Source organism: Streptomyces sp. NPDC047117, assembly GCF_040643545.1.
Lineage (GTDB): Bacteria > Actinomycetota > Actinomycetes > Streptomycetales > Streptomycetaceae > Streptomyces.
The window spans coordinates 169246-224508 of record NZ_JBEYUN010000011.1 but is presented as its reverse complement, the minus strand read 5'-3'; the positions used below and the strand labels follow the sequence as shown (position 1 = coordinate 224508).

Below are 55263 nucleotides of genomic sequence, written 5' to 3'. Positions count from 1 at the left end.
GCGCGCTGAGAAGCGGACCGCAACCATGCCCCACCGCACCGGTGACCGGGACTGGTTGATCGAATCAGGGCGGGAGATGGCCGGGAGTGTCGCGGTGGTGCGGCCATGTGGACGTCTTGCTGGCATAAGCGTGCAGCTCATGGCATCGGGAAGCCGGGGCAATACCGACGGAGCAGACTCGTGTGCAGGCGACGGGCAGTGGCCGGAACACCCCATGAGAGAGGGGTGCCATGGGAAGTTCCCGGCAGGGCTGGAAGGCGGGAAACCTGCCACCCGAGGCGACGAGTTTCGTCGGTCGAGGGGACGAGTTGAGCGCCATGGCAGACCTGGTGTGTACCGCTCGGCTGGTGACGCTGACCGGATCGGGCGGGGTGGGCAAGAGCCGTCTGGCCAAACGCGCCGGAGCCGAGGCGCGGCCCGCCTTCCCCGACGGGGTGTGGCTGGTCGAGCTGTCCCCCCTCCAGGGGGCGCAGTCGATCGCGCTCGCCATCTACGAGGCGCTCCGGCTGGCCGATCAGTCCTCCCGTACCGCGGCCGAGGTGGTGACCGACTGGCTGGCGGACAAGCGGCTGCTGCTGATCCTGGACTGTTGCGAACACCTCGCCACCGGTTGCGCCGACTTCGCTCAGACGCTGCTGGCCGCGGCCCCCGGGGTGCACATCCTGGCCACCAGCCGGGGCCCCTGCAGGCCCGGGGCGAGCGGGTGGTGCCCGTTGCCCCGCTGCCGGTCACGGCGACAGCAGGATGCGACGGGGCGGAACCTGCCGACCCGGTGGTGCTGTTCACCGAGCACGCCGCCGAAGCCACCCCCCCCCGGGTGGCCCTCGCGGGGCAGGACGGCGCGACGGTCGCCGAGATCTGCGCCCATCTGGAGGGCATCCCCTCGCCCAGGAGGTGGGCGTACGAAGCGACGCCGGTGGCCACGAGGCGCGGGTCCGGGCATCCGGGGCACACGACGGGCGCTGTGGACCTGCGGGTGCGTGGCCACCCTGCAAGGAGAGCGAGCTCCATGGCGACCTGTGGGTGCGTGGCTATGCTCTCTACTTCCTGGCCATGGCCGCGCCGGCCAATAGCGATCCGGCAGCGGCCACGCGGCACGCCCGGGACGCCCTGGCCGCCAAGTGGCAGCTGCACGACGCTTTCGGGGCCGCAGTCAGTCTCGACACCCTGGCCACGTCCGTCGCCGCCTCCGCTCCGGAGCGAGCCGCCCGGCTGCTCGGCATCGCCGACCAGGTCTGGCGCTCCATCGGCCGGGAGCGGGCCGCGGTGAAGGAATTCCTCGCGGCCCGCCACGCCTGCGAACTCCAGCTCCGCGAGGCGCTGGGCTACGCTCCGTACGAGACGGCCCACCGCAAAGGGCTGGAGACCGGCATCGACGAAGGCATCACCTACGCCCTGCACCTGGACTGAACCCACCGCACCGCTCGTCTCCCCACCGAGTGCCGGTCTGGGCAGGTCAGAAGCCTTTCCACGCTGTTTGACGACCCCGGTACGACGACGCCCCGCTGATCGGCGTGATCAGCGGGGCGGGCCGGTCGGGCGCCTCGGTGGCGTCCGGCCTCAGGATCAGAAGTCGTACGGCTTCTCCGTGTTCCAGTTCAGTACGTCGGCGTCGGACCAGGTGAACTTCGACGGCGCGCCCTTGCTGTTGTGGGCCTTCAGCTCCGAGGCCGGGCCGGTGTCACCGGTCTGGTCGCGCAGCGCAAGGGAGAGCTCCGACGAGGTGTGGGTCTTGGCGCTGTCGGCGAAGAGGGCCACGGCCGAGTAGACCTTGCCGCCGGGGCGCACCGTGATCCGGTCGCTGCCGCCCGGGGCGTCCTTCTTGGAGTGCGGCAGGACGTTCGAGGTGTCCCCGAGCATGACGGACGGGTAGGACGTGACCCAGCAGGCCTTGGAGCCGGTGTTCCGGGCCGTGATCAGCAGGTGCTCGCCCAGCTGCTTCGGGAAGCGGTGCAGTACGTCGTAGGACAGCTCGTTGCCACTGCACTGACGGGTGGCGGCGCTGGCCTTGGTGATCTGGTCGGCGGCCGGGACGGCGGTGTCGGTGGCGGAACGGGTGCCGACGTCGGCGGAGCTCTTCGCGGTGTACGCCGCCGCGGAGGTCTTCTCCTTGGCTCCGCTGTCCTTGGCGCTGTCCGAACCGCCACAGGCGGTCACGCTCAGGGCAAGGGCGGCGGTGACGGCGGCCAGGCCTGCGACGCGGATTCGGTTGGTACGCATGTGGGGTCCCCCCGTGCAATGGTGTGCTGGTGGTGGCGGTGGTCGAGGTGCGTGTGCGTGGGACGGGCTTCATGAAGCCTTCCCCGCTCTGAGAACCAGCTTGGCTCCGACAGCTGACGTTTCACTCACGCGAGGCTGTCGTTCCGCTAACGCGCCGGTCGGAAGCGGTAACACCGCTTTTGCGGAGGCGGTAACACCGCTTGGCGGGGGCTGTGGCGCGCGGGGATGCGGTCGTCGGCCGGGAGAGGCGAGCACGGGGTTCTGGGTAGTGTCTCTCGCGGGCACCGCGTCGTCGCCACGGGCCGTCGGGCGGTGTGTCAGCAGCCGGCGAATCGAGGGGGAAACCGATGACCGAGCCGATGAGTGACCGGCACCCGGCGGCGGCCGCACCGGTGCACGTCACCGCGTGGGGCGACGAGAACGCCGACCGCCCGCCCGTCGTCTTCGTGCACGGGATCCTGACCTGGGGCGACGACGACCGGTACGGCTTCGCGGCCCAGCGGCCCCTGGCCGGCCGGCATCGCCTGCTGCTGATGGACCGCAGAGGGTACGGGCTCAGCCCCGACATCGAGCGCAGCGACTGGGCGGTGGACGCCGAGGACGTCATCGGTCTGCTCGGAGCCGGCGGCACCGGCGCTCACCTGGTCGGGCATGCGTACGGCGGTGTCGGCGCACTGGCCGCCGCCGTACGCCGCCCGGACCTGGTCCGCTCGCTCACACTGATCCAGCCCGGCGCCCTGCGCCCCGCCGAGCGCCACCCGGTCGTCGCCGAGGCACTGGCGCGCGCCCGGGCGGCCACCGCGGCGCTGCCCGCCGGCCTCACGCCGGAGGAGTTCCTGCGCGGCGCCACCGAGTCGGTCGGGATGGCGACGCCCGAGGCGACACCGGCGCGGCTGCGCGCTGCCGCGGCCACGATGACCGAACTCCCCTGCTGGGACGCGGACATCGCGCTGGAGCCGCTGGCCGAGGCGTCGTTCCCGAAGCTGCTGGTCTCCGGCGACTGGGAAGGGGCACCCGAGCAGTACCGCAAGTACGCCGGCGAGCCGCTGATCGCCTGCGCCGCGTACCTCGCCGAAGCCCTCGCGGCCGACCACCTGGTCGTGCCCGGCTACTACCCGCACACCCAACAGCCGGAGCGTGTGAACAACGCGCTGCAGGAGCTGTGGCACCGCGCCGAGCGGACGTGAGCGGCGAATCGGGGCGGCACGCTTGAAGCTTGCATGAACGGCGGACCACTTTTCAGACGTACACCAGACATTTACTCCCCTTCCTTAGATTTCCGGCTGTCACGGATTCCGGACTGTCACGGATTCCGGACTGTCACGGATTTCGGTCGGCAACTGCGCGCCGACCGCCCGGTCTTGGGGGGGAACGTGGACAAGGTCTTCGACAGCACGGCTTTTGCGGCACGGGACGCGCTCGCCGCGTGGGCGGAGGTCACCCGGACCACGGTGATGCCGACGACCTTCCGGCTGGTCGACGTCGAGGTGTTCAGCGGCTGGTTCAAGGCGATGCCGCTGGGCCCGGTACAGCTCTCGGGAATGGCGTACTCCTCCTTCTGCTCCCACCGCACGCCGAAGCTGATCCGTGTCTCCGACCCGGAAACCCTCCAGATCGCCCTCGTACGCTCCGGCCCCCATGTGATCGAGCAGAACCGCCGCCGTGCCCCGGGCCGGCCGGGTGAGCTGCTGGTCTTTGACAGCTCGCGCCCGTTCGACTCCTACGCCGACGGTGAGGCGCTCCTCATACAGTTCCCACGCGAGCTGCTCCCCCTGCGCGCCGACCATCTCGCCCCGCTCATCGCGTCCCCGCTCCCGGGCGACAAGGGGCTCGGCCGGCTGCTGGCGGACTTCCTGGTCCGTCTGGCGGAGGACGGCGCCGACTACACACCGCAGGACACGGCCCGACTCGGCGCCGTGGGGCTCGACCTGGCGACCGCGTTCCTCGCGCACCACACGGACCGCGAACGCGACGTGCCGCCGTCCTGCCGGCAACGCGCCCTCTATCTCCGCATCACCTCCTTCGTCCAGCACCGGCTGGGCGACCCCACCCTCGCCGCGAGCGACATCGCGGCGGCGCACCACATCTCGGTCCGCTCCCTGCACCGGCTGTTCCAGCAACACGGGACGAGCATCCGTACCTGGATACGCGGCCAGCGCCTGGAGCGCTGCCGGCGCGATCTGGCGGACCCGCTGAAGCGGCACGTACCGATCCAGGCCGTGGCGGCCCGCTGGGGATTCCCCCGCCCCGCGGACTTCACCCGCGCCTTCCGCGCGCACTACGGCACCACGCCCAGCGACTACCGGAACCGCACGCACCCTTGCGGCGGCACCGAACCCGGGACACCGGGCCGAGACGAACCTGGCACCCCCGGCCAAGGCCCTGGCGCGCAGAGCCAAGGCGCCGGAGGCGGCGACGGGCGAAGCTGTTCCTCGCGTGCATGACATGCCACGGCATTCGGCACGCGGGAGAACACTCGATCACACGGAACTCACAGGGGGAATTCCCGTGCGAATGCGCACTCGTATCGCTCCGTTCGCGATGACCGCCGTACTGCTCGGAGGGGTGGCTGCCGCGGCAACGACCGGCCCGGCAAGCGCCTCGGAGCCGAAGGCCAACGTGGCGATCCAGTCCTGCTACGGCACCGCGAAGAACTACACCAGCACGCCGGGCAGCGGCAGCCGCAACGCGCACTGGCCCGCCACGGGCACGTACGCGTACACCACCAAGAACTGCGCCGACATCAACCTGAAGGTCAAGGCCACCCGCCAGGTCACGACCTGCTTCAAGGCGACCGGCAAGTGCAACGGCTGGAAGACGGCCACGGCGGGCAAGTGGATGCAGGTTGCCACGGACGTGAAGGACGGCTCCGGCTTCTACATCCAGTTCAAGGGGACGGCCCGCAGCGCCGGGCAGATCGCCTACTGACAACATACGGAGGGCCCGCACTCTGCGGGCCCTCCGGGGTATCCGTGGGGGACGGATAGTTGATCGTGTCGTACCCGCCCGCGGGGTGGTGATGCGCCGGCGGTGGTGTCAGGTGGCTGTGGTGGACGATGTCCACCCGGTTGGCGCAGCGTGCGGTCAGCCGTTGCGTCCCTGGCGCAGGACGCGGGCACACCAGCCGATGATCACTGCGTTCACCAGCGCACCGACGATGACGGGGAGGAAGAACATTGAGAAGTGGTCGGGCAGCACGAGCATCAGCAGGCTCACCGGCGCGGTGGCGATCGTCGGCACCACTCCGGCGAAGGAGGCGTCGGGGTTGTCGCCGTAGCTCACCACGATGGCCCAGACGAGGAGGGCCGCGCACACGGCGAGGTAGAGCCGGGCGACGAGGCTGCCCAGCGCCTCGCGTACGGTCCGCAGGACGGGGTGGGTGGCCGCGGGGTCGTTCATAGGGACGGTCTGCTCCTTGTGCGTGGTGGTCATGGTGTGGGTACTGACGGTGTTGGTGTTCATGGCGTCGGTGTTCCGCTGTAAGTGATGGTGGGCGTCAGGGATGCGTTCCCGGTGGGATCGCACGGACGAGGCCCAGGTCGTACGCGAAGATCGTCGCCTGCACCCGGTCGCGTACCTGGAGCTTGCGCAGCAGCGCGTTCACGTGGGACTTGACGGTGCCGACGGTGATGTCGAGTTCGGCGGCGATCTCGGCGTTGTTCAGGCCGGAGGCGACCAGGGTGAGGACGCGGCGTTCGCGCGCGGTCAGCTGCGCCAGGAGGGTCGTGTCGTGCCCGGCCCGCGGCCCGGTGGGCGGGCCGGACGCGTAGTGCCCGATGAGCCGGCGGGTGGCGGAAGGGGCGAGGACGCTCTCCCCGCCGGCCACGACGCGGATGCCCTGCAGCAGTTCGGCTGCCTGCACGTCCTTGAGGAGGAAGCCGGAGGCACCGGCGCGCAGTGCGTCGAAGACGTAGGCGTCGAGGTCGAAGGTGGTCAGTACGAGGACGCGCGGCGGGTTCTCGCGCCCGGTGAGGATCCGGGTGGCGGTGATGCCGTCGAGGCCGGGCATCCGTACGTCCATGACGACCACGTCCGGTGTGAGCTGTTCGGCGAGGCTCACCGCGGCGGCGCCGTCACCGGCTTCTCCGACAACCGTCATGTCCTCCTCGGCGTCGATGACGGCGGCGAAGCCCGCCCGGACCACTGCCTGGTCGTCGACGACCAGCACGTCGATGGTCATCGGGATTCCTCCTGGTCTCCGTTCAAGGGCAGCCGCAACACGACCGTGCCCGGCCGATCGGTGGTCAGGGTGCCGCCGAGGGCGGCGGCTCGCGTCGCCAGCCGGTGCCGCGCGGCGCCGCGGGCGGCGCCGGACACGCCGGTCGCCGTGAGGGTCAGGGCGTCGTCATCGGCGTCGAGGACGAGCGCGGTGGGTTCGCCCCCACCCGCCTCCAGAAGGCCTGCCTCGTGCCCGCCCGCCTCCAGGAGGGTCTCGGCGGCACGGTAGGCCGCGATGTCCACCGCTGCCGGCAGTCGCGCCGGGACCCGGTCACCGATCCGTACTTCCACCCGACGGCCGGTGGCCCGGCACTGGTCGACGAGGAGATCGAGGGCCTGGAGCGTGGGCTGCGGCCGGAGTTCGGCGTGCTGCTCCCCGTCCCGGACCGTTTCGAGCAGGGCCCGCATGGCGGCCAGGGCCTCGCGGGCCCGCTCCGCCGTCGCGGCCAGCCGCCCCGCTTCCGCCTCCGCGACGACCTCGGCGGTGCGTGCCAGCACGGTGGTCTCCAGCCCGGTGGTGATCCGGCGGCGTTCGGCCCATGCGTCGCGTACGGCCTCCTCGGTCCACGCGGCGAGACGCTGCTCGTGGGTGTCGCGGGCGGCTCGTCGGCGTGTGCCGTACCGGGTGCCGGCAACCCAGGCGGCGGCCGCCACCACGACGGTTGCGGCCCCGGCGGCCGCCCAGACGGGCGTGGTGCCGCCGCGCGCGAGTACGGCGGCGATCACCGTGGCCGTGTGTACGGCAGCGACCACGACCGGTACCGCGAAGCGCCGCATCCCCCCACTCGGGTCGGGGCCCTCGCCCGACGCACCGTCAGCTGCCGCCAGGACGAGTGCCACGCAGGTAGCGATCATGCTCAGTGCGGGCGGTACGACCGCCGGCCCCGCGTACCCGCTCACGGCCATCGCCGCCGGCCACAGCCCGGCGAGGACCAACAGCACGCCCCACGCGGCGCGCGGGGTCCGCCGCAGCCACAGCAACGTGACCGCCTGCGCCGCGGCGAGCAGTGCGAAGAGCGCGCCGGCGGAGACGCCGGACCCGGCAGACGTCGTGTTCTCCCGGATGACGAGGAACGGCAGCAGCGGCTGGAAACACAGCACGGCGGCCGCGACGAACTGCGCGAGGCGGTACGTCCGCGGAACCGACGGCACCGGTGACGTCCCACTCCCCGCCGGCAGGACCGCCCGTACTTCCCACCCTCCGTCCGGAGTCGGCCCGCTGGTGAGCGTGCCGCCCGCTTCCCGCGCCCGGCCGCGGAGGAAGTTCTGGCCGCGCCCGCCGCCGAGGCCCTTGCCCGGTGTGGTGGCGGGCCCGGTGGCCTCCGGCGGCGCGTTGCGCACCACGATCTCCGTCCGCGCATCGTCGTGCGTGCAGCGCACGGTGGTGGGGGCGCCCGAGGCGTGGCGCACCACGTTGGTCAGCGCCTCGCGGACGATGCCGTACACGGTGTCGCCGCGGGACCCGTCGGGCAGCGCCTCGATGTCGCAGGTCACCGGCTGGCCGAGGGCGCGGAAGCCGGCCACCAGTTCCCGCAGCCGCTCCTCCGGCGCCGGGCCGTCCTGCGGTGCCAGGGCCGGGGCGCGCACCGCGCTCAGCGCCCGGGTCACCTCACGGCCGGTCCCGGCGGCGAATTCCGCTGCCTGGTCGGCCAGTTCGGGCCGGCGGTCGCGCAGTCCGAGCGCCGCCTCCACCGTCACCACGACCGCCGTCAGGTGATGGGCGCTGACGTCGTGCAACTCCCGCTCCATACGGCCGCGTTCGGCCGCGGGGAGCCGGTGCCGCTCGGCCTCCGCCCGGTGCAGACGCCGCTCGGCGGCCTGCCGCGCGGATCGCAGCCGCCGTGCGTACAGGCCCGTGCCGGTGGCCGTCGCGTAGAGCAGTGTGGTGAGTACGAGGTCGAGACCCTCGCCGCCACCGCCGACCCCGTGCAGGGTGAGGCCGTGCACGAGTTGCCAGAGCGCGAGCGTCACGACGCACAGCAGTGCGGTGGTGGTGTCCCGCTCGGTGGCCACCGCGAACAGGGCCAGTGCGACACCGGCGGTGCCGTACACGGCCACCACGCCGGCGGGCAGTGGCTCAGCGATGAGCGCGCAGACGGCGACGACCAGGACGAGGACGGGCACCGGGCGCGTACGGCGGGCCGTGAGCGCGACGGTCACCAGCCCGCCCACCAGGACGGCCGCGAGGGACTCCGCAGCCGTCGGCGTGGCCCCGCGCACCAGCGCGGCACCGGGCCACACCACCGCCTGGGCACCGAGCAGCAGGACCGGAAGCAGCCGGTCATCGGTTCGTTTCATGATGTGCCCAGGCTATGGTCGCGTGCGGCCCGTCAGCATCAGGCCGCAGGGCGATCACGGTCTCCAACCAGAGATAGAGACCGGGCCTCGGCATCCACCCTCGGGCCGGGCTGAAGGCAGGTGGCGCTTTCCCGGGGAATCGCGTGGCACTTTCCCGGGGAAGGGTGTCACTCATGCCACTGGGAGACGGCATGGCTGCTGGATAGCTTCGGACGCGTCCCCGGAAAGTGCCGGGATTCACGTACCGAAGGACCCCCGCATGCACGCTCAGATCGTCCTCTTCGACGGCTTCGATCCGCTCGATGTCATCGCGCCCTACGAGGTGCTGTACGCCGGCGGCACCGCTTCCGGAGGCGGGGTGAGCGTGGAGCTGGTCTCCGCCGAAGGGCCGCGCGAGGTGCTCAGCGGCACCGGCGGGCTGACGTTGCGCGCCACCGCCGCCCTCGACCCCGTACGAGCGGGCCTGATCCTGGTACCCGGCGCCTCGGGCCGCGTCGGAGAGCCCGGCGAGGCCCCGGACCAGGACGCCAGGACCGGGGAATGGCGGCAGGACGAACTCATCCCCGTACTGCTGGGCCGCACCCTGACCACCGAGCTGCCCACACTGTTGCGGGCGGCGATGGAGAACCCGGCGGTGACGGTCGGCGCGGTGTGCGGCGGCTCGCTCGTACTGGCCATGGCCGGCCTGCTCGAAGGACGTCACGCCACGTCGCACCACATGGGCCTGGACCTGCTCGACGCCACCGGTGTCCACGCGGTGCGGGCCCGCGTCGTCGACGACGGCGACCTGGTCACCGGTGCGGGCGTCACCTCCGGACTCGACCTGGGTCTGTACCTCCTGGAACGGGAAGTGGGCCCGCGGATCGCGCACGCCGTCGAAGAACTCTTCGCACACGAACGCCGCGGCACCGTATGGCGCGCCCAGGGCCCGGTACCCGCCGGCTTCTGACCGCCGGGCCGCTCGCCGCGCACCCCACAACACTGCCGCACCCCCTCTGCACCGCGGTCTCACCGCTCCCCCATCGCACCGTGAGGAACCACTGCAGCATGTCCGTCGAAGGCATCTGGGACCTGTCCGTCTCCACCCCCATCGGCAAGATCGAGGCCGAGGTCGAACTCCGCCGGGAAAGCGGTGTGCTGACCGGCACCGCGCGTGGCGCGGGAGAGGAGATCCCGCTCAGCGACGTCGTCCTCGACGGCGACCGGCTCACCTGGAAGCAGGCCATCACCAAGCCCATGCGGCTCAACCTGACCTTCGCCGTCACCGTCGACGGCAACACCCTGTCGGGGACCTCCCGGGCCGGACGCCTCCCGGCCTCGAAGGTCACCGGTGAGCGCCGCGCCGCCCGGGCAGAGACGGGCCGCTGACCGGTGACCACACTTCTTCTCTCCCTGCACGTGCTGGCCGCCGTGGTGGCCATCGGCCCGGTCACCGTCGCCGCAAGCATGTTCCCCAAGGCTCTGCGCCGCGCCCACAGCGAGCCGGGCGACCATGAGGCGCTCACGGCCCTGCGGATGCTGCACCGCATCTGCCGCGTCTATGCGGCCGTCGGCATCGCGGTACCGGTCTTCGGGTTCGCGACGGCCCGGAGCATGGGTGTCCTGGGCAGCGGTTGGCTGATCGTCTCGATCCTCCTGACGGCGGCGGCCGCCGCCATTCTGGCGCTGCTGATCCTGCCCGCCCAGGGCAACGCCCTCGCCGCGGCGCAGGTTTCCGGCCCTGCCCTGGGGTCACCGGGGCGCCTCGCCATGGTGACCGGAATCTTCAACCTGCTCTGGGCGGTGGTCACCGTCCTGATGATCATCCGGCCCGGCTCCACCACAGGAGTATGACCGTGCATCTGCGGCCACTGCGCATCACCGCACACACCGAACTCGTCCCCCAACCCGGCCACGCCCACTCCGGCCGTCAGGCCGTCCTCAGGCCGCGCGCGTCGGCAGTTCACCTGCCGACGCGCGCGGGGGCGCAAGTGCCGGAGCCCGCGGCGCTCGCCACGAATCCGCTCACTCTGGCACATCGTCCGAATTCGCTGCGGTGCCCCCGGGGCGCGCTCCTCCCGGAGCTAGGCTGAGCCGGACAACCCCGCGTACACCGCGCGACCTCCTCATCCGTAGCGACCACGCAGAGCAAGCGATCGCGGGCAGGCAGGTGCAGCATGTCCTGGTCCGAGCCGGCGCATCACGCGCGCTTCAGCATCACCATGTCCACCGAGCGGACCCTCATCCGTATCGCGGGCGAACTGGACAGCCTGTCCGTGGCGGCACTGATCCACCGGCTGCCGGGCCCGGAGGAGTGCGCCGCACAAGTCGTACTGGATCTGAGCCGGGTGACGTTCTGCGGGCTGGCCGGAGTGGACCTGCTGCTGGAGCTCTACTACCGCGCGACGGACGCGTCCCGCCAACTGGTGCTGCAGGCGGCGAACAGCAGCGTACTGCGCACCGTCCGGCTCAGTCGCGACCCGATGGCCGCACAGATCGTACGGTCCTGTGCGGCCGGACACCGGCTGAGCCACCACCCCGACCACGCGGTCCTGGTCGCGGCGCTGGCGCTCGCCCTACGGATCACCGAGGCCCCACTGGGCAACGCCCAGGCGTGCGACCACGGGAACGGCACGCTGCGCATCGTCGGACAGCGCGGCTTCGCCCGCCCCTTCCTCAGCTTCTTCGAGACGGTGTCCGACCGCGAAAGCGCCTGCGGCGTGGCCGCCCAGGACCGCTCCCCTGTCTACGTCGAGGAGATCTCCAACTCACCCCTCTTCGCGGGCACGGCCGCCGCCGACGTGCTCCACGAGGTCCCCGTCGGCGCCGTGGCCTCATTACCCGTACTGGGACCGACCAGCACCGTGATCGGGGTCATTTCCCTCCACCACTCCGGGCCCAGCCACTGGCCGTACGAGCAACGCCGCATGCTCGCCTCCCTGGCCCGCTCGGCGGGCCGCCTCTGCTCGCGCTCCGGGGCCTGAGCCCCGGCGCGTGGCCGTGGAGAACTTGACCAACGCCCCGCGGGGGGTGGCCGTCCCGACTACCAAGACCGCACACCCCCGCGGGGCGAAAGTCACCCGACCTGTACCTGTGGGTCGGCTGCGGCAGCGGGCGCGGGCATGCGCCAGGCCACGACCGCACCGATCACGAGCCCCACGGCGGCCAGCAGCGTGGCGACCAGGAACGGATCGAGGGAGTGCAGGGTCGGAGCGAACCCGGCCCCGACGCAGACCGCTACCCCGGTCGCACCGCCCAACTGGTCAGCCGCGCGCTGGATGCCCGAGGCGGTCCCGGCGTCGTCCTCGGTGACGCCGCTGACCGCAAGGTACTGGAGCCCCACGAGGCCGAACGCCATCCCGGCCGCGATCAGGAGCATGGGCGCGATCATCGCCACACCGTCTGCCCGCAGGGCCGAGAGGAGCGCGATCGCGGCCATCGCGGCCGCGGTGAACCCGGTGCCGGCAAGCACGCAGGCACGTGCTCCCCACCGGCCCAGCAGCCGGGGTACGAGCATGGAGAACACGATCAGCGAGACCGCCAGCGGCAACATCGTCAGACCCGCACCGAGCGGGCCGACGCCCAGCCGGTCCTGCAGAGCGAAGGTGAACAGCAGAAACGAGGTCGACAACGCTCCGCTCAGCAGCATCGTGGCCAGATTGGCCGCCACACGCGTGCGGTCGGCGAAGAAGCGCAGTGGCAGCAGCGGGTTGCGTGAGCGTGCCTCGACACGGACGAACCCGACTCCGGCGGCCATCGCCCCGGCCAGCGCCCCCGGGACCACCCATGCGGGCGTTCCGCGTTCACCGGCCTCGACCACGCCGAAGATGAACAGCAGCGGGCAGGCGGTCAGCAGCAGCGCGCCGGGAAGGTCCAGCGGCGAGGCGTCCTTGACGGCTGGGCGGTCGCCGTTGACCAGGAAAACGGCCGCCAGCAGCACGATCAGAACGAACGGGACCGAGACCAGGAAGATCCACCGCCAGCCCAGGTGGGCGGTGATGATTCCGGACAGGACGAAGCCGACCACGAGACCACAACTGGCCACCGCCGCCCACACGCTCAAGGCCCGCGACCGACTCGGCCCTTCGGGGAACGACAGGACGATGGTGGCCATCGCAGCGGGCAGCGCGATGGCCTCACCTGCGCCCTGCAGCAGGCGCGCGACCACCAGCAGGGCAAACGTGGGGGTCAGACCCGCCAGCAGAGACGCGATGCCGAACAGGCCGCTGCCGAGCAGCAGCGCACGCCGCCGGCCGAGCAGGTCGCCGAGCCGGCCACCGAGCATCAGCAGCCCGCCACCGGTGACCGTGTAGCCGACCACGACCCAGGTCAGAGCACGTCCGTCGACGTCGAAGGCGGTGCCGATCGAGGGCAGGGCGATGTTGACCACGGTCACGTCGACCGCGATGAAGAACTGCAGCATGGACATCGCGCACAGCACCAGCCATGCACGCGCCGGGGACGGGCTGTGCCCGCGGGAAGAAGGGATGCCTGGGAACATCAGGTGCTCCGTCGCTCAGAAGAAGTTCTGAGCAGCACGAACGTGCCGCTCCGGACTGATCACGAAGCGGCTGGACGTTCAGGAGAAGTGTGAGTCGAACGTCCCGCCGCTAGCGGGACGTCCTGGTCACCGCGGCACAAGCGGCCGCGCACGAAGCAGCAGACATGCCATGAACGCTACCAGGGAGGCGGTCCCTGGGTCACGACTCCGCCTGACGTCTCATGTCGTCCCCCGTAGCGTGCCGAGTTGGGCGGCGAGGTCGGCCAAGTCATCGGCGTACAGGTCGAACCGGTCCGAGGGGGCGGGCGGGTCGCCGACGGGGCGGGAGACGTAGGCGGTGCGCAGGCCGTGGTGTTGCGCGGCGCGCAGGTCCCAGGCGTGGGTGGCAACCATCAGCAGCCGCTCCGGCGGCCGTCCGGAGACGGTGACGGCCAGTTGGTACACCGCCGGGTCCGGCTTGTACGTCCGGGTGTCTTCGGCGGACAGCGCCTGGTGCCAGCGCAGTCCGGCGTGCGCGTTGAGCGCCAGCAGTGCCGTCCGGCTCGCATTGGAGAGTCCGATCAGCGGGAACCGTTCGGCGAGCCGGGCGAGCCCTGCCACGGTGTCGGGCCACGGCGGGAGCCGGCGCCCCGCCGGCGCGAGGGTGGCCACGGCGGCGGGGAAGTCGGCTTCCTCGTCGTCGGTTTCCCCGGCGCCACCTCCCTGATCCCCGATGCCCGCGGCATCGGCGACGAGTCGTGCGGCTTCCCGGTCGAGTGTGTCGGTGGTGGCGTAGGGCCGCTCGCCGTCGACGATGCGGCGCTGCTCGCGCTCGATGTGCCGCTGCCACAGCGACAGCAGTCGCTCGGTCCCGGCGTCGTCGAGAGACCGGTCGAGCGCACGAATACCCGCGCGAAGACCCGCGGGTTCGTCGACGAGCGTGCCGAGCACGTCGAACACAACGGCATCGATCTCCAGCTCTGACATGGCGAGGTCTCCCGGAGCAGCAGCGGCGTGGGGGCGGTCCCCCACCTCACCTACGTGGCCGACGCAAATCGCGTCGATCGCGTCGACTGCGCGCGGGCAAGGGCAGGGTTGGCCGTCAACCAAACGTAACGGGATCGAGTAAGAGGCGCAATAGGCACTCAATACTTACATTGCTAGTCAGTCAGGTGGGCGGTGAGGGCCTTGGTGACGTCTTCGGTGGTGGCGGTGCCGCCGACGTCGCGGGTGAGGATGCCGGCAGCGGTGGTGGCCCGGATCGCCTTGGTGTCGGGTGCCGCAGGATGCGGTCTCCCTGACGCCCCCACGGCCGAACCGAGCCTGATGCACTTAGCGATTTGCCTAATATCTTTAGGCAACTGCATAATCGGTGACGACGGAGGAGAGGATCGCTATGGTGCGGGTCGGACTGACCACGGAGCGGCTTGCGCAGGCAGGTGCGGAGCTGGCCGATGAGGTCGGTTTTGAACAGGTGACCGTCTCGGCGCTCGCCAGGCGGTTCGACGTCAAGGTCGCGAGTCTGTACTCGCATGTGAAGAGCTCCCAGGACCTGAAGACCAGGATCGCGTTGCTCGCCCTGGAAGAACTCGCCGACCGGGCCGCCGACGCCCTGGCCGGGCGGGCGGGCAAGGACGCGCTGACCGCCCTGGCGAACGTCTACCGCGACTACGCCCGCGAGCACCCCGGCCGCTACGCCGCGGCCCAGCTCAGACTCGATCCGACGGACGCCGCCGCAAGCGCGGGCGTCCGGCACGCGCAAATGACGCGGGCGATCCTGCGCGGTTACGACCTGGCGGAGCCCGACCAGACGCACGCGGTGCGGCTGCTGGGCAGTGTCTTCCACGGCTACGTCAGCCTGGAGCTGGGCGGCGGTTTCGATCACAGCGCACCCGACACGCAGGAGACCTGGACCCGGATCCTGGACGCGCTCGACGCCACTCTGCGGCACTGGCCCAGGGCCTGACCAGCGCGTACGCCACCACACACGCACACAGAGGTCCACCGCTCACGCACGTCGAGAGTCACCGAACACGCACGTCGGGGGCCACCACTCATACCCGTCGAGGACCGCCACTCACGCACGTCGAGGGCCACCACACACGCACACCGAGGTTGAGGTCATGCACACCGAGGACAACTGGTTCAGTACGCCCGTCACCGGGGGCCTGCTGCGCGGCGCCGTGGAGGTGGAGCACACCGAGCACGGCGTGCTGCCGCACCGGCTGCCGGCCTGGGCCCGGGCCCAGAACTCCGACGGCCAGCTTGCCATGGCCGAGGCCCAGCCCTCCGGCGTACGGCTGGCCTTCCGTACCCGGGCCACCACCATCGAACTGGACGCACTGCCCACCAAGCGCGTCTACGTGGGCGTGCCGCCCCGCCCGGACGGCGTGTACGAGCTGCTCGTGGACGGCAGCCCGGCCGGTGCGGGCAGTGTGGCGGGCGGCTCCACGCTGACCATCGACATGACGGCCGGCACCTTCGAGCACAGCCCCGGACAGCCCGGCACCGTCCGCTTCACCGAGCTGCCCGACCGCGCCAAGGACATCGAGATCTGGCTGCCGCACAACGAGTCCGCCGAACTCATCACGCTGCGCACCGACGCACCCGTCGAGCCCGCACCGGACCGGGGCCGCAGGGTGTGGCTGCACCACGGCAGCTCGATCAGCCACGGCTCCGACGCCGCCGGCCCCACCACCACGTGGCCGGCGCTCGCCGCCCGCCTCGGCGGCGTGGAGCTGATCAACCTGGGGCTGGGCGGCAGCGCCCTGCTCGACCCGTTCACCGCGCGTACACTGCGGGACACCGCCGCCGACCTGATCAGCGTCAAGCTCGGCATCAACGTGGTCAACGCCGATCTGATGCGGCTGCGTGCCTTCGGGCCGGCGGTGCACGGCTTCCTCGACACCATCCGGGAAGGCCACCCCACCACGCCGCTGCTGGTCGTGTCGCCGATTCTGTGCCCGATCCACGAGGACACGCCCGGCCCCAGCGTCCCGGACTTCAGCAGGATCAGCACGGGCCGGCTCCTGTTCCGGGCCGGGGGCGATCCTGACGAGCGGTCGGCCGGCAGGCTGACGCTCAATGTGATCCGGGACGAACTGGCCCGCATCGTGAAGCAGCGGGCGGCCGACGACCCGAACCTGTACTACCTCGACGGCCGCGAGCTCTACGGCGAGGCGGACTTCGCCGAACTGCCGCTGCCCGACCAGCTTCACCCCGACGCCGCCACCCACCGGCGCATCGGCGAACGCTTCAGCGAGCTGGTCTTCGCCCCCGATGGCGCGTTCGCGCCCGGTGACGTCCGCACATCCGGTGACGTCCGCTCATCCGGTGACACCGACACGGGCCGCGGCGCCTGACCGTCATCGAGGCAAGTCGCCGTCCAGCGTACGGAAGTGGCCCGCACGGGCGAGTGTCTCCAGTTGATCCAGTGAGCGGCGGGCCGCGGCCGCGGCCTCCGGATCGCGTTCCTCGATGCCACTCGCCGCGAACTCGTCCTCGTCCAGCCGCAGTACGGTCGCACCGTCCGCCGACAGCCACAGGTCGAGGTCCAGGTCCTCGACCACGATGCCGCCCGGCCCGACGGCCGCGGGCCGGGTGACGTCGCAGTACCAGCCCTTCACCGTGCCGTCGGCGCTCCGCACCTCCTTGACGGCGTACCAGCGGTCGCGCCAGTAGTGCTCGGTGAACACATCACCCGGCTCGAAGCGTACGAACCCGAAGTCGCGGACCCCGTCCCCCGCCCAGGGCGCGCGCACGACGACATGGGTGCCGTCGTCGCTCAGGACGGCCGCCGGGTAGCGCACCTTGGTCCGCTCCCCCTTCACCAGTCCGACCAGCACCTCGCCACCCACCGGCAGCATTCCGTCGCCCCTCATGTCCCCGCCCATACATTCCCCGCCCCTGCGCTCCCCGCCCTGGACTTCCGTGCCCATAGTTCCTCGTGGCGGCAAAACTCGCCACCGCCACGCGCGGGATCGCCGAAAGACGCGCCCTCGCCCCGCCGCGGCGATAATCGGGCGGGGGATCCAGACGGCGGGCGGACGTGGAAGGGAGTCGGCCGTGCAGACGGGCGCACCGCAGGACACCGACGCATTGCACTGCCTGGTGACCGGGGCCACCGGGTACATCGGCGGGCGGCTGGTCCCCGAACTGCTGAAGGCCGGCCACCGAGTGCGGTGCCTGGCCCGTACTCCGGGCAAGCTGCGTGACCATCCTTGGGCGGACTCCACCGAGGTGGTCAAGGGCGATGTCACCGACGCCGACTCGGTCGCCGCGGCGATGGACGGTATCGACGTCGCCTACTACCTGGTGCATTCACTCGGTACCGGAACCGAGTTCGAGGAGAAGGACCGCCGCGCGGCGGAGATCTTCGCCGAGCAGGCCCGTGCCGCGGGCGTGCGGCGCATCGTCTACCTGGGCGGCCTGACCCCGCGCGGCGTCCCGGAGCAGGAGCTGTCCCGGCACCTGCGTTCCCGGGCCCAGGTGGGACACATCTTCCTCGACGCGTCGGTGCCCGCCACTGTGCTGCGCGCCGCGGTGATCATCGGGTCCGGCTCCGCGTCCTTCGAAATGCTGCGCTACTTGACCGAGCGGCTGCCGGTCATGGTCACACCGAGCTGGGTGCGTACCCGCATCCAGCCGATCGGCGTCCGGGACGTGCTGCGCTACCTGGTGGGTTCGGCCCGGATGCCGGCCGAGGTCAACCGTGCGTTCGACATCGGCGGCCCGGACGTCGTGACGTACCGCGAGATGATGAGCCGGTACGCCACCGTCGCCGGGCTCCGCCGCCGGCTGATCATGCCCGTACCGATGCTCACCCCGCGGCTGTCCAGCCTGTGGGTGGGCGTGGTGACCCCCGTGCCCACCTCCCTCGCGCGCCCGCTCACCGAGTCGCTGCGCCACGAGGTGGTGTGCCGCGAGCACGACATCGCCCAGTACGTCCCCGACCGCACCGAGCAGCCGCTGCCGTCGCCGCTGCCGTTCGACGAATCGCTGGCGCTCGCGCTGCGGCGGGTGCGGGAGGCGGATGTCGTCACCCGCTGGTCGTCGGCCTCGGTGCCCGGTGCGCCGAGCGATCCGCTGCCCACCGACCCCGACTGGGCCGGCGGCAGCCTGTACGAGGACGAACGGCAGCTGACCGTGGACGCTCCGCCCGAAGCGCTGTGGCGGGTGATCGAGGGCATCGGCGGTGACAACGGCTGGTACTCCTTCCCCCTCGCCTGGGCGGTACGCGGCTGGCTGGACCGTTCCGTCGGCGGTGTCGGGCTGCGCCGTGGGCGCCGGGATGCCGAACGGCTGCGGATCGGTGACTCGCTCGACTTCTGGCGGGTGGAGGAGATCGAGCCCGGCCACCTGCTGCGGCTCCGCGCCGAGATGCGCTTGCCGGGACTGGCCTGGCTGGAGATGTACGCCGAGCGCGCCGACGACGGCCGCACTCGTTATCGGCAGCGCGCCCTGTTCCATCCGCGCGGGCTGTTCGGGCACGCCTACTGGTGGAGCGTGGCGCCCTTCCACTCCGTTGTCTTCGGCGGGATGGCGCGCAACATCGCCCAGGCCGCAGCCAAGGGCATGAGCGCACACTAGGCGTTCATGCCGGTCAGTTTCTCAGCTGCTCAGGAGCTCAGTTGCGGTTGAGTACGCGTGACACGCCCGCCACGACGGCGGTGGTCAGCAGCCAGCCGACCGCGATCAGCGCGTAGGCGAGGAACTGCTGGAGGCCCGTCGTCCAGTACCAGGCGTTGCGCTGGCCCAGGGCTCCGATGGGAACGAGCAGGTCGAGGGTGTAGACGAGGGGCTGGAAGGGCGCGCCCTCGCCCTCTTTGACGGGCGTCGGCCCGGCGGCGCTGAAGACCGCTGTGCCCAGCAGGGTGAGGGCGGTGAGCCAGAGGCCGGCCAGCCAGGGCCGATACCCGTATCCGACCGTGGCATCGAGCAGGTGCCCCCACGCCCGCCCGGCGGGGCCGAGGGTACTGCGGCGGTGGCGTTGCTTGGCGAGCAGGACGGCGCGTGCGTCGTGGTCGTGCCCGAGCGACTGGTACACGGCGGCCAGTTGCTGGTACGGCTGCGGCCGGTATCCGTCGGGGTCGCGTGCGACGAGGGGAAGGCGCGCGCCGGCCGGCAGCTGCGGCCGCAGGGACCGGTACTCCAGTCCGTCGAAGTGGAGGGGGCATGCGAAGTCCTCGACGGGCAGGTGCAGGACACCGACCTGGGCGTACTGCAGGTCTACCGAGCCGTGCAGGCGTGCGGCGGACAGGTCGAGTTCGGCGGCCTGCAGGTGACGGTACGTCACCCCGCGGCAGCGGCAGTCTGTTCCCCTGGCGTCGGACCCCCGGTCATCGGCCCCTCGGGCACCGGTTCCCCGGACCGTCGCGGTGTGGAAGCTGACGCGGCCGCCGATGGTCGCGTCGGTCAGGTCGATCGCACCCTCCGCGTGGAATCCGTCACTGAAGGCCGCATGGGAGCCGATGTGGATGCCCGGGGCGTACAACGCGTCCCCGCCGGGGTGGTGCAGCCGCGCGCCCTGCAAGTGGAGTCCCTGGCCCACACGCGCCGCAGACAAACGCATCTCGCCCTCGGCCCGGAAGCCACTGTGGCAGACGATGCCGCCGCCGATCTCCAGCCACGAGCCGTCGAGCGCCACGGCCCCGGGGTGGTCCAGGAGCGCACCTTGCAGGAGCAGGCTGCCGTCGATACGGGCATTGGTCAGGCGGAGGGCGCCGCTGATGCGGGTGTGCATCAGGTCGAGGTGCCCGCCCACCGTGACGCTGTTGGCGCCGAGCCCGGGGAGGTACGAGCGAGCGAAGCCCGTGACGTGCAGCTTCGCCCCGTACAACTGCGGTGCCTCCTCGAACCGGCACTCCTCCAGACGCAGCACGCAGCGGGCCTCGCAGAACACGAGGTCCATCCGGCCCGCTATGCGTGCCCCGACCAGATGCACCACGGGGGTCTCGCCCGCGCGGGGGTCGACACTGCCGAGCAGCAGCGCACGGATCACCGACGCGCGTACGGTGCGCTCCGGCCCCCACCCGGATCCGGATCCGTCCCCTTCGGCGTCGGACCCATCAGCGCTGTTGGCCCCATCAGCCCCATCGGCCGCCCGGTCCCGCAGATCGACCTTGGTACCCGTCGCGAATGCCTGCCACAGACGGCGTTCCGGATCCGTCAGATCCTCTTCGCGCATGGGTGCCGGCTCCCTCTCCCGGGACGGGGGTCCGTTCATCTTGGACGCCGGGCAACACCGGATCAAGATGCCGGCCGGGCGGAACCGGCGAACGGGGCCGCCACACACTCCTTCCCCACCGCGGCGGCCCCGTCCCTCCGGCTCAGCTCAGCCGGGTGGTGGCGTACACCTCGATGACGTCCCGCTGGTAGGCGGCGAGGCCCGGTGCGATCGCCTCGTACGCCGCGCGCCACTGCTCGTTCTCCACACATGCGCGCCCCATGGCCTGGTACTCCTCGGCGGCGACCGTCCGCAGCTCGGCCAGCGCCCGGTACTGGGCGTCGGCCTCGGCCTGCACCGGTGCGGCATCGGCGGGCAGGCCGGCGGCCAGCAGTTCGGCGAACCGGATCATCTGTGCCGTGCGCGCACGGTGCAACGCCTCGATCTCGTCCTGGCTCATCGTCGCGGTGTGCCGCGCGACGGCCTCGGCCTGCTCGGGGAAGTCCCGCAGGTTCTCCGCGTACTGGCTGGGCCGGATGCCCTCGAAGAGGTTCTCCGGCCGGTTGATGCTCGTCATGGGGCTGCCGTCCTCTCTGGACTGCTCCAGTTCCGTGATCGTGCGGGAGACGGTGCCGGCCAGGGCGTCCAGCCGGTCCCGCTCGGCGAGCAGCCGACGGTGGTGGTCACGCAGCGCCTCCACCTCGTCCACCTGCGCCGCGAGGACCCGGCCGATCTCGGGCAGCCCCAGTCCCAGCGCCCGCAGTACGAGGATCTGCTGCAGGCGCAGCAACTCGTGCTCGCCGTAGTACCGGTGACCGTTGCTGCCGGTCCGGGCGGGCGGCAGCAGACCGATCTCGTCGTAGTGCCGAAGCGTCCGAGCCGTCACGCCCGACATCCGGGCAACCTCCGCGATCGGCCAGGCCATCGCCGACTCCCTCCCGAGTGCTCACAAGGCCGGTCGTTCCGACCCTGGTCAGGACGGTAGAAGCTGCCGCTGCGGCAACTTCAAGCCCCTGTGCCGAGGATCGTGTCGAGCATGGTGCGCGACTCCTGGAGGGCCCGGATCTCGCGGGTGATGCGGTCGCGTTCGCCGTTCAACCGGCCGATCAGGTCCGGGCAGGTAGGGACGAGGCGGTCGTCGTGACCGGTGACGCAGGGCAGCACCTGGGCGATGACCGACGTGGTCAATCCGGCGGCGAGCAGACAGCGGATGCGCCGCACCGTCTCCACGTCCGCCTCGGCGTACTCCCGGTATCCGCTGGGGAGTCTCTGCGGCGCCAGCAGCCCCTGCTGCTCGTAGTAGCGGAGCAGGCGTTCGTGTACGCCGGTACGCCGCACCATCTCCTTCATCCTCATCCCGGAGATCGTCCTCTCGTCACAACGGCCCGGCTTTGAGTGCGGCAGAGACTTGACTCTGACACCGGTGTCGGAGTTTAACGTCCTGCACATGACTTCTGACGCTGCGCGCATCACTTCCGACCTGGCCGTCCTCGGCCGTGAATCCGATCTCGACGTGTACGTGCAGGGCACCGGCCCCGCCCTGCTGCTCGCCCATGGCGCGGGTGGCGGCATCGTCGAGAACTTCGGCCCGGTGCTCGACGACCTCGCGCGCGATCACAGCATCGTGGGCCCGCACTACCCCGGGTCCGGTGGCTCCCCGGTCGCGACCGGGCCGCTGGACCTGGACGTGCTCGTCGACCAGTTGGTGGCGGCCGCGGTCTCACGCGGGCACGAGACGTTCGCCGTGCTCGGCGAGTCGCTGGGCACCACGGTGGCGGTGCGTGCGGCAACCCGTCATCCGCACCGTGTCACCGGCCTCGTCCTCACCGCCGGTTTTCCCGTCGCGGATCCGGTACTGGCCTTCGGGGCCCAGCTGGTGCGGATTCTGGAGGCTGCCGGCGACCGGGACGCCGTCGCCCGGTTCGCGTTCCTGGCCTGCGCGTCGGAGGACCAGCTCAATGCGCTTTCCGCCCAGGAGATCGACGCGGCTGTCGCCCAGGTGCGGGACGGCATGCCGCCCGGTATGCCGGACCACTTCGATCTGGTGAGCCGCGTGGACGTACGGGCCGACCTGGCCCGCATTCAGGTCCCCACCCTCGTGGTCGCACCGCTCGCGGACCGGCTGGTGCTGCCCGACAGCTCACGGCGCCTGGCCGCCGGCATTCCCGGCGCCACGCTCGTGGAACTCCCGGGCGCGGGCCACATCCTGGACGCCGACAGCCGAGCGACGTGGCTCCGCCACACGCGGGACCTGCTCGCCACGCTCCACTCCCCCACGACGTGACGGGCGGGGGCGCACTGCGCGGTGAGGCGTGCGGCTATGCGGCTACGCGGCGCAGAACTCGTTGCCTTCCGGGTCGCGCATGACCCACCAGTGTCCCGCGGGCCCCATGTCCACCTCGCGGACGCGGCTCGCGCCCAGGCCCTCCAGCCGTACCACCAGCTCTTCGAGGCCCTTGGGGACGCCCGGGACGCCGGTGTGGACGTCGACGTGCAGACGGTTCTTCACCGCCTTGTCCTCGGGCACGTCCTGGAAGAGCAGCCGGCGCCCGTGCCCGACACCGCTCTTCTCGTCGAACGGGTCGTCGGGGTGACGGATCCCGGCGTAGCCACGGAAAACCTTGTGGCCGCGGTGCTCGGCAACAGCCTCCTTGCCGAGCAGGCCACCGGCCAGCAGCTCATCGATCAGGGGGCTGGGGTCCTCCACCTCGTACTGCAGCGCCGCGGCCCAGAAATCCGCCAGGAAGGGCGCGTTCCCGCTGTCTATGACCAACGTCCAGTTCAGTGCCATACGCCCAGTTATATGCGGTACGTGGTCATGACCGCACGCCGACGAGGCTGACGTACCGTCAGGCAGACACGGCTCGACGGACGCATTCTCCGGCCGCTCGCTCGGCCCGCACTGGAGTCCGTGCGGCGGGGATGTGAAGGTACGGGGTATGAAAACTCGTACTGCTGTGCGGTCTTTGGCGCTCTGCGCCGCCTGTGTCGTGCTCGCGCCGCTCACCGGGTGCGGCAGTGGTTCCACGGACCGCTCCGCGTCCGACGGTGGCGGCGCGGCCACCGGGGTGCCCACCGCGCCCGCCGCGAGCCGGGCGCCGGCAGCGGGCAAGGGCTCGAAGGACCCCGACGACCTCAACGGTGACGGCCACCGCGACCTGGTCGTACCCGTGTCCCTCACCGCCGACCCCGGGCGCACCCGGTCCGAGGAACGGGTCGGTGTGGTCTACGGATCGGCCGACGGACTCGACCCCACGACCCGCACCGTGTACGGGCGCCACGACTTCGGGCTGCCCGAGCAGGAGGTGAGTACGGCCGGACCGGACAGCATTCCGGCCGAGGCGGTGGTCACCGCCGACCTGGACGGTGACGGCTTCTCCGACGTCGTCACCGACGTCGACGGCGCCCGCGTGACGGACGGACACGTGTCAGCGCCCCGCAGTGTTCCGTACGTGGCCTGGGGCGGCCCCGGCGGGCCCACGGGGAAGTCCCCGGCCACCCCACTGCGGCTCCCGGCCGGGGCATCGAAGCTCGGCGTGGACTCCCTCGTACGCGGCGACTTCGACGGGGACGGGCATCACGACCTCGCGGCACTCGCAGCCAATCAATCCTCCGTTGTTCTCCTCTACGGCCCGTTCACCCGCTCCGGCGTGCCCGCGCGCAGCGACACCCGGCTGCCATGGCGGGACGGCGACCTCATCGCGGACGACATCGACCCCACCGGCAAGCCGCGCGCGACCTCTCTGCTGCTCCACACCATCAGCGACGGCGAGCAGTCCGAGAACATCCTGTACCCGGCCCACCGAGGCGCCGGACCCTCGCCCGACGGGCGAAGGCTGCGCCGCGGCAACGCCCACGCGTTCGGGGACTTCGACGGCGACGGGCAGCGCGATGTGGCGATCGGGGACGACGGCAGCCGCAACGACGAACCCGGTTCCGAGACCGAGGCTCCGGAGGTCGACGGATCGCTCGCCGTGTACCCCGGCACGGGCGGCACTCCGGCCACCCACCGGCTGCCGACCGCACCCGAGGGCGCCGCCACCGATTACGGGCCCGGTGGATTCGTGGCCGCCGATCCGGACGGTGACGGCCGTGACGGGGTCCTCGTCGCCACCTACGAGGGCGCCACACTGATCGACGGCGACCGGCGCATCCCCGTACGGCGGGAGGGCCCCGCCCGCTCCGGCGGCAAGAAGACACCCGCAGAGCGGCGGCACGCCAGGCCCGCCGGCGCCGCCGACTTCGACGGCGACGGCAAGGAAGAGCTGATCCTGCACTGGGCCGCCGACACTCTCTTCGCCCTCTACGGAGAACACCCCACCCACTGGTGGATCACCCGCGGCACCACCGCCGACAACCGGACCACATTCGCCACCGTCCAATGCTTCGGCCTGGGCATTGACGCGAAGGGATCCGACCGGCGCGACTGCGCGAAGCGCTGATGCCAGTGGGATGTCAGTGGCTCGCCCTACGCTTCGCGCGTCATTGACCGGACGTAGGACAGGAGGCTCCGTGACCGCCGAGGACACGGCCATGAAGCGCATCGAAGGGGCCATCGCGCTGCAGCACGCCGGTGACACCGACGCCGCACGGCAGCGGTGCACCGCGATCTGGGCCGAGATCACCCCGGACGGCGACCCCTTCCACCGTTGTGTGCTCGCCCACTACCTGGCCGACCTGCAGGAGGATCCGCAGGAAGAGCTCGTGTGGGACGTGCGCGCCCTGGAGGCGGCGAGCTCGGTGACCGACGACCGGGCCAAGCAGCACCACACGTCGTTGGCAATACGCGGCTTCTACCCGTCGCTGCACCTCAACCTCGCCGCCGACCACCACAAGCTCGGCGACCATGACCGGGCCCGCGATCACCTGTCGCAGGCGCGGCAGTACCTCGATGCTCTGCGCGACGACGACTACGGCCGGGGCATCCGCTCGGCGATACAACGCCTGGCCGGTCGGCTCGATGGCGCGGACGGCGGGGCGTGAGCGGGATTTCACGCTGATCGTGGTGTGTGTGGGTGGTCGTGGAGCTGCCCGGAGGTTGGCGTGCGAGGATTCGGGGAGCGCTGGTGGTCGGGGTGGAGGGTGAGATGTTCGCGATTTCTCTGGGTGACGGGGCCGAGCTGGGGCCGTTGGAGCCGTGGCAGGCCGCGGAGTTCCTCGCGCACATGGACCGCGGGCGCGAGTACATCGGCCGGCACATCGGTCTCCCCGACGTCACGGCCGACCTCGACTCCGCCCGGCGCTGGCTCCAGTCCTACGCGGACAAGGCCGCGGCCGACGCGGGCCGGCTGTACGGCATCCGGCTCAACGGGCTGCTCGTCGGCGGTGTGCTCTTCCGGGTCTTCGACGCGGAGGCGGGCACCTGTGAGGCCGGTTGCTGGCTGGAGCCGGACGCCGCCGGGCGTGGCCTGGTCACTCGTGCGGTGCGCGTCATCATCGACTGGGCGGTTCACGAACGAGGGATGCACCGCGTCGAGTGGCACGCGTCCGCGGCGAACACACCGAGCATCAACGTGGCCAAGCGGCTCGGCATGAGCCGTGACGGAGTGCTGCGCGAGAACCACCCCTACCGGGGTGTCCGGCAGGACACCGAGGTGTGGTCGGTGCTGGCGCCCGAGTGGCGTGCCGCGACAAACAGCCACTGAAGGACGCTTTTCTGCCGTCCTTGTGCGCAGCCGAGGTGCCGTGCGAGCGGCCTCGATGCCCGTACTTCCGGGCCTTTTGAGTGGTGCTGCCGCCCCTGCTCACAATGGGCTTCCGGCGGGCCGTACAGGTGTTGTGCTGGGCCGCGTCCGTGGCGGAGCCAGTGGCATCGCACACTTTTCCGCGCGTTGCGGTAGCCCGGTCACACGTTCCCCAATTTGGGGCGGATGCGCACCGACTGTGCCCACGAAGGTGCATTGATGCGTACTCTCTCGGGAACCCGACAACGTCACAGCGGCACACAACACCACGACAGCCCCGTAGGCTGCTCGCAGCACCATCGCGAAATAGCCATGGTGGCCGGAAACAGAAAGGCAACATCATGACTTCAACCGTCAGCACGCCGGGCAGCATCCAAGACACAACGGCTCTGCTGGAGTCCGAACTCCCCCGCCTCGAGGCACAGCAGCAGACCCTGGAGCAGGAACTCGCCGCCGTCACCACGCGGTTGGACTCGGTGCGTACCGCGCTGCAGGCCCTTCAGTCCCTGTCGGCCAACGGTGGCGCGCCGGCCGCGGCCGCCGCCACGGTGCCCGCCCCGGCCGCGGCCCCGAAGGCGGAGACCGAAGCGCCCGCTGACCCGGCGAACACCACTCCGGCGAGCGCCGCATCGGAGAAGGCGGCCGCCGCGCCGGCGAAGGAGGAGAAGGCCGCGGCCCCGGCCCCCACCGTGCCCAAGGCCCGTAAGGCGCCCGCCGGCACCGGCCGGAAGAAGGCGGCGAAGGCCCCGGCCGCCGCGCAGGGCCGCAAGCGCGGCACGGCCGGCAAGGCCGCCGCGGCGCAGACCGTGAAGGCCGCCAAGTCCTCGACCACCGCCAAGGCCGGCACCACCGCCAAGGCGGCCAAGGCCACCAAGTCCGTGAAGGACACGAAGGACGCCAAGGCCCAGGACGCCACGGCGAAGGACGCCAAGGGCAAGGACGCCGCCGCCAAGCCCGCCGCCAAGCCCGCCGCGGCGAAGAAGGCGACGGTCACGGCCGGTTCCGCCAAGGACGGTCTGACCGAGCAGGTCGTCAGCGCCCTCACCGAGAGCGGTGCGACCCCCGTGCGTGCCCGGGACATCGCTCAGGCCGTGGGCCGTGCCGACTCCCCGGCCGGCGTCAACGCCGTACGCAGCACCCTGGACCGGCTGGTCGCCACCTCCCGCGCCCAGCGCGCCGGGCGCGGCCTCTACCGGGCGTCCGCGGCCGGCTGAGAGCGGTCGCTCCCCCGCCCCGCCGCCTCAGGGCGAGCCGAGCCGGCCACTCGCACGACGGGCCGCGCCGGTCACTCGGCCTCGGGGCGGGAGGCCGCCCGTTGGCGGACGCCCGAGCGGACCGCCCAGAAGAACACCGCCGTGGCCATCACGGCGACGGCGAGTGAGTCGTACGGGGCGGGGAGCAGAGCGGAGCCCTCGAAGGTGCCGAGCCCGGAGAGCAATGTGAGGGCGACGAGGTAGGTCACCAACCACGCACCGGCACGCAGTTCGGCGGTGAGCGGTCGGTGGCGCGGGCCGGCGTCGGCGCTCTCCCCCTCTCCCGGGCGGCGCATGGCCAGGAAGATCAGCAGGCCGCCCAGCACGAGGGGCAGCGCCAGGCGGAGGTCGTCCCAGCCCGACCAGTAGACGAACTCACTGGCCACCACGAAGCTGAGCGGTGCGATCCAGCGCAGCCCGGGGACCCACCCGGCGGTGCGGCCGCCCGGTTCGGCGCGGAAGACGGCGACGGCCACCGCGGACGCGGCGTAGATCAGCAGATACATGTCGCCCATCACACTGACGATGTCCTGCCAGCCGCCGAACGGCAGGAGGAACACCATGATGACGACCAGGTTGATCACCAGGGCGCGGCGCGGGACACCGAACCGCTCGTTGACCTTCATGAAGTACCGCGGAATCGTGCCGTTCTTCGCCAGTGCGTAGGTGTGCCGCGCGTTGAGCGCCACCCCCACGTACGCCGAGCCGCCGGGCGAGATCACCGCGTCCGCGTAGAGCAGGCTGGACAGCCAGTGCAGGTTGAGGACCAGCGCGAGCTGGCCGAACGGTGAGTCGAAGGAGACACCCTGCCAGCCGTTGCCGAGCAGGTGCTCGGGGACGGTGAAGAGGAAGGCCACCTGGAGGGCCAGGTACATCAGCACGGCGAGGCCGATGCTGGTGAGCACCGCTGCCGGGATGGTGCGGCGGGGGTTGCGGGTCTCGCCGGAGAAGTCCAGTGGGGCCTGGAAGCCGTTGACGGAGTAGACGATGCCGCCGCCGGCCAGTGCGGTCAGGCAGGCGACGTAGCCGTACGGTGCGAAGCCGCCGTGGTCGGTGAGGCGGCCGGAGTGCCAGCCCGAGGCGACCAGGGCGAGCACGGTGAGGATCGGTACGACGATCTTGAACACCGAGACGAGGTTGTTGAGGCGCGCGAACAGCCGGACGGCGAACCAGTTCCCCGCCGTCAGCAGGATGCTGAGCGCGGCGGCCAGGGCCACCCCGGAGAGGGTGAGGGTGTGGCCGTTGTAAATGCCCGGGAGGTAGTGGGCGGCGTACTGCATGATCGCGCTGATCTCGGCGGCGGTGGCGCCGACGGACAGCAGGACGGACCAGCCGACGAGGGTGCCGACGAGGCGTCCGCTGGCGAACAGCGGCCAGCGGACGGTTCCGCCGCCCTCCGGCCGGGTCGCGCCGAGTTCGATCATCACCATCGCGACCAGGCCGCACAGCAGTCCGGCCCCCACCCAGGACAGCAGCGCCGCGGGACCGGCCGTCTGCGCGGCGTACATCGCGGCGAACAGCCAGCCGGAGCCGACGATGTTGGAGAAGCCGATGCCGGTCAGCCCCCAGAACCCCAGGTCGCGGCGCAAAAGGCGCTCCTCGGCCTGGACCCCCTGCGGTCCGGCCGCCACGGCCCCACCGCCCCCGTCTGCCGGCACCTGATGCCCCGTCACGACACTCTCCTCCTTGATCCGTACTGCTCGCTCGCCGGACCCTACTCGACGGACACAGGAGCGGAAGACATCATTCCGCCGAGTCCGCGCCGCGGCCGGACGAGTCACGGCGTACGGAGGCATGGCGTACGGAGGAGGCGCGGCAGGTGCGTGGCGGGTCACGGTTGCGGAGGATCACGGCGCACGGGTCACGGTGTGGCGGCGGCGCATACGGGTTCGTAGGCTCGGCTCATGCTCAGACTTGGATTTCCGGTCATCGGTGTGGTGGATGTGCCCCGCGCCGTGGAGTTCTGGACAGCGGCGCTGGACCTGGTGGCGACCGAGGAGTGGCGGAGCGAGAACTGGCGGACGCTGGACCACGCCGACGGGTCCGGGCGCGCGCTGGCGCTGATGCGCAGTGACTCACCGGCCGAGCCGTATCCGCGCCTCCACCTCGATCTGTTCGTCGACACCACCGCCGAGCAGGAAGCCGAGGTCGAACGGCTCGTCGCGCTGGGAGCGAGCAGGGTGGACTGGGACCAGTACCCGCCTGCCCCCGACTTCGTCGTCCTCGCGGACCCGGACGGCAACGCCTTCTGCGTCGTCGACCTCAGCAAGGCACCGAGCGGCAGTCACCTCCCCGACGAGTAGCCCACCCGGGCCGCGAACTGCAGGGTGAGCGCTCCGGCCAGCGACGCGCCCGACAGTGTGGCGGAGGTGAAGAACGCCGCGGTGACCCACCCGGCGTTGGCCCCGGTGACCGTCCCGTTGCCGGTCACGCACGTCTTCTCCGGCGGGAAACTCTGCGTGTGCAGGTCGGCGCAGTAGTTCTGCAGGTCCTCGTTCACCACGTTCGCGTTGAACCAGCAGAGGGCCCAGGTGAGGAGGAAGAGCGCGGACGCGACGGCGAACGCACCCCACGGCCACTTGGGAGGAGCGGAACGCGCCGGCCGGACGGGAGGTCCCGCCGGCCACGAGTGTGTGTTCGACATGACCGGGGAGCGTAGCGCTACGACACGCTCCGCGTGCTCAGTACGGCAATGCGGCGCGCTCGGCCGCGTGTGCTTCCGCCGCCGTGGCCAGTGCGCGGATGAGGGGGTGCGGGCGGATGCCGTCACCGGCGAGTTCGGGCTGGAAGAGGGTGGCGAGGAAGAAGGGGTGGCCGGGAAGCTCCGCGATGCGCACCTCATTACGCCTGTCCGCCAGTGCCCTTCCGGTGCCGGCCGCCTCCACACCCTTGCCGGTGCCGCCCGCGTCCACACCGCTGAAGCGCATCCCGTGGGCGCGCAGCACATCGAGACGGTCGGGGCTGGGGCCGTACGAGCAGCGGTACCGCTCGACCGTCCGCTCGGCGCCCAGCACGCGCTCCGCCAGCGAACCGGCCGCCACCTCGACCGCGCCTTCGTGGCCGCGCAGGGAGCAGGCCAGTGGGACGATCAGCGGATCGCCGGTCTCCGGGTGGTTCTCGGCGTGGCCGACGTCGGTGAGTCCACAGACGTTGCGCGCGAATTCCAGCAGGGCGTGCTGGAAGCCGCCACAGGTTCCGAGGAACGGGATGCCCTGCTCACGTGCGGTGCGTACCGCCGCGACCGCGCCCGCTTCGCTGCGGTACGGGCTGCCCGGCACCAGCCACACGGCGTCGAATCCGGTGAGGGAACCGGCGGGTTCCGCGTCCGGAGTGGGGATCCAGTACGCGTCGAGGACGGGCCCGTCGCGCCGGGCCGGCGCATCGAGGAGGGCGGGGATACGGGTGTGGGCCAGGACGCCGGGCGAACGATCGCCCACCAGGGCGATACGGGCCGCCGGTGGTGGCGTGGAAGGGTGAGGCATGGCCCCATCCTGATCCGGGCGCTCCGTTCAACGCCAACGATGATTCCTGAGCGGCCCATTAGCGATACTGATGCCCATGGATCCCCATCTCCTCCGCACCTTCGTGACCGTGGCCCGTTGTGGTTCCTTCTCCGAGGCGGCCCGCGAGCTGGGGTACACGCAGTCGGCGGTGTCCCAGCACATCGCCGCGCTGGAGAGCGACCTCGGGGCGGCGCTTTTACTGCGGCGCCCGGTCGTCCCCACCGGTGTCGGTGAGCGGTTGCTGGAGCACGCCGGACCGCTGTTGTTGCGGCTGGACGCCGCCCGCGCGGACATCGCGCGGCTGACCACCGCACCCGCCGCCCGCGTCGTCCTCGGTGTCGCACCGCTGGCCGTGACGCACCGGCTCGGCGAGGCGCTGGCCTCCCTGCGCCATCAGCAGCCGCTGTCGGAGGTGACGGTGCGCGTCCTCGGGCGCGAGGCCGTCGCGCGTGACGTCGCGGCCGGGGACCTGGACGTCGGTCTGGTCGACGGTGCGGCCGCTCCGCACGACCCGCTGCACCTCGCCGACACCGGCGCCCTCACGGCGCGGGCGGTCGACGAGCAGCCGCCGGCCGTCGCACTGCCCGCCGGGCACCCGCTGGCCGGCCGGGCCGGTCTGCGCCTGTCGGACCTGGCCGATGCCCGGTGGCTCGACGCACCCGACGCCGCCGTCCCGCTCGCGCACCTGCGCACCGCGAGCGGGACCGACGGCTTCCGTTCCTCGTTGCGTTACGACGGTACGGACGTGCGCGGGCTGCTCTCCCTCGTCGCCGCCGGGCACGGGCTCGCGCTGCTCCCCCGGCCGGCGATCGCCGAGGGCCCCGGTGCCGGTGTCAGTGCGGTGTCCCTGTCGGCACCGCGACTCGTGCACCGGGTCGAGGTGCTGCACAGCACCGCCCTGACGGGTCCCGCCGCGCTCCTCGCGACAGCGCTCACGGGCGCGGCCCCGCGGCAGAGCCGGGCCGAGGAGCGTGGCGTACGGGCCGGCTGACGGTTCAGGCGGCCCCGACGGGGGCTGCCGGGCGCGCGGTGCGGGTGACGACCTGCAGCCGTATCAGGGCGACGCCCAGCGCCAGCAGGAGGAGAACCAACAGGCAGACCGGCCGGAAGGCGACCATCTGGAAGTTCAGGGCCGCGGCCAGTGCGACGCCGGCGGCGGTGGCCACGAGGCCGATGACGGGGATCGCGAGGGCGAAGGCCCGTACGGTCTGGCGGCGGTGGGAGTCGCCGGAGCGGCGCAGCACGGCGGAGACCGCGGCCAGCGACCCGGCGTAGGCGATGCAGCCGCTCAGGACGTACAGGGTGAGGATGACGGGCGCCGACACATGCAGCGACGGCTCCGGGCTCGTGGGGCTCGCCGAGAGGGCCCGCACCACCCAGTTGTCCCCCGAGGAAGCACGCGCGAAGGCGAACGCGGGGAGGCGCGACGAGGGGGCGAAGACGAAGAACAGGGCGGTGAAGCCGCCCGGCAGCGCGCCGAGAAGTGCTGCCGCCAGCACGCGCCCGACGTGCTGTCTGGGCCGGATCAGGCCCCGTTCGGCGGCCCATGTGCGGGCCAGGGCGGCGACGTCGCCGCCCACGTACTCCTCGGCGGTACGGCCGTCGGCCACGGCTTCCGCGAGGTCGGCGCTCAGTTCCTCGGCCATCTCCCGCGCGGCCTCCTCCGGCACGCCCAGTCGCCGCCATACCCGCCGGGCCTGTGCCACTGCGTCACGCTTCATCGTCCCCACCCTCATGCCCCTGGTCGGCCTGTTCCGTTGTGTTGGTCGTGATGGGCAGTACGCGGTCCACGCCGGCGGCGAAGTCGGCCCACTGAGCGCTCCACTCCGCCAGTTCACGGCGGCCGTCGGCAGCGAGGTGGTAGTAGGTACGCACCGGGCCGCCCGCCCCCGGCTGCCGCGTGACGTCCACCAGCCCTCGTGACCGCAGCCGGGCCAGGGCCGGGTAGATCGACCCGCTGGCCACCTCCAGGCCGTGCTCGGCCAGACGCACCGTCATCTCGTATCCGTATGTCGGGCGTTGGGCGATCACGGCGAGCAGGCACATGTCCAGCACGCCGCGCAGCCACTGCTGCCGAAGCCCCTCGTTGACTGCCACGGCGAGTATCTTGCTCCACAAGTATCCTGCGAAGCAAGGTACCTGCCCGGGGTCGGTCACGGTGAGGGGGCGGGACGGTCTGCTCAGGGCTCGTCGGTCGGCGGTGGGAGGAAGTCGTCGACGAAGTCCTCGCCGGACAGTGCCGCGTCCACCCGCGAGTTGATGTACGCGCCGGTCATCGGGCACTCCAGCGCACGGTCCGTCCGGCAGCCCAGCATGTGCTCCAGTACCGCGGCGGCCCGGGTCAGGCTGCGGATGCGGGCGAGCATCACCTCGCGTTGCGCGCTGATCAGCGTGCGGCGGTCCGCCACGCTGTCACTGCCCACGACGGCGGCGGTGTCGGCGACCGACATCAGGCCGTCGTCGCGCCACAGTTGCACATACGCGAGCTGTTCCAGGGCCGCCCGGTCGTAGAACCGCACGCGGCCGCGCCGCTCGGTGGAGCGGACCAGGCCGCACTCCTCGTAGTAGCGCAGCGCCGACACCGACAGGCCGAAGGCCCGCGCCACCTCGCTGATCGACCACAGTTCGGGCATCGCTCCTCGCCACCTCCGGGTTGCACTCAAGTGCGCTTGAGCGTGAACACTACCGTTGCCGTCTCCCGGAACCCACTGACGCACTGTCCGTCGGTGGCATCCCCGCGTGCCGCCCGTCGGCACCTCACCCGTCGGCATCGTTTCCGCCGCTCAAGGGGCTGTCATGACCGTTTCCTCCACCACCGGAGCCACCACCGCGGCCGCCACTGGCGCCGCCTCCCCCACCGCACCGCCACCGGGCGGCGTACGGGCCTCCGGCGCCCTGCTCGTCGTCGGCTTCGTGTTGCTCAGCCTGAACACACGGGTCGCGTTCGGCCAGGTCGGTCCCCTCGCGCCGGTCGCCGGGTTCAGCAGTGGGACCGTCACCCTGCTCGGCCTGCTGCCGCCGCTGTGCATGGGACTCTTCGCTCCGCTGGGCGCGTTCGCGCGCCGGCGTTACGGCGCGGAGCGCGGGCTCTTGCTTGCCAGTGCCGTTCTGGTCGTGGGGGCGATGGTGCGCATGGCCGGCACAAGCGGGCTGGTCGTCGGCACCGTGCTGGTCAGTCTCGCCACCGCCGTGGTGAACGTCCTGATTCCGGTGTGGGTGCACGCGCGGTTCGCCCCGCGGCGCGCCGGCACGATGATGGGCGTCTACGCGCTGTCGATGGGGATCGGCTCGGCGGTCGTCGCCGCCCTCGTCGCCCCGGTCGCGCAGGCCGCCGGGGGCGCCTGGCAGCCGGCGATCGGCATCGCCGTGGTGCCCGCGCTACTTGCCCTGATCGGCATCGCCCCGCAGGCGATCCGGCGCCGCACCCCACCGGGCCCCGCCACCACCACCTCCGACAACGCCGAGGGAACCGCTTCCGGTACCGCCTCCGGGCGGCGCCCGGTGGCCCGTACCGCGCTCGGCTGGAGCCTGACGGCGTTCTTCGGGCTCCAGACGCTGATGTTCTACACCACGCTCGCCTGGCTGCCGTCCGTCCTCGTGGCGTCGGGCACGAGCCGGACGACGGCCGGGACGTACCAGGCCGTCTTCATCCTGGGCATCGCGGCGGGCGGCTTCGCGGCGCCCGCACTGGCCGGCCGGCGCGCGGACCAGCGGCCGCACATCGCGGCCGCCCTCGCCGTCCCGATGGTGGGTTTCGCGGGCCTGCTGCTGGCCCCGGCCGCCGCTCCCGCCCTGTGGGCGGCCGTCCTCGGTGCCGGGCTGGGTGCGGCACAGTCCCTCGCGGGCGTGCTCTACGTACGCCGGGGCACCGACCCGCAGCATGTCACCGCGCTGTCGGCCATGGCGCAGACCTGCGGGTACCTCGTGGCGGCCACCGGGCCGGCACTCGCCGCCTGGCTGCACGCCGCCACGGGTTCCTGGCAGGCGCTGCTCCTCGCCTTCCTCGGCGTGCTGCCGGTGAACGCCGTCCTCAGCATGCGCGCCGGACACGATCCGCGGTGACCGGGCCCCGGGGCGGCCGGAGCCCGGTCACCGCCCCGGTCGTCCGTCAGCGGTAGCCGTAGGACGCCCAGTTGTCGAGGACGTGCTGTTGCAGCTCCGCGGGGAACGAGGTGCGGAAGGAGGCCGTGGTGCCGCGCGAGGCGCCGCGGAACTGCTCCGGTTGCAGGCAGCTGATGACCGCCTTGCCGCCCCGGCCCGAGGCGGCTTCCTCGGGGGTGAGGTAGGGCACCATCGGGATGCCGGGGGCCTCGGGGAAGCAGTGCTCGTTCTCGCCGGGGCGGTAGCGGGTGGCCATCGCCCACACCACCTGGTCGATGTCGGTGATGTCGATGTCGTCGCCGACCAGGATCACCTTGGGGACCAGCCAGCCCGCGTGGGAGCCGAACAGCACCTCGGCCACCCTGTCGACCAGTTCGCGTTCGCCGATGTCCAGCCGCGCCAGCCGCCCGGTGTCGACGGAGAGGACGATCCAGCAGGTGGCGGCCTCGTACGAGCACCAGGCAAGGTCGATGGGGAGGCCGGCGGAGCGGAGCACGTCCAGGCTCGCCGCGGAGATCATCGTGCCCCAGATGGTGTGGTTCTCCTCCGGGGGCAGGCCCGCCGCGCAGACGGGCAGGACCGGGTCGTTCCGGTGGGTGACCGCCTCGACGTGGAAGACCGGCTGCGGCTTGCTGTGGCCGAAGGAGTAGCCGTGGTACTCCCCCATCGGCCCCTCGGGCGCCGTCTCGTCGTGGCTGATCCAGCCCTCCAGGACGATCTCGGCGTTGGCCGGTACGTACAGGTCGTGGGTCTCGGCCTGGACGACCTCCACCGGACTGCCGGTCAGCGCGCCGACATAACCGTCCTCGTCGACCCGGGCCGGGAGCGGCATCCCGGCGGCGGCGAGGGCCGCGGGCGGTGCGCCGAGGACCATGGCCCACGGCGTGGCCCGCCCCTTCTCCCGCCACATGTCGTGGATCATGCCGATGTGCTGCTGCGGCATCGCCGGACCGACCAGGGTGTTGCGGCCGTTCAGCATGGTGCGGGCGACCGACCAGCTCGTCCATGTGCCGTCCGGGCTGCGGACGACGTGGAAACCGTAGGTGCCGAAGTACCGTCCGCCGTCCTCCTGGTGCAGCAGCGGTACGGGGAACGCCTCCAGGTCGACGGCGTCGCCGGTACGGATGTTCTCCTTGCACGGGCCGTCCGCCACGACGACCGGCGGCAGTGGGTCCGCGTGCATCGCCGCGATCAGCCGCTCCAGGATGTCGCGCGGTGTGCTGTCGCGCGCCAGGCCGAAGTGGGCCGCGAGCCGGCCGTACGCGCCCTTCCCGGTCCGGTCGGCGGTGTTCAGGCCGGCCGGTGCGCCGAGGATGCGGAAGCCGGGCGCGGCACCGGTGAGGTGGTTGAACAAGGGGGCCGGGGCCTTGGTCTCGTAGACCCGCCGGGTCACCGCGCCCACCTCCAGCTCCGGGTCGACCGGCCGGCCGATGGCTACGGCGTCGCCGTCCGCCAGCAGTGTGCCGAGGAAGTCGCGGAAGTTCAGCGCCGGGCCGTGTTGTGTCATGGACGGTGCCTTTCACGTAGAGGAGCGCGTGCGGCTCCGACGCTAGGTACGGAAAATGCACTGGTCGGCACGGACTGAGGACAGGACATGAGCAGAAGCGGACACCTTGCCATCACGGAGGCCCGGTTCCCGGCCACTCCGGGTGGCCCGCCGGGCGTGGAGGTGGTCGACTTCGCCGGGCTGGCCGCCACGGCGCGCGGGCGCGGCGAGGACGAGTACGCACCGCTCAGGCCGGTCTTCCATCAGCTGATCACGGTGAAGTCCGGCGTGCTGCTCTGCTCCGTGGACTTCGCGGAGTACGTGGTGGAGGAGGGCGGCTGGGGCTGGGCGCGGCCGGGGCAGGTGCTCCAGTTCCGGTCCGACCTCGCGGCGGCGGAGGGGACGGTCGTCCTCTTCCAGCCCAGTTTCCTCAGTACGGCCACCGCCGACGCCGCCCATGTGGACGAGCGTCCCCGGCAGTTCCCGCTGGTCCCCACGGGCACCGCGCGCGGTCCCGTACGGCAGACCCTGGAGATGCTGGAGAGCGAGTACCGCCGGCTGACGGACCTGCCGCTGGAGGTACATGTCGAGGTGGTCCGGCACCTGCTGTCGATCCTGGTCCTGCGCCTGTCCCACCTGCCCGGGGACCAGCCGGGCCCGACGGCGGCCGGCACGGCGTTCCGCCGCTTCCAGCAGGCCGTGGAGCGTGACTTCACCCGCAGCCATCACGTCGCGGACTACGCGGCCGGGCTGGGCTACAGCGTCCGTACCCTGACCCGCGCCACCCGCGCCGCGGTCGGGTGCGGCGCGAAGCGGTTCATCGACGACCGCATCGTCCTCGAAGCCAAGCGGCTGCTGCTGCACACCGATCTGTCGGCCACGGCGGTCGGCGAGCGCCTGGGGTTTCCGGGGGCCACGGTGTTCAACCGGTTCTTCCGCGAGCGCGCGGGCGAGACGCCGGCCGCCTTCCGGCTGCGGGCCACCGGTGCGCGGCTGCCCGCCCGTTGACGACGGCCCTGCGGGTCGCGGCGCCGGTCAGGCGCTGAGCGCCATGCGGTGGAGGTGTTCCAGGGCGTCGAGGACGACGGTGCGTTGGTGCCAGGCCAGCCAGCGGCCCGCCTGGTCGCCGATGCGGTCCATGGCCCGGGCCTGGGCCGGGCCCAGGAGCTGGACGGGGCGCTCGTGGTGGCTGGAGACCATGCCGAGGCAGATGCCGCGCCCGGTGGTCAGCGGCGTGCTGTGCGCCGCGCGGCTGCCGGCCTGGAGGATCTTGTAGCGGGCCTCTTCGTCGAAGACCGGGTCGGTGGCCACGTCGGTGACGGTGACCCGGGTGACGTTGCGTGCCGCCAGCGCGCAGGAGGTGCCGTCCTTGCCCACGACGTCGAAGTACTCGACGAACTCCTCGTTCAGGCCCGCGTGCTTCTCGATCCGCAGTCCGCCGGCGTGGCGGTCGGCGAGCTGCACGTTGCCCATCGGGGTGTCCGAGATCAGCAGGGTCTGGTGCAGTACGGCCGAGACCACGGCGCTGCGGTTGGCGGACTCCGAGTTCACCTGCGGCAGTGCCGCCAGCTTCGGCGCGCGGGTGCGGACGCGGTCGGCGAACCAGCGCGTCGCGCCGCCCTCGGGGCGGGGCGCGCTGAGTACCGCGGAGGCCAGGACGCGCAGCTTGACGTTGTGCCGCTGGGAGGCCGCCTGCAGCAGTGTGAAGGCGGCCTGGCCGTCGCGCAGCCGGTACCGTTCCTGGAGGATGCCCTGGGCCTGTGCGATGAGGGGGTGCGTGCGGACTTTGGCCTGGAGGTCGCGTACCTTGCCGCGCAGCCGGTCGAACTCCTGCTGGGGAAGGTCGTCCAGAGCCGTGGCCGGCACGGGGACTTCCGCACTCGCGCCGCCGTTCCACAGGGCGTCCGGCAGGTCGGGCACGCAGGCGGTGATGAGGTCGTGGATCGCCGGCAGCAGGACCACACCGGAGTCGGCGACCTCGTCGACGGCGAGGGCACGGGCGGCTTCTTCGGAGGGCGCGGCCACCATGAGGTGGATGTCCCGGTGGCTCAGTTCCTCCGCGCACTTGGCCAGGGCGCAGGCCGCGGCAAAGGTCATCTCCTGCACACCGGACAGGTCGACCGCGACGGCCTGCGGCTGTCCTTCGGTCTCCAGGATCGCCGGGAAGAGGGGGTGGTCACCGGATTCGAGCACCCCGTCGGCGCCGAACATCTGCAGCCATCCGGCCGCGGCAGGCAGACGAACCACACCGGACCAGATCTCCCGTGTTCCCTTGTCGTTCATCCCGCCTCCACATGCAACCGCCCACGACGTGCACGGCCCGGAGGGGGCCGCAGGTCCCAGTGGAACATCTTTCCCGGCGTACGTCGTCGGCGGACCGTACCCGGCGGTCGGCCGAGACACTTGTCACCATCCGGCGGCCGGGCACAGACTGTGCGTCCGGCCCATAGGCACAAGCCCCCGACCAGCAAAAACGGCAAAAACAGCGAGACCCGTAAGAACAGCAGGAACCGCACCGGCGGCATGAGGAAGCGGAGCACCGTGACAACGTCGATCACCGAAATTGAGACCTACGGCGTGGAACGGATACCTGACGAGGACCGATCGGCGCGCCCCTTGGACCTCTTCCGGCTGGCCTTCGGCGGGGCCAACACCTTCGCCACGTGCGTCCTCGGCGCCTTCCCCGTCCTGTTCGGACTGTCGTTCGTGCAAGGGCTCGCGGCGACCGTTCTCGGACTGGTCGCCGGGGCTGCGCTGCTGGCTCCGATGGCGCTGTTCGGTCCGGCCAACGGGACCAACAACGCCGTCTCCTCCTCCGCCCACCTCGGTGTGCACGGCCGGATCGTCGGGTCCTTCCTCTCCCTCCTCACCGCCGTGGCGTTCTTCTCCATCTCGGTGTGGTCCTCCGGGGACGCGCTCGTCGGCAGCGCGCACCGGCTCGCCGGGGTCCCGGAGTCGGGCGTGATGTACGGCATGGCCTACGCGCTGTTCGGCGGGCTCGTCCTCGTGGTGTGCCTGTACGGCTTCCGTTTCATGCTGCTGGTCAACAAGGTCGCCGTGGTGGCGGCGTCGGCGATGTTCGTCCTCGGCGCCTTCGCGTTCGCCGGGGATTTCGATCCCGGTTACGCGGGTTCCTTCGCGTCGACCGCCGATCCGCTGTTCTGGCCGTCGTTCATCGGCGCGGCGCTGATCGTGCTCTCCAACCCGGTCTCCTTCGGTGCGTTCCTCGGCGACTGGTCCCGTTACATTCCCGCGAGCACCCCGCGCCGCCGGGTCATGGGCGCGGCGTTCCTCGCTCAGCTGGCCACGCTGCTGCCGTTCGTCTTCGGGCTGGCCACCGCGTCGGTCATCGCCGAGAAGGGCGCGAGGTACCTCGATCCGGCCGCGCCGAACTACGTGGGCGGCCTGCTCGCCGTGTCGCCGGGCTGGTACTTCCTGCCGCTCTGCCTGATCGCGCTGATCGGCGGCCTGTCCACCGGGACCACCGCGCTCTACGGGACGGGGCTGGACTTCTCCAGTGTGTTCCCGCGCTTCAGCCGGGTGCAGGCCACACTGTTCATCGGGGTGCTGTCGATCGCGTTCATCTTCGCCGGGCGCTTCGCGCTGAACCTCACCCAGTCCATCTCGACGTTCGCCACGCTGATCATCACCTGCACCGCGCCGTGGATGGTCGTCATGATCCTCGGCTACGCAACCCGCCGCGGCTGGTACGACCCGGACGCCATCCAGGTCTTCAACCGCCGTCAGCGGGGCGGCCGTTACTGGTTCACGCACGGCTGGAACTGGCGCGCCATGTCCGTCTGGCTGGTGTCGGCCGCGGTGGGGCTGCTGTTCACCAATCTGCCCGGCCAGTTCGTCGGTCCGCTCGGTGACCTCGCCGGTGGCGCGGACATCTCCCTGCCGGTCGGGCTCGTGCTCGCGGCGGTGATGTACCTCGCGCTGCTCGCCGTCTTCCCCGAGCCGCGCGAGGTGTACGGGCCGGCCGGGCCCCGGTTCGCGCGGGCGTCGGCCGCCGGGGTGCCGCCGATCACCGGCGGCCCGGAGGAGCTCGCCGAGGTACCGGCAACTGCCCACTGAGCGACCGCGGTACGGGGCGTCGCGGGCCGTGCCGACGCACGGCCCAGCACCTACACTCGGCGACCATGATCACCACTACGACCACCTCTCCCGCCACCCCTTCCGCCGCCCAACCGGCGCTCTTCGACACGATGTCGACCATGCGCGCGATGCGCCGGCTGAAGCCCGACCCGCTGCCCGACGAGCTGCTGGACCAGCTCATACAGGCGGCGGTCTGGGGTCCCAGCGGCGGCAACATGCAGCGGTACGAGTACGTCGTCGTCACCGACCCGGCGGTCATGGCGCGGCTGGCGCCGCTGTGGAAGCGGTGCGTCGACGCCTATCTGGCCACCACCGGCAAGCACGGCCCCGAGGGGATGCCGGAGGCGGCGTACCGGCGGATGGTCGCGGCCATCGAGTACCAGCGCGACCACTTCGCGGAGACGCCCGCGCTGGTCATCCCCTGTTACCGGATGCCCGAGCTGCAGACGGACGACGCCGGGGTGCAGGCGTACGTGGCGGCGCTGGGCCCGGACGCGGCGGCGGACCTGGCACAGACGCAGGAGCGCTTCACGGCGCTCGCGGAGGGTTCGTGCGTCTATCCGGGCGTACAGAATCTACTGCTCGCCGCGCGCGGGCTCGGGCTGGCCGCCAACATCACCATCTGGCACCTGATGCTGGAGGCGGAGTGGAAGGAAACGCTGGGCATCCCCGCCGACATGCGTACCTTCGCCGCGATTCCCGTGGGCTGGCCGCAGGGCAATTTCGGCCCCGTGCGGCGTCGCCCCGTCTCGGAGGTCGTGCACCGCAACGGCTGGTGAGCCGGGCGGGCTCCGCGAGGCGGGCCCCGGTGCCGTAACCACCAGTGGCGCCACCGGGTGGCCCGTCTCACCCTGCGCCGGCTCGCCTCGCCCGCTTTATTAGGTGTAGTATGCATCTATATGAGTGAGGTCAAGGCATGGGGTTCCGCCCTCCGGCACAGCTTCCGAGCGGCGCTGAAGGTGGAACGCGTATTTTCCGATCCCTGGGCGATCGGCCGGGCCGTGCTCGCCGTCGTCGCCGCTTCCGTCATCGGCTCGCTGCTGCACGACCCGCTGGCCTGGGCCATGATGACCGTGGGCACCTTCATCTGCGGCATCGGCACACTGCTGGCCCCCGTCCGGCACCGCGCGGTGAACGCCCTCGCACTCGGCGCGGGCTTCACCCTCGCCACCCTGATCGGGGTGTTCCTCCACCCGATGGGCTGGTGGTTCCTGATCGTCCTCGCGGTCGCCTCCTACGTCGCCGGCCTGTGGCGCGCCCTGGGCGTGGCCCCCGGCATCCGGGCCTGTCTGATCACCATCGGGCTCATGATCACCGCGGACCTCTCCCCCGGCATCTCCGCCGGACTGACGATGGTCCAGTGGATCGCGGCCGGCGCCGGACTGGTGGTCCTCGTCCAGCTGCTGCCGCCCTACGGCAGGCGCCACCCGGCGCAGCGCAAGGCAGTGGCGGCCGTGTACCGGACGCTGGCGGACACCGCCCGGGCCGACGAGCCCGCGCCGTACCTGTCGTCCGCGCCCTTCACCGCGGCCCGCTCGGCCCTCGACCTGCTCCCGGCCTTCGCCCGCCCCGCAGCGGCCCCGCTCTACGGATTGCTCGCGGAGGCGGAGAACATCCGGCGGGCGCTGCTGTTCCTGCCGCGTTCGGGGCGTACGGCGCACCTGCCGCGGCCGGCCATCGCCGAGGCGCTCGACGCGGTCGCCCGTACGGTGCAGACCGCGCAGCGCCAGGACGCCGACACCGAGACCGCACGGCTGCTGGACACCTGGACCGGCCCGGAGGCCGAGGCGCTGCGCCCCCGGCTCCGGGAGGCGGCCCGGCTGGCCGACCACTGGCTGGAGTCGCGCGGCCCCGAGGGGCTGGACCAGGTCCTGGACGCCTTCCCCGCCGAGAACGCGCTGCGTTCCGGGTGGCGCCGGCTGCGCGCCGAGCTGCGTCCGGGCGCCCCGCTGTTCCTGCACGCCATCCGCATCGCGGTCGGTACCGCGGCCGGTGAGGCGGTGGGCCGCGCGTTCGGCGACTTCTGGGGGCACGCCCTGCCCGACCACGGCTTCTGGGCGGCGCTCACCACGATGCTGGTGCTCTTCCCCGACTACGGGCACACCTTCGCCCGCGGCTGGGCCCGGCCGATCGGCTCCATCCTCGGCGGGCTCGTCGCCTGGGTCGTCCTGCTGCCCGGCGGCTGGAACGCCGGCCGGCTGGTGGCCGTGGCGACCGTCCTCGCCGCGTGCGTCTTCCTCACCCTCCGTGTCGGGCAGCTCGTACTGAACTTCTTCATCACGGCCTGGATCGTCTTCCTCATCACCCGCCTCGGCTCGGCCGCCCACCTGATCGAGTGGGGCCGCCCCGCCGACACACTGGTCGGCGCGCTGCTCGGCCTGGTGGTCTTCGTGGCGATCCCGACGTACCACCACCACCGCACGCACGATCTGCTCGCCGACTGGCTGCGGGTGCAGCGCCGGCTGCTGCCCGCGCTGGTCACCGGGTACGCCGAGGCCGGTGCCGTGGACCCGGCGGAGATCGACGTACTGCGGCGGCAGTCCCGGCAGTCCCGCGAGCGCCTGGACGCGGCGGTGGCCAGCCTCGGCCACGAGCCGCGCCGGCACCGCTCCCGCTGGTCCGCCACCGAGCTGACCGGGATCCAGCACGCGGTCTACGAGATCAGCCAGTGCGCCTCGGTCCTGTACGACCGGCAGCCGGGCAGCGCCGCTGACGCCGTACCGGAGACCGCCGAGTTCGCCGCGGTCCTCGACCACCACCTGGCGGAGCTGGCCGCCGTGGTGGCCGCGAAGGGTCGCCCGGCCGAGGGCGCACTGCGCGCCGCCTTCGACGCGACGGCCACTCGCAGCGGCCTCGCCGACCTGGTCGACGCCACCGCACCGGACGGCGTCGCACACGCCCGCGGCCGCGCCCTCACCCTGTGCCTGCGCACCGTGACCGCCGTCGAGGGGCTCGTCTCCCGGCTGGCGTCCGGCGCGGAAGCACCGGTGCCCGCACCGCCCGCCGGTCCGGCAGTCCGCCGGGCCTCCACCACCCTCGCAGGGAGCTGACCCACCGATGACCACCGGGCACGCACAGACGCTCACCCAGCGGATCAAGGACGCTGTCGCCGCACCGGCGACCGACGACGCCTTCGACGTCGGGGCCGCCCTCGCCGAGGTCCTCGCGGGCATCGGCATGAGCTCGCGGGACACCGGGGGCGACATCACCTTCCACGGCGCCGACCCCGTCGTACCGAGCACCCTGCGCCTCGGCGCGGCGGCCGGCATCGCGCTGGCGGCCAAGTCCGCCGCGATCGCCAAGCTCTGGCGGCTGCGCGGCGGTGCCGGGCAGGACATCTCCGTGGACCTGCGCAGCGCCCCGCACCGGCTCTGCCCGTTCTACGACCGCCGCTGGGAGCTGCTGAACGGCTATCCGCCGGCCTCCACCTCCAATGTGAACCAGGCGCTCGGCTTCTCCTTCTACCCCACCGCCGACGGCCGCTGGGTGATGCCGCTGAACCCCTACCCCGGCATCAAGACGGCCGCCCAGAAGCTGCTGGGCACCCCGGACGACCCGGCGGCCGTGGCCGACGCCATCGCCAAGTGGAACGCCGACGACCTGGAGCGGGCCGGCGTCGAGGCGGGAGTCGTGATGCCGGTGCTGCGCTCCCCGCTGGAGATCCTGGACGAGCCGCAGTACCGCGACCATCTCGCGCACATGCCGCTCATCGAGATCGAGAAGATCGGCGACAGCCCGGCCGAGCCTCCCCCTGCCTCGAACAAGCTCGGCTGGGGGCACCCCCACCCCGAGGGCGCCGAACAGCCCCTGTCGGGCATCCGGGCGCTGGGCATGGGCCATGTGATCGCCGGTGCGGGCGCGGGGCGTGCGCTGGCGCTGCACGGGGCCGACGTACTGAACATCTGGCGCCCGGGCGAGCACGAGCACGACGCGACGTACGCCACGGCCAACGTCGGCGTCCGCTCCGCCACGCTCGACCCGCGCTCCGCCGACGGCTCGGCGCGGCTGCGCGAACTGCTGGGCGGGGCCGATGTGTTCTACGCCAACCGCCGCCCCGGGTATCTGGAGAGCATCGGGCTCGGCCCCGAGCAGGCCGCGGCCGTCCGGCCCGGCATCGTGCACGCGACGGCCACCCTCAACGGGCCCACCGGCCCCTGGGCCGACCGGGTCGGCTTCGACCAGACGGCCGGCAGCCTGGTCGGGATGATGAACCTGGAGGGCGACGGCGAACGGCCGGGCCTGCCGCCGATCCTGGTGGTCAACGACTACATCGTCTCCTGGCTGATGGCCGCCGGGGTGAGCGAGGCACTGGCCCGCCGGGCGCGCGAGGGCGGCAGCTACCGGGTGCACGTCTCGCTGACCCGGGCCGCGCTGTGGATCCTCAGCCTCGGCGTCTTCGACAAGGCGTACGCGACGGAGATCGCCGGCACCGGGGAGCGCCACGCCTACCTCGACCCCGAGACGTTCACCGCCGACACCCCGCTCGGCGCGTACCAGGGCGTCACGGACCAGGTGCGGATGTCCGGTACGCCGGGCCACTACCCGTTCACGCTGGTCGCCCGGGGCTCCTGCCGGCCGGAGTGGCTCGCGGGCTGAGCACTTCGGTCCCGGCATCTCAAGGGGACGCACGCCCTTGGCAAGAACTGTGCCAAGCCGGAACGCACCGTGGTTCGCTCACCTCCTTATCGACGAGCGGGGACCGGACCGCCTGCCGTGAAGGCGCCGCCGGCGGCCCGGCCCCGGACGTCTCGACGTGTGGGAGTGATGGGTGCATGGGTCCGACCAGCCGGTCGCTCGGTTACGCGGTGGCGGTGGCCGCCGTGGTGTGTGTGGTCCTCACGGTGTGGCTGTGGCCGCGGCTGGCCGGGCGCGGACTGCGGCCCGTACTGGGCCGGTTCGCCGCCATCGCCGTCACCCAGCTCGCGCTCGTCTGCGCGCTGGCGCTGGGCGTCAACTCCGCCTTCGAGTTCTACGGCTCGTGGGACGAGCTGCTGGGACGCAACGAGAAGGCGCCGGATCCGGTCATCCAGCACGGCGGCCGGGACGTGGTCGCCGGGGTGCGCGGCGGGCTGGTGCAGGCAGCCGGCCCGCAGGGGCTGGACCGGGTGACGGGGCTGCCCGCCGGCCCGCCGGAGAAGGTGGGCCGGGTGGAGTCCGTACGGGTCATGGGGCGCCGTACCCGGGTGGTGAATCCGGCCTTCGTCTACCTGCCGCCGCAGTACTTCCAACGCCAGTTCCAGCGGCAGCGGTTCCCCGTCGTCGTCGCCATCAGCGGCTACCCGGGCGGCATCATGAACCTCGCGCAGTACCTCCGGGTGCCGCAGACCGCGGGGCGGCTGATCGCCAGGGACGCGATGCCGCCGACCGTCGTCGTGATGATCCGGCCGACCGTCGCGCCGCCGCGGGACACCCAGTGCGTGGACGTGCCGGGCGGCCCGCAGGCCGAGACGTTCTTCACCAAGGACCTGCCGGACGCACTGAAATCGGCCTATCGCGTCGGCCACGACCCGAGCGCCTGGGGCGCCCTCGGCTACTCCTCCGGCGGCAGCTGCGCGCTCCAGCTCGCCATGCGCCACCCCGGCATCTACACCGCGGCCGTCGCGCTCTCCGCCGACTACCGGATCCGGGACGACCTGACCACCGGCAGCCTCTTCGGCTCCGGTCCGATGGCCGCCCAGCGGCAGCGCGGGCACGACCTGCTGTGGCGGCTGGACCGGCTGCCGGCGCCCCGGATCTCCGTACTGGTGGCCAGCAGCCGGCAGGGCGAGCCGGGGTACGCCGACACGATGCGGTTCGTGCGCGCGGCGAAGCCGCCGATGACCGTGGACTCCCTCATCCTGCCGCGGGGCAGTCACCACTTCACGACCTGGCGGCGCGAGATCACACCGGCGATGCGGTGGATGGGCTCCACGCTGACCTTCCCGCAGGACGTGGCGCCGCGGCCGCGGAAGAGCGGGCGGCCCTCGTCATGACCCTTGACAACGGCATTGGTCTGAACCATTTTTAGCGCAGACACGGTGGCCGCCGTCTCGTAGTGCAGTGACCCCCACGCCTTCCTGGTCCGCTTCTTTCGCACCGGAGACAGCCATGCCCCGTACCGCAGATGTCCGACCCGGCCGACACAGACGCCGGTTCACCACTCTCCTCGCCGCCGTCGCGGCCGCCGTGTGCGCGGCGGGCGGCACGCAAGCCGTCGCCGCTCCGCAGGCCGACGTCAACGTCGCCAAGAACGCCGGCTACGAGTCCGGGCTCTCCAACTGGACCTGCTCGAACGGCAGCGGCACGACCGTCACGAGCCCCGTGCACGGCGGCACGAGCGCGCTGAAGGCCACGCCCGCCGGCTCCGACAACGCCAAGTGCACACAGACGGTCGCGGTGAAGCCCGGCGCGACGTACCGGCTCAGCGCGTACGTCCAAGGCTCCTACGTCTACCTCGGCGCGTCGGGCACCGGCACCACCGACGTCTCGACGTGGACGACGGGCGGTTCGTCCTGGCAGCAGCTCCAGACCAGCTTCACCGCCGGACCCAACACCACGTCCGTCACCGTCTACACGCACGGCTGGTACGGGCAGGCCCCCTACTTCGCCGACGACATCAGCGTCTTCGGGCCCGACGGCGGAGGCGGCACCGACCCGGTGCCCGGCATACCGGCCACGCCCACCGGCCTCAGTGTCGGCACCGTGACCCAGTCCTCGGTCGCGCTCTCCTGGAACGCCGCCAAGGACGCCACCGGCTACACCGTCTACCGCGACGGCGCCAAGGCCCAGACCGTCAGCGGCACCTCCGCGACCGTCACCGGGCTGAGCCCGGCCACCGCGTACCGCTTCCAGGTCGCGGCGACCAACGCGACCGGTGAATCCGCCAAGTCGGCCGAGGTCACCGGCACCACGGCACCCGACGGCGGCTCCGGCGGCAACCCGGCGGTGCCCAAGCACGCCGTCACCGGCTACTGGCAGAACTTCAACAACGGCGCCGCGGTCCAGAAGATCAGCGATGTGCCGAGCCAGTACGACATCATCGCGGTGTCCTTCGCGGACGCCACGAGCACGCCCGGCGCGGTCACCTTCAACCTCGACACCGCGGGCCTGAACGGCTACACCGTCGACCAGTTCAAGGCCGACATCAAGGCCAAGCAGGCGGCCGGCAAGTCGGTCATCATCTCGGTGGGCGGCGAGAAGGGCACGGTCTCGGTCAACGACGCCGCCTCCGCGACGAACTTCGCCAACAGTGTGTACGCGCTGATGCAGCAGTACGGTTTCAACGGCGTCGACATCGACCTGGAGAACGGCCTCAACCCCACCTACATGTCGCAGGCCCTGCGCGCCCTGTCGCAGAAGGCCGGCAGCGGGCTCGTCATCACGATGGCGCCGCAGACCATCGACATGCAGTCCACGTCCGGCAGCTACTTCAAGACGGCGCTGAACATCAAGGACATCCTGACCGTCGTCAACATGCAGTACTACAACAGCGGTTCGATGCTCGGCTGTGACGGCAAGGTCTACAGCCAGGGCTCGGTGGACTTCCTGACCGCGCTGGCCTGCATCCAGCTCGAAGGCGGCCTGGACCCCTCGCAGGTCGGGATCGGCGTGCCGGCCTCCACCCGCGGCGCGGGCAGCGGCTATGTCGCCCCGAGCGTCGTCAACGCCGCACTGGACTGCCTCACCAAGGGCACCGGCTGCGGTACCTTCAAGCCCGCGAAGACCTACCCCACGCTGCGCGGCGCAATGACCTGGTCCACCAACTGGGACGCGACCAGCGGCAACGCCTGGTCCAACGCCGTCGGCCCGCACGTGCACGCACTGCCGTAACGGCGGCCCGCACGTCCTCACGTGCGCGGACGGGTCGCGGTTCACCTGACCGTGACCCAGACATCACCTCCCGTTCGCCCGCATGACACTCACCTCATACGAAAGATCGGCGAGCATTCATGCTCAGTTCGTTGTGTCGAGTGAATGTGGCGCCGTGAGGGGAACAAGAGTGCAAAGCCGACGTCCGGTCCGTACGGGACGCACGAGTCGATGGAGCACTCTGCTCGCCGGGGCCTGCGCGAGCACCCTGCTGCTCGCCGGGTGCGGGGCGCAGGCCACCGGTGGGGCGGACGGGAACGGCCGGGCCGCCGAGCCCGCGCCCGCGGGCGTCGACTGCGCCGGCGACGGCCGGCTGCGCGGCTCCGGCTCCACGGCGCAGCAGAGCGCGATGGAGCACTGGATCGACGAGTACCAACGGGCCTGCCCCAGTTCCCGCATCGCGTACAACCCGCTGGGCTCGGGTGCCGGCGTCGCGCAGTTCCAGCGGCGGGCGACCGCGTTCGGCGGCACCGACGGCGTGCTCAGCAAGCAGGAGATCGCCTGGTCGCGGGAGACCTGCCGGGGCGGCCGCGCCATCCACCTGCCGATGGTCGGCGGCCCCGTCGCCATCGGCTTCAACCTGCCGGGCGTGGACCATCTGGTGCTGGACGCCCCCACGCTCGCGAAGATCTTCGACTCCCGCATCACCACCTGGGACGCGCCGGCCATCCGGAAGCTGAACCCCGGTACGCAGCTGCCGTCGCTGCCCATCCGGCCGATGCACCGCTCGGACGACTCCGGCACCACCCAGAACTTCCAGGACTACCTGGCCGGTGCCGCGCCCGACGCCTGGCCGCACCCCGTCGCCAAGACCTGGCAGGGCAAGGGTGGCGGGGCCGGCAGCGGGTCCTCGCGCATCGCCTCGGAGGTGGCGTCCTCCCCCGGCACCATCGGCTACTTCGAGCTGTCCTTCGCCGCCTCGCGCAGCATCACCACGGTCAGTATCGACACGGGCGCCGGCGAGCCGGTGGCGCCCACCACGAAGACCGCCTCGGCCGGCATCGGCGCCGCTGACATCGTCGGCGAGGGCAACGACAAGACCCTCGCCTTCGACTACGACGCGCCGAAGCCCGGCGCGTACCCGGTCGTCCTGATGACCTACGAGGTGGTCTGCGACAAGGGCAACCAGGCCGGTTCGCTGCCGGTTCTGAAGTCGTTCCTGGGCTACACCGCCGGCGCCGAGGGCCAGAAGCACCTCGCCGCGCTCCACTACGCCCCGCTTCCGGACGCCGTCGCCAAGGAGGTCCGCCGGGCGGTACGCACCCTGTCCTGACTCGTCAGGCGCTTTTCCGCTCGTCCCGTGGGTGGCGCCACACGGGGTACGGGAGCCCGGCCAGGCGGTTGATGAGGAAGCCCTGGGCGGTGAGCACCAGCACCGCGAGCATGATGGTGGCCAGCTCGGCGGGGCTGCGGAGCAGTCCCAGGGCGACGATGAGGGTGGTGGCTCCGGCGGGCGGGTGGTCGGCGCGGAAGACCGGCATGAGGGTGCAGGTCAGGCCGAGCGCGATGACGGCGGCCAGGACCCGCCGCCAGTCGACGTGCATCAGGTCGGGGCCGGTGTCCAGCAGCCCGGTGACCGCCAGCCCGGACCAGCCCGCGAGGACGCCGATGAGGTGGCCGTACACGGTGTTGCGCGGCGAGGCCGTCGGCGCCTCGGGGGTGCGGAACAGCAGGAAGGCGGTCGGCCCGAGCGAAGGGAAGAGGAACGGCTGCCGGGTGACCAGCGCGATGACGGCCATCAGCAGCAGCGCGACGAAGGCGTTCACACCGCAGTACGCCGCGCGCAGCCACCGGGAGGGGTAGCGCCGCTCCAGCACGTCGAGGTGGAGCGCGTCGAGGTGCGGGCCCTCGGTACGTGCTGCCGCGCCGGACGGGCGCTTTCCGGGGCGGGTCACGATCCGGTGCGCTCCCATCCGCGGCGCGGCCGGGCTGTCCCGGCCCCCCGGGCCACGTCCCGCGAGCGGTAGACGAGGTACGGGCGGAAGAGGTACGCCACCGGCGCGGTGAACGCGTGCACCAGACGGGTGAACGGCAGCAGCGCGAAGAGCAGCAGGGCGACGGTGACGTGAATGTGGTACTCCGTGGGTGCCTCGGCCATCAGCGCGGTGTCGGGCAGAAAGGTGAACAGGCTGCGCAGCCAGGGCGAGCCGGTGGTGCGGTAGTCGTGGGTGGCACCGAAGGCGTTGATCAGTGTGGTGGCGAGACCGGTGCCCAGGGCCGTGACGAGGAAGACGTACATGGCCTTGTCGTTGCGGGTGGTGGCGAGGAAGACCGGGCCCGTGGTCCGGCGCCGCCGGATGAGCAGCACCAGGCCGCCGAAGGTGAGCACTCCGGCCACGACACCGAGGGCGAGGGCCAGCGCGTGGTAGGTGGCTTCGCTCACGCCGACAGCCGCCGTCCAGCTCTCGGGGATCAGCAGTCCGATGACGTGCCCGGCGACGACGAAGAACAGGCCGGTGTGGAAGACGGGGCTGCCGATCCGCAGCAGCCGGGACTCGTACAGCTCCGAGGAGCGGGTGGTCCAGCCGAACCGGTCGTAGGGGTCCAGGCTGCAGTCGCCGAGCCGCAGCAGCGCGTCGGCCGCTCCGCCCGCCGGCGCGGAACCGTCTGCGGCCACCTCGCTCATCGCATCCCCTCGGCGCCGGGTGGCACCACCCGGCCGGCAGACATCTACGGGCATACTGCTTCAACGACGCAATCGCCGCACAAGGTAGTCCGTAGAGCGCCCGCCCGCGCGCAGGCCACGCCGCGGGGATCCGCCACAAAGGGGGCCCGGCCCCGAGGAGTGTGCCGAGGGGTTCAGCAGCCGTTGCCGGTCGGGGTGAAACGCAGGTGCGCGTGCTCGTCCTTGCCGAGGGCCGTGTGGTACGCCGCCGGTGTGACCCGGTACCAGACGTGGTCCTTGCCGGCCCGGCCGTTGACGTCGTCGAGCTGTACGCACCACTTCTCGTGGCGGACCACCCGCCGGTAGGACTCGGTGCCCTGCCGGACCTTCCGGCAGTCCTGGTAGTGCTCGGTGGTGTACCAGGTCTTCTTCTTGCCGCGGCCGCTGCGCTTGGTGTGCTTGACCCGCTTGGTGGCGGGGTCGCACTTTTTCACCATGTGCGGCCGCTTGGCCTTGACCGTCTTCTTCTGCACGTGGCGGATGCCGGCCCGCAGCCCGGAGACGCCGTCCTGCTGCGGCCGGGCACCCCCGGCGCTGTGGCCGCCGGCCGTACCGTGGCCGCCGCTTCCCCCTTGACCGGCCCCCGTGCCGCAGGCGCCGAGCCCGGCCACCAGAAGCACCGTCACACCGGCACGTATCAGTCGCTGCTTGCTGAGCATGTCTCCCTCAAGATCTCTGCGGCAGCGCTCAGAGTATCCGGTCGCCGCAGGTCGGCCGTGGTGCGCGGAGCCGCTCTCAGGTTCGCCGTACATCTATTGAGCTATGCTGAAGAAATGTCCTCCGGCGAAGAGCTCGATCACGCGGCCGTTGAACTGCGCAACAGCCTGATGCGCATCGCGCGCCGCCTCCGGGCACAGCGTCCGCCCGGTGAACTGACGCTCGGCGCGATGGCCGTACTGGGCCGGCTGGAGCGTGACGGGCCGGCCACCGCGAGCGAGCTGGCCGCGGCGGAGCGGGTCACCCCGCAGTCGATGGCGCGCCCGGTGGCCAGGCTCGTGGACATGGAGCTGGTCGAGCGGCGCCCCGACCCGGCCGACGGGCGGCAGACCCTGCTGCACCCCACCGAACAGGGCCTGGAGTTCGTCCGGGCCGACCGGGAGCGCCGGGACGTCTGGCTGGCCCGCGCGATGGCGACACACCTCAACGACGTCGAACGCGACCTGCTCCGGCTCACCACCCGCCTGCTGGACCGGCTGGCCACCGCCCCCGACGAGGCCGGCCCCGCGCCCTCGGACGGGACTTCGCCCCCCGTAGCCCCCACGCCCACGCGCCCGTAGAAGGACCGCTCCGGTGCCCCCCTCTTGTGAGAACTCCCCCGCGCCCCGTACGCCGGGCGAAGAGATAGCCAGCACTGCTGAAGACCAGCCTGCCCGGGACGGCGACAGCGCCGCACCCGAGGTGCGGCCGCAGCTGCCGCAGCGCATGGTCGGCCCCATCGCCTTCGGCACGATCCTCCAGCCGCTGAACTCCTCGATGATCGCCGTGGCGCTGGTCGGCATCCAGGCGCACTTCGGCGCCGGTCCCGCCACCGCGTGGCTGGTCTCCGGGCTCTACCTCGCCACCGCCGTGGCCGCCCCCGCCGCGGGCCGGCTGGCCGACACCCTCGGGCCGCGCAAGGTGTCCCTCGCCGGGCTCGCGCTGGTCGCGCTCGCCTCGATCGCCGCGCCCTTCGCGCCGTCCGTCGGCGTACTGGTGGCCTGCCGCGTCGTCATCGGCATCGGCACCGCGGCGCAGTACCCGTGCGGGCTCGCGATGGTCCGCCGCGCCGCCGACCGGATGCGGGCCGATTCGCACAACGCGCTGGCGGCGCTGACGGTCTGCTCCCAGGTCATGGTCGCGCTCGGCCCGACACTGGGCGGCGTGCTGGTGGGCGGCTTCGGCTGGTCCGGCATCTTCTGGGCCAACGTGCCGCTCACGGCGATCGGCGCCACCGCCATCCTGCTGTGGGCCCCCGCCGACCCGAAACGCGAGTCGAGCGCGCTGCGGCGGACCCTGGCCGAGCTGGACCTGCCCGGCATGCTGCTCTTCGTGGCCGCCATGGGCCTGCTCATGTACTGGCTGCTGTCCCTCGCGCAGACACCGCTCTGGTGGGCGCTGGGCGGTGCGGTGGCCGCCGGACTGTGCACCGTGTGGCGCTCGCTGCGGGCGCCGGTGCCGTTCCTGGACCTGCGGCTGCTCTCGAACCGCGACCTGTCCTTCACCTACGTACGGACGATCGCCACCTACACCGCGTACTACGGCATCTTCTACGGCCTTCCGCAGTGGCTGGAGGAGTCCCGGGACCTGGGCGCCTCCGGGGCCGGCCTGGTCATGCTGCCGCTGGCGCTGATGGGCATCGTCTCCACGCTCACCGCCACGCGGGTGCAGAAGCGGCGCGGGCCCGGCCCGCTGCTGCTCATCGGTTCGGCGGTGCTCGCGGTGGGCGGGCTGCTGCTGACGCTGCCCACGCACGCCTCCCCGGTCTGGCTGCTGGTCCTGCTGTGCCTGGTGCTCGGCATCCCCAACGGCTACAACTCGATGGCCAACCAGAACGCCGTGTACGAGGCCGCGCCCGCCGCCCAGGCCGGTGCCGCGGGCGGGCTGTACCGCACGGCGCAGTACGTCGGCGCCAACCTGGCCGCCGCGATGCTCGCCCTGCTGATCGGCACCCACTCCACCGACGGCGGCCTGCACCACACCGGGCTGGCCATCGCCGCGATCAGCGGCTGCCTCGCCGTCGCCGCGCTGGGGCGCCTGCGGCGCGGCCGGGCGCGGGGCCTCAGTGCAGCGGCAGGCGCATGATCGTCAGGTCCAGCCAGCGACCGAACTTGGTGCCGACCTCGCGCACCGTGCCGACGGTCTCGAAGCCGAAGCGCTCGTGGAGACGGATCGAGGCGGTGTTGCCGGCCTCGATGTCGGCGATCATGACGTGGTAACCGGCCTGTCGCGCTTCGTCGATGAGAACGGTCAGCAGCTCGGTCCCGATGCCCAGGCCGTGCCGGTCCCCGCGGACGTAGACGGAGTTCTCCGCCGAGTGCCGGAAGCCCTCCAGAGGCCGCCAGGGGCAGTAGACCCCGAATCCCACGACCTCGCCCGCGTACTCTGCGACGAACGCGGCGTCCGTCTCCAGGTACGCGGCGAACCAGGCGGCGCCCTCGGCGGGCGTCTGGAGCGTCTCGGTCCACAGCGCGGTCGACGTCGCGACGGCGTCGTTGCGGATGGCGAGCACGGCCGCCAGGTCGTCGGGCCGGGCCGCGCGGACCCGTACCGCGTCCGGCGCCGCTCCCGCCTCCGCTACGGCCACTCCGTTCTCATATATTGGATCCATGTCCAATATGGTAGATCCCCTGGTGGCGCGCATCGGAGCGCGGGTCCGTGACGAGCGGGAGCGGCGCCGGTGGACCCTGGCCCAGCTTGCCGAGGCCTCGGGCGTCTCACGGGCGATGATCAACCGGATCGAGCGCGGCGAGAGCAGCCCGACGGCCGTCGTCCTCGGCAAGCTGTCCGGCGCCTTCCGGATCAGCGTGTCCGCGCTGATGGCCCTGGCCGAGGGCACGGCGGAGCACCCGGCGGACGGGCCGGACGACAGCGCCGGGGCGAGCACCGGCGCCATGGCCGAGTGGCGCGACCCGGCGACCGGGTACAGCCGGCGCCAGATCTCCGGGCCGCGGTTCCCGGCGGACATCGCGGAGGTCCGGCTGCCCGCCGGCGCGCGCATCCCGTACCCGGCCGAGACCTTCGCCTTCGTACGGCAGATCGTCTGGGTGCTGGACGGCCGGCTGACCTTCCACGAGGGCGACGCGGTGCACGCGCTGGAAGCCGGGCAGCGGCTCGAACTCGGCGCTCCGGCCGCCTGCGCCTTCGTCAACGACAGCGCGGAGGAGTGCCGGTACGCGGTGATCCGCGTACGGTCCGAGGCGCCCTGAGGCGACGCCGTTCCGCGCCCGCTCAGCGGGCGGCGGGCGGCACGGTCTCCGCGGCCGCTTCCGCCCGAGCGGCCCCGCCGTCGTCCTCCCGGCCCTCCTCCGGCGTCGCGTCCCGCTGCTCCCGGCGCTTGCCGCCCGCGGAGAGGAGCACGCTGGTCAGGACCCCCGCGAGCAGGCCCCAGAAGGCCGAGCCGATGCCCAGCAGGGTCACTCCGGAAGCGGTGGCGAGGAAGGTGACCACGGCCGCTTCCCGTGCGCCGGGGTCGGAGACGGCGGTGGTCAGCGAGCTGGTCACGGTGCCGAGCAGGCCGATGCCGGCGATGCCGAGCACCAGCGCGTGCGGCATCGCGGCGAGCAGGG

General features: G+C 71.9%; 56 protein-coding genes (1 of these 56 only partly in view). 31 read left to right on the top strand and 25 right to left on the bottom strand.

From position 1 onward, the window contains the following. Positions 1–230: 230 nt before the first annotated feature. Positions 231–1073, top strand: a complete 843-nt coding sequence (locus ABZ840_RS22790; RefSeq protein ID WP_361561922.1) for an NB-ARC domain-containing protein — start codon at positions 231–233, stop codon at positions 1071–1073. Then, complete coding sequence (locus tag ABZ840_RS22785; RefSeq protein WP_361561921.1) at positions 1024–1410, top strand: hypothetical protein; 387 nt, start codon at positions 1024–1026, stop codon at positions 1408–1410. The genes ABZ840_RS22790 and ABZ840_RS22785 overlap by 50 nt, the downstream gene beginning before the upstream one ends. 156 nt (positions 1411–1566) lie before the next feature. Here ABZ840_RS22785 and ABZ840_RS22780 read toward each other — a convergent pair whose 3' ends face one another. After that, on the bottom strand, positions 1567–2220 hold the full coding sequence (locus ABZ840_RS22780; RefSeq protein ID WP_361561920.1) for a DUF4232 domain-containing protein: 654 nt from the start codon (positions 2218–2220) through the stop codon (positions 1567–1569). Between the two features lie 347 nt (positions 2221–2567). Between ABZ840_RS22780 and ABZ840_RS22775 the strand changes: the two genes are divergently transcribed. The 3 genes from ABZ840_RS22775 to ABZ840_RS22765 all read left to right on the top strand — a co-directional run bounded on the left by ABZ840_RS22775 (position 2568) and on the right by ABZ840_RS22765 (position 5148). Further along, positions 2568–3407, top strand: a complete 840-nt coding sequence (locus ABZ840_RS22775; protein ID WP_361561919.1) for an alpha/beta hydrolase — start codon at positions 2568–2570, stop codon at positions 3405–3407. Positions 3408–3581: 174 nt separating this feature from the next. Next, complete coding sequence (locus ABZ840_RS22770) at positions 3582–4664, top strand: helix-turn-helix domain-containing protein (RefSeq protein ID WP_361561918.1); 1083 nt, start codon at positions 3582–3584, stop codon at positions 4662–4664. A gap of 70 nt (positions 4665–4734) precedes the next feature. Continuing rightward, positions 4735–5148: a hypothetical protein gene (locus tag ABZ840_RS22765; protein ID WP_361561917.1), complete on the top strand. Its 414-nt coding sequence runs from the start codon at positions 4735–4737 to the stop codon at positions 5146–5148. Between the two features lie 156 nt (positions 5149–5304). Here ABZ840_RS22765 and ABZ840_RS22760 read toward each other — a convergent pair whose 3' ends face one another. Genes ABZ840_RS22760 through ABZ840_RS22750 form a run of 3 tightly spaced genes read right to left on the bottom strand, consistent with a single transcriptional unit; the run spans position 5305 to position 8736 of the window. Continuing rightward, the gene (locus tag ABZ840_RS22760; RefSeq protein WP_361561916.1) at positions 5305–5682 is read right to left on the bottom strand and encodes a hypothetical protein; all 378 of its coding nucleotides are present in this window, start codon (positions 5680–5682) and stop codon (positions 5305–5307) included. A gap of 34 nt (positions 5683–5716) precedes the next feature. Then, entirely contained in the window at positions 5717–6400 is a 684-nt protein-coding gene (locus ABZ840_RS22755; protein WP_361561915.1) for a response regulator transcription factor, read from the bottom strand. After that, a complete protein-coding gene (locus ABZ840_RS22750) occupies positions 6397–8736 on the bottom strand; it encodes a histidine kinase (protein ID WP_361561914.1) in 2340 nt (779 codons plus the stop codon). The genes ABZ840_RS22755 and ABZ840_RS22750 overlap by 4 nt, the downstream gene beginning before the upstream one ends. Before the next feature lie 259 nt (positions 8737–8995). Between ABZ840_RS22750 and ABZ840_RS22745 the strand changes: the two genes are divergently transcribed. From ABZ840_RS22745 to ABZ840_RS22730, 4 genes are all read left to right on the top strand, one after another. Then, a complete protein-coding gene (locus tag ABZ840_RS22745; RefSeq protein ID WP_361561913.1) occupies positions 8996–9685 on the top strand; it encodes a DJ-1/PfpI family protein in 690 nt (229 codons plus the stop codon). A gap of 98 nt (positions 9686–9783) precedes the next feature. Continuing rightward, positions 9784–10104, top strand: coding sequence for a hypothetical protein (locus ABZ840_RS22740; RefSeq protein ID WP_361561912.1), 321 nt, complete (start codon positions 9784–9786; stop codon positions 10102–10104). 3 nt (positions 10105–10107) lie between these two features. Continuing rightward, complete coding sequence (locus tag ABZ840_RS22735; protein WP_361561911.1) at positions 10108–10569, top strand: hypothetical protein; 462 nt, start codon at positions 10108–10110, stop codon at positions 10567–10569. A gap of 323 nt (positions 10570–10892) precedes the next feature. Further along, entirely contained in the window at positions 10893–11699 is an 807-nt protein-coding gene (locus ABZ840_RS22730; RefSeq protein WP_361561910.1) for an STAS domain-containing protein, read from the top strand. A gap of 92 nt (positions 11700–11791) precedes the next feature. On the opposite strand, the gene ABZ840_RS22725 is transcribed toward ABZ840_RS22730, so the two are convergent. The 3 genes from ABZ840_RS22725 to ABZ840_RS22715 form a co-directional block, all read right to left on the bottom strand. Next, complete coding sequence (locus ABZ840_RS22725) at positions 11792–13144, bottom strand: MFS transporter (RefSeq protein ID WP_361561978.1); 1353 nt, start codon at positions 13142–13144, stop codon at positions 11792–11794. A gap of 291 nt (positions 13145–13435) precedes the next feature. Next, positions 13436–14182, bottom strand: a complete 747-nt coding sequence (locus tag ABZ840_RS22720) for a haloacid dehalogenase type II (RefSeq protein ID WP_361561909.1) — start codon at positions 14180–14182, stop codon at positions 13436–13438. 173 nt (positions 14183–14355) lie between these two features. Then, on the bottom strand, positions 14356–14505 hold the full coding sequence (locus ABZ840_RS22715; protein WP_361561908.1) for a hypothetical protein: 150 nt from the start codon (positions 14503–14505) through the stop codon (positions 14356–14358). An 86-nt stretch (positions 14506–14591) separates the two neighbouring features. On the opposite strand from ABZ840_RS22715, the gene ABZ840_RS22710 reads away from it, so the two are divergent. Together ABZ840_RS22710 and ABZ840_RS22705 are read left to right on the top strand one after the other, a co-directional pair. Then, the gene (locus ABZ840_RS22710; RefSeq protein WP_361561907.1) at positions 14592–15161 is read left to right on the top strand and encodes a WHG domain-containing protein; all 570 of its coding nucleotides are present in this window, start codon (positions 14592–14594) and stop codon (positions 15159–15161) included. A 157-nt stretch (positions 15162–15318) separates the two neighbouring features. Next, on the top strand, positions 15319–16557 hold the full coding sequence (locus ABZ840_RS22705; protein ID WP_361561906.1) for a GDSL-type esterase/lipase family protein: 1239 nt from the start codon (positions 15319–15321) through the stop codon (positions 16555–16557). Between the two features lie 3 nt (positions 16558–16560). Here the strand turns inward: ABZ840_RS22705 and ABZ840_RS22700 are convergent, their stop codons facing one another. Then, a complete protein-coding gene (locus tag ABZ840_RS22700; RefSeq protein ID WP_361561905.1) occupies positions 16561–17076 on the bottom strand; it encodes a DUF402 domain-containing protein in 516 nt (171 codons plus the stop codon). Between the two features lie 184 nt (positions 17077–17260). Between ABZ840_RS22700 and ABZ840_RS22695 the strand changes: the two genes are divergently transcribed. After that, positions 17261–18784, top strand: a complete 1524-nt coding sequence (locus ABZ840_RS22695) for an SDR family oxidoreductase (protein ID WP_361561904.1) — start codon at positions 17261–17263, stop codon at positions 18782–18784. A 37-nt stretch (positions 18785–18821) separates the two neighbouring features. Here ABZ840_RS22695 and ABZ840_RS22690 read toward each other — a convergent pair whose 3' ends face one another. From ABZ840_RS22690 to ABZ840_RS22680, 3 genes are all read right to left on the bottom strand, one after another. Further along, positions 18822–20381, bottom strand: coding sequence for an oxidoreductase (locus tag ABZ840_RS22690; protein WP_361561903.1), 1560 nt, complete (start codon positions 20379–20381; stop codon positions 18822–18824). Positions 20382–20523: 142 nt separating this feature from the next. Next, positions 20524–21285 (bottom strand): MerR family transcriptional regulator, encoded by a 762-nt coding sequence (locus ABZ840_RS22685; protein WP_361561902.1) that lies wholly within the window; start codon positions 21283–21285, stop codon positions 20524–20526. A gap of 80 nt (positions 21286–21365) precedes the next feature. Then, positions 21366–21716, bottom strand: coding sequence for a MerR family transcriptional regulator (locus tag ABZ840_RS22680; RefSeq protein ID WP_361561901.1), 351 nt, complete (start codon positions 21714–21716; stop codon positions 21366–21368). A gap of 91 nt (positions 21717–21807) precedes the next feature. Here ABZ840_RS22680 and ABZ840_RS22675 point away from each other — a divergent pair, with 91 nt between their 5' ends. Beyond that, a complete protein-coding gene (locus ABZ840_RS22675) occupies positions 21808–22644 on the top strand; it encodes an alpha/beta hydrolase (protein ID WP_361561900.1) in 837 nt (278 codons plus the stop codon). A gap of 42 nt (positions 22645–22686) precedes the next feature. On the opposite strand, the gene ABZ840_RS22670 is transcribed toward ABZ840_RS22675, so the two are convergent. Further along, positions 22687–23151 (bottom strand): VOC family protein, encoded by a 465-nt coding sequence (locus tag ABZ840_RS22670; RefSeq protein ID WP_361561899.1) that lies wholly within the window; start codon positions 23149–23151, stop codon positions 22687–22689. 148 nt (positions 23152–23299) lie between these two features. On the opposite strand from ABZ840_RS22670, the gene ABZ840_RS22665 reads away from it, so the two are divergent. From ABZ840_RS22665 to ABZ840_RS22650, 4 genes are all read left to right on the top strand, one after another. Further along, positions 23300–24802, top strand: coding sequence for a hypothetical protein (locus ABZ840_RS22665; RefSeq protein ID WP_361561898.1), 1503 nt, complete (start codon positions 23300–23302; stop codon positions 24800–24802). A 70-nt stretch (positions 24803–24872) separates the two neighbouring features. Then, positions 24873–25343: a hypothetical protein gene (locus ABZ840_RS22660; RefSeq protein ID WP_361561897.1), complete on the top strand. Its 471-nt coding sequence runs from the start codon at positions 24873–24875 to the stop codon at positions 25341–25343. A 104-nt stretch (positions 25344–25447) separates the two neighbouring features. Next, positions 25448–26005, top strand: coding sequence for a GNAT family protein (locus tag ABZ840_RS22655; RefSeq protein WP_361561896.1), 558 nt, complete (start codon positions 25448–25450; stop codon positions 26003–26005). 380 nt (positions 26006–26385) lie between these two features. Then, positions 26386–27258, top strand: coding sequence for a hypothetical protein (locus ABZ840_RS22650; protein ID WP_361561895.1), 873 nt, complete (start codon positions 26386–26388; stop codon positions 27256–27258). 71 nt (positions 27259–27329) lie between these two features. On the opposite strand, the gene ABZ840_RS22645 is transcribed toward ABZ840_RS22650, so the two are convergent. Continuing rightward, a complete protein-coding gene (locus ABZ840_RS22645; RefSeq protein ID WP_361561977.1) occupies positions 27330–28886 on the bottom strand; it encodes an APC family permease in 1557 nt (518 codons plus the stop codon). A gap of 315 nt (positions 28887–29201) precedes the next feature. On the opposite strand from ABZ840_RS22645, the gene ABZ840_RS22640 reads away from it, so the two are divergent. Further along, positions 29202–29600: a VOC family protein gene (locus ABZ840_RS22640; protein WP_361561894.1), complete on the top strand. Its 399-nt coding sequence runs from the start codon at positions 29202–29204 to the stop codon at positions 29598–29600. Here ABZ840_RS22640 and ABZ840_RS22635 read toward each other — a convergent pair. Both ABZ840_RS22635 and ABZ840_RS22630 read right to left on the bottom strand, forming a co-directional pair. Continuing rightward, positions 29582–29941, bottom strand: coding sequence for a hypothetical protein (locus tag ABZ840_RS22635; protein WP_361561893.1), 360 nt, complete (start codon positions 29939–29941; stop codon positions 29582–29584). The genes ABZ840_RS22640 and ABZ840_RS22635 overlap by 19 nt on opposite strands. Before the next feature lie 37 nt (positions 29942–29978). Beyond that, positions 29979–30779, bottom strand: a complete 801-nt coding sequence (locus tag ABZ840_RS22630; protein ID WP_361561892.1) for a hypothetical protein — start codon at positions 30777–30779, stop codon at positions 29979–29981. 76 nt (positions 30780–30855) lie between these two features. Between ABZ840_RS22630 and ABZ840_RS22625 the strand changes: the two genes are divergently transcribed. Next, on the top strand, positions 30856–31791 hold the full coding sequence (locus ABZ840_RS22625) for a LysR family transcriptional regulator (RefSeq protein ID WP_361561891.1): 936 nt from the start codon (positions 30856–30858) through the stop codon (positions 31789–31791). A 4-nt stretch (positions 31792–31795) separates the two neighbouring features. Here the strand turns inward: ABZ840_RS22625 and ABZ840_RS22620 are convergent, their stop codons facing one another. The 3 genes from ABZ840_RS22620 to ABZ840_RS22610 all read right to left on the bottom strand — a co-directional run bounded on the left by ABZ840_RS22620 (position 31796) and on the right by ABZ840_RS22610 (position 33433). Next, the gene (locus ABZ840_RS22620; RefSeq protein WP_361561890.1) at positions 31796–32521 is read right to left on the bottom strand and encodes a hypothetical protein; all 726 of its coding nucleotides are present in this window, start codon (positions 32519–32521) and stop codon (positions 31796–31798) included. Beyond that, positions 32511–32897, bottom strand: coding sequence for a PadR family transcriptional regulator (locus ABZ840_RS22615; protein ID WP_361561889.1), 387 nt, complete (start codon positions 32895–32897; stop codon positions 32511–32513). Before ABZ840_RS22615 ends, ABZ840_RS22620 begins: the two co-directional genes overlap by 11 nt. Before the next feature lie 83 nt (positions 32898–32980). Beyond that, positions 32981–33433: a MerR family transcriptional regulator gene (locus tag ABZ840_RS22610; protein WP_361561888.1), complete on the bottom strand. Its 453-nt coding sequence runs from the start codon at positions 33431–33433 to the stop codon at positions 32981–32983. A 163-nt stretch (positions 33434–33596) separates the two neighbouring features. Between ABZ840_RS22610 and ABZ840_RS22605 the strand changes: the two genes are divergently transcribed. Beyond that, positions 33597–34862 (top strand): MFS transporter, encoded by a 1266-nt coding sequence (locus ABZ840_RS22605; protein WP_361561887.1) that lies wholly within the window; start codon positions 33597–33599, stop codon positions 34860–34862. A gap of 46 nt (positions 34863–34908) precedes the next feature. Here ABZ840_RS22605 and ABZ840_RS22600 read toward each other — a convergent pair whose 3' ends face one another. Continuing rightward, on the bottom strand, positions 34909–36408 hold the full coding sequence (locus ABZ840_RS22600) for a UbiD family decarboxylase (RefSeq protein ID WP_361561886.1): 1500 nt from the start codon (positions 36406–36408) through the stop codon (positions 34909–34911). Between the two features lie 87 nt (positions 36409–36495). Here ABZ840_RS22600 and ABZ840_RS22595 point away from each other — a divergent pair, with 87 nt between their 5' ends. After that, entirely contained in the window at positions 36496–37395 is a 900-nt protein-coding gene (locus ABZ840_RS22595) for a helix-turn-helix transcriptional regulator (protein WP_361561885.1), read from the top strand. Between the two features lie 27 nt (positions 37396–37422). Here ABZ840_RS22595 and ABZ840_RS22590 read toward each other — a convergent pair whose 3' ends face one another. Further along, a complete protein-coding gene (locus tag ABZ840_RS22590) occupies positions 37423–38670 on the bottom strand; it encodes an ANTAR domain-containing protein (RefSeq protein WP_361561884.1) in 1248 nt (415 codons plus the stop codon). Positions 38671–38928: 258 nt separating this feature from the next. Between ABZ840_RS22590 and ABZ840_RS22585 the strand changes: the two genes are divergently transcribed. The 7 genes from ABZ840_RS22585 to pstS all read left to right on the top strand — a co-directional run bounded on the left by ABZ840_RS22585 (position 38929) and on the right by pstS (position 49606). Then, on the top strand, positions 38929–40464 hold the full coding sequence (locus tag ABZ840_RS22585; protein ID WP_361561883.1) for a cytosine permease: 1536 nt from the start codon (positions 38929–38931) through the stop codon (positions 40462–40464). Between the two features lie 65 nt (positions 40465–40529). Beyond that, positions 40530–41264, top strand: coding sequence for a nitroreductase family protein (locus tag ABZ840_RS22580; protein WP_361561882.1), 735 nt, complete (start codon positions 40530–40532; stop codon positions 41262–41264). Between the two features lie 120 nt (positions 41265–41384). Further along, the gene (locus ABZ840_RS22575; protein ID WP_361561881.1) at positions 41385–43535 is read left to right on the top strand and encodes an FUSC family protein; all 2151 of its coding nucleotides are present in this window, start codon (positions 41385–41387) and stop codon (positions 43533–43535) included. 7 nt (positions 43536–43542) lie between these two features. Beyond that, a complete protein-coding gene (locus ABZ840_RS22570) occupies positions 43543–45081 on the top strand; it encodes a CoA transferase (protein ID WP_361561880.1) in 1539 nt (512 codons plus the stop codon). Between the two features lie 176 nt (positions 45082–45257). Next, positions 45258–46457, top strand: a complete 1200-nt coding sequence (locus ABZ840_RS22565) for an alpha/beta hydrolase-fold protein (protein WP_361561879.1) — start codon at positions 45258–45260, stop codon at positions 46455–46457. Between the two features lie 115 nt (positions 46458–46572). Then, positions 46573–48294 carry a glycoside hydrolase family 18 protein gene (locus ABZ840_RS22560; protein WP_361561878.1) on the top strand — a complete coding sequence of 574 codons (1722 nt, stop codon included), beginning with the start codon at positions 46573–46575 and terminating at the stop codon, positions 48292–48294. Positions 48295–48463: 169 nt separating this feature from the next. Continuing rightward, a complete protein-coding gene (gene pstS / locus ABZ840_RS22555) occupies positions 48464–49606 on the top strand; it encodes a phosphate ABC transporter substrate-binding protein PstS (RefSeq protein WP_361561877.1) in 1143 nt (380 codons plus the stop codon). Positions 49607–49610: 4 nt separating this feature from the next. Here pstS and ABZ840_RS22550 read toward each other — a convergent pair whose 3' ends face one another. The 3 genes from ABZ840_RS22550 to ABZ840_RS22540 form a co-directional block, all read right to left on the bottom strand. Further along, a complete protein-coding gene (locus tag ABZ840_RS22550; RefSeq protein ID WP_361561876.1) occupies positions 49611–50228 on the bottom strand; it encodes an HPP family protein in 618 nt (205 codons plus the stop codon). Beyond that, a complete protein-coding gene (gene narI, locus ABZ840_RS22545; protein WP_361561875.1) occupies positions 50225–50959 on the bottom strand; it encodes a respiratory nitrate reductase subunit gamma in 735 nt (244 codons plus the stop codon). Before narI ends, ABZ840_RS22550 begins: the two co-directional genes overlap by 4 nt. Positions 50960–51132: 173 nt before the next feature. Beyond that, complete coding sequence (locus tag ABZ840_RS22540; RefSeq protein ID WP_361561874.1) at positions 51133–51657, bottom strand: hypothetical protein; 525 nt, start codon at positions 51655–51657, stop codon at positions 51133–51135. A gap of 114 nt (positions 51658–51771) precedes the next feature. Between ABZ840_RS22540 and ABZ840_RS22535 the strand changes: the two genes are divergently transcribed. Both ABZ840_RS22535 and ABZ840_RS22530 read left to right on the top strand, forming a co-directional pair. Further along, complete coding sequence (locus ABZ840_RS22535) at positions 51772–52275, top strand: MarR family transcriptional regulator (protein WP_361561873.1); 504 nt, start codon at positions 51772–51774, stop codon at positions 52273–52275. Between the two features lie 13 nt (positions 52276–52288). Continuing rightward, positions 52289–53779 (top strand): MFS transporter, encoded by a 1491-nt coding sequence (locus tag ABZ840_RS22530; RefSeq protein WP_361561872.1) that lies wholly within the window; start codon positions 52289–52291, stop codon positions 53777–53779. On the opposite strand, the gene ABZ840_RS22525 is transcribed toward ABZ840_RS22530, so the two are convergent. Further along, positions 53757–54305 carry an N-acetyltransferase family protein gene (locus tag ABZ840_RS22525; RefSeq protein WP_361561871.1) on the bottom strand — a complete coding sequence of 183 codons (549 nt, stop codon included), beginning with the start codon at positions 54303–54305 and terminating at the stop codon, positions 53757–53759. The two genes, ABZ840_RS22530 and ABZ840_RS22525, sit on opposite strands and share 23 nt — an antisense overlap. On the opposite strand from ABZ840_RS22525, the gene ABZ840_RS22520 reads away from it, so the two are divergent. Further along, positions 54304–54903, top strand: coding sequence for an XRE family transcriptional regulator (locus tag ABZ840_RS22520; protein ID WP_361561870.1), 600 nt, complete (start codon positions 54304–54306; stop codon positions 54901–54903). The genes ABZ840_RS22525 and ABZ840_RS22520 overlap by 2 nt on opposite strands. Positions 54904–54925: 22 nt before the next feature. On the opposite strand, the gene ABZ840_RS22515 is transcribed toward ABZ840_RS22520, so the two are convergent. Then, on the bottom strand, positions 54926–55263 hold the 3' end of the coding sequence (locus ABZ840_RS22515; protein ID WP_361561869.1) for a benzoate/H(+) symporter BenE family transporter. 943 nt of this gene lie beyond the right edge of the window; 338 of the gene's 1281 nt are visible here — the last part of the coding sequence; its start codon lies beyond the right edge, outside the window; its stop codon occupies positions 54926–54928.

Coding starts and splice junctions, on each gene's coding strand:
- ABZ840_RS22590 (WP_361561884.1), bottom strand. CDS start 38,670: ATGAACGACAAGGGAACACGGGAGATCTGGTCCGGTGTGGTTCGTCTG.
- ABZ840_RS22685 (WP_361561902.1), bottom strand. CDS start 21,285: ATGGCCTGGCCGATCGCGGAGGTTGCCCGGATGTCGGGCGTGACGGCT.
- ABZ840_RS22635 (WP_361561893.1), bottom strand. CDS start 29,941: ATGTCGAACACACACTCGTGGCCGGCGGGACCTCCCGTCCGGCCGGCG.
- ABZ840_RS22640 (WP_361561894.1), top strand. CDS start 29,202: ATGCTCAGACTTGGATTTCCGGTCATCGGTGTGGTGGATGTGCCCCGC.
- ABZ840_RS22790 (WP_361561922.1), top strand. CDS start 231: ATGGGAAGTTCCCGGCAGGGCTGGAAGGCGGGAAACCTGCCACCCGAG.
- ABZ840_RS22730 (WP_361561910.1), top strand. CDS start 10,893: ATGTCCTGGTCCGAGCCGGCGCATCACGCGCGCTTCAGCATCACCATG.
- ABZ840_RS22630 (WP_361561892.1), bottom strand. CDS start 30,779: ATGCCTCACCCTTCCACGCCACCACCGGCGGCCCGTATCGCCCTGGTG.
- ABZ840_RS22725 (WP_361561978.1), bottom strand. CDS start 13,144: ATGTCCATGCTGCAGTTCTTCATCGCGGTCGACGTGACCGTGGTCAAC.
- ABZ840_RS22560 (WP_361561878.1), top strand. CDS start 46,573: ATGCCCCGTACCGCAGATGTCCGACCCGGCCGACACAGACGCCGGTTC.
- ABZ840_RS22750 (WP_361561914.1), bottom strand. CDS start 8,736: ATGAAACGAACCGATGACCGGCTGCTTCCGGTCCTGCTGCTCGGTGCC.
- ABZ840_RS22755 (WP_361561915.1), bottom strand. CDS start 6,400: ATGACCATCGACGTGCTGGTCGTCGACGACCAGGCAGTGGTCCGGGCG.
- ABZ840_RS22705 (WP_361561906.1), top strand. CDS start 15,319: ATGCACACCGAGGACAACTGGTTCAGTACGCCCGTCACCGGGGGCCTG.
- ABZ840_RS22540 (WP_361561874.1), bottom strand. CDS start 51,657: ATGCTCAGCAAGCAGCGACTGATACGTGCCGGTGTGACGGTGCTTCTG.
- ABZ840_RS22780 (WP_361561920.1), bottom strand. CDS start 2,220: ATGCGTACCAACCGAATCCGCGTCGCAGGCCTGGCCGCCGTCACCGCC.
- ABZ840_RS22605 (WP_361561887.1), top strand. CDS start 33,597: ATGACCGTTTCCTCCACCACCGGAGCCACCACCGCGGCCGCCACTGGC.
- ABZ840_RS22665 (WP_361561898.1), top strand. CDS start 23,300: ATGAAAACTCGTACTGCTGTGCGGTCTTTGGCGCTCTGCGCCGCCTGT.
- ABZ840_RS22710 (WP_361561907.1), top strand. CDS start 14,592: ATGGTGCGGGTCGGACTGACCACGGAGCGGCTTGCGCAGGCAGGTGCG.
- ABZ840_RS22655 (WP_361561896.1), top strand. CDS start 25,448: ATGTTCGCGATTTCTCTGGGTGACGGGGCCGAGCTGGGGCCGTTGGAG.
- ABZ840_RS22720 (WP_361561909.1), bottom strand. CDS start 14,182: ATGTCAGAGCTGGAGATCGATGCCGTTGTGTTCGACGTGCTCGGCACG.
- ABZ840_RS22610 (WP_361561888.1), bottom strand. CDS start 33,433: ATGCCCGAACTGTGGTCGATCAGCGAGGTGGCGCGGGCCTTCGGCCTG.
- ABZ840_RS22600 (WP_361561886.1), bottom strand. CDS start 36,408: ATGACACAACACGGCCCGGCGCTGAACTTCCGCGACTTCCTCGGCACA.
- ABZ840_RS22575 (WP_361561881.1), top strand. CDS start 41,385: ATGAGTGAGGTCAAGGCATGGGGTTCCGCCCTCCGGCACAGCTTCCGA.
- ABZ840_RS22775 (WP_361561919.1), top strand. CDS start 2,568: ATGACCGAGCCGATGAGTGACCGGCACCCGGCGGCGGCCGCACCGGTG.
- ABZ840_RS22535 (WP_361561873.1), top strand. CDS start 51,772: ATGTCCTCCGGCGAAGAGCTCGATCACGCGGCCGTTGAACTGCGCAAC.
- ABZ840_RS22580 (WP_361561882.1), top strand. CDS start 40,530: ATGATCACCACTACGACCACCTCTCCCGCCACCCCTTCCGCCGCCCAA.
- ABZ840_RS22745 (WP_361561913.1), top strand. CDS start 8,996: ATGCACGCTCAGATCGTCCTCTTCGACGGCTTCGATCCGCTCGATGTC.
- ABZ840_RS22675 (WP_361561900.1), top strand. CDS start 21,808: ATGACTTCTGACGCTGCGCGCATCACTTCCGACCTGGCCGTCCTCGGC.
- ABZ840_RS22565 (WP_361561879.1), top strand. CDS start 45,258: ATGGGTCCGACCAGCCGGTCGCTCGGTTACGCGGTGGCGGTGGCCGCC.
- ABZ840_RS22765 (WP_361561917.1), top strand. CDS start 4,735: ATGCGCACTCGTATCGCTCCGTTCGCGATGACCGCCGTACTGCTCGGA.
- ABZ840_RS22700 (WP_361561905.1), bottom strand. CDS start 17,076: ATGAGGGGCGACGGAATGCTGCCGGTGGGTGGCGAGGTGCTGGTCGGA.
- ABZ840_RS22625 (WP_361561891.1), top strand. CDS start 30,856: ATGGATCCCCATCTCCTCCGCACCTTCGTGACCGTGGCCCGTTGTGGT.
- ABZ840_RS22620 (WP_361561890.1), bottom strand. CDS start 32,521: ATGAAGCGTGACGCAGTGGCACAGGCCCGGCGGGTATGGCGGCGACTG.
- narI (WP_361561875.1), bottom strand. CDS start 50,959: ATGAGCGAGGTGGCCGCAGACGGTTCCGCGCCGGCGGGCGGAGCGGCC.
- ABZ840_RS22520 (WP_361561870.1), top strand. CDS start 54,304: ATGTCCAATATGGTAGATCCCCTGGTGGCGCGCATCGGAGCGCGGGTC.
- ABZ840_RS22680 (WP_361561901.1), bottom strand. CDS start 21,716: ATGAGGATGAAGGAGATGGTGCGGCGTACCGGCGTACACGAACGCCTG.
- ABZ840_RS22760 (WP_361561916.1), bottom strand. CDS start 5,682: ATGAACACCAACACCGTCAGTACCCACACCATGACCACCACGCACAAG.
- ABZ840_RS22595 (WP_361561885.1), top strand. CDS start 36,496: ATGAGCAGAAGCGGACACCTTGCCATCACGGAGGCCCGGTTCCCGGCC.
- ABZ840_RS22670 (WP_361561899.1), bottom strand. CDS start 23,151: ATGGCACTGAACTGGACGTTGGTCATAGACAGCGGGAACGCGCCCTTC.
- ABZ840_RS22690 (WP_361561903.1), bottom strand. CDS start 20,381: ATGCGCGAAGAGGATCTGACGGATCCGGAACGCCGTCTGTGGCAGGCA.
- ABZ840_RS22650 (WP_361561895.1), top strand. CDS start 26,386: ATGACTTCAACCGTCAGCACGCCGGGCAGCATCCAAGACACAACGGCT.
- ABZ840_RS22570 (WP_361561880.1), top strand. CDS start 43,543: ATGACCACCGGGCACGCACAGACGCTCACCCAGCGGATCAAGGACGCT.
- ABZ840_RS22525 (WP_361561871.1), bottom strand. CDS start 54,305: ATGGATCCAATATATGAGAACGGAGTGGCCGTAGCGGAGGCGGGAGCG.
- ABZ840_RS22740 (WP_361561912.1), top strand. CDS start 9,784: ATGTCCGTCGAAGGCATCTGGGACCTGTCCGTCTCCACCCCCATCGGC.